This window comes from Amycolatopsis sp. SB7-3 (assembly GCF_041021335.1).
Classification (GTDB): domain Bacteria; phylum Actinomycetota; class Actinomycetes; order Mycobacteriales; family Pseudonocardiaceae; genus Amycolatopsis; species Amycolatopsis japonica.
In genome coordinates this window covers 3,542,789-3,598,635 of record NZ_JBFPJQ010000001.1, presented here as the reverse complement: position 1 = coordinate 3,598,635, position 55,847 = coordinate 3,542,789, and the positions used below count along the sequence as shown (strand labels likewise).

Annotated in this window: 55 protein-coding genes and 1 other RNA gene (2 of these 56 running past the window's edge); 21 read left to right on the top strand and 35 right to left on the bottom strand. The window is 69.3% G+C overall.

The window, feature by feature from the left end:
• From AB8M46_RS17950 to AB8M46_RS17920, 7 genes are all read right to left on the bottom strand, one after another.
• Positions 1-431, bottom strand: partial view of a C40 family peptidase gene (locus tag AB8M46_RS17950; RefSeq protein ID WP_037331962.1) — the start only. Its footprint begins 568 nt before the window's first position; the window shows 431 of its 999 coding nt (coding positions 1-431); the start codon lies at positions 429-431; its stop codon lies off the left edge, out of view.
• A gap of 4 nt (positions 432-435) precedes the next feature.
• A complete protein-coding gene (locus AB8M46_RS17945) occupies positions 436-1,032 on the bottom strand; it encodes a hypothetical protein (protein WP_037331963.1) in 597 nt (198 codons plus the stop codon).
• 3 nt (positions 1,033-1,035) lie between these two features.
• Positions 1,036-3,201 carry a magnesium transporter gene (locus AB8M46_RS17940; RefSeq protein WP_394360798.1) on the bottom strand — a complete coding sequence of 722 codons (2,166 nt, stop codon included), beginning with the start codon at positions 3,199-3,201 and terminating at the stop codon, positions 1,036-1,038.
• Positions 3,198-6,152, bottom strand: a complete 2,955-nt coding sequence (locus AB8M46_RS17935) for an ATP-binding protein (RefSeq protein WP_394360797.1) — start codon at positions 6,150-6,152, stop codon at positions 3,198-3,200. The genes AB8M46_RS17940 and AB8M46_RS17935 overlap by 4 nt, the downstream gene beginning before the upstream one ends.
• Positions 6,153-6,155: 3 nt before the next feature.
• A complete protein-coding gene (locus AB8M46_RS17930) occupies positions 6,156-6,632 on the bottom strand; it encodes a hypothetical protein (RefSeq protein ID WP_076153445.1) in 477 nt (158 codons plus the stop codon).
• 9 nt (positions 6,633-6,641) lie between these two features.
• On the bottom strand, positions 6,642-6,908 hold the full coding sequence (locus AB8M46_RS17925) for a hypothetical protein (protein WP_005166545.1): 267 nt from the start codon (positions 6,906-6,908) through the stop codon (positions 6,642-6,644).
• Between the two features lie 443 nt (positions 6,909-7,351).
• On the bottom strand, positions 7,352-8,215 hold the full coding sequence (locus AB8M46_RS17920) for a hypothetical protein (protein WP_038518857.1): 864 nt from the start codon (positions 8,213-8,215) through the stop codon (positions 7,352-7,354).
• 355 nt (positions 8,216-8,570) lie between these two features.
• On the opposite strand from AB8M46_RS17920, the gene AB8M46_RS17915 reads away from it, so the two are divergent.
• The 4 genes from AB8M46_RS17915 to AB8M46_RS17900 are packed head-to-tail and all read left to right on the top strand — an operon-like array spanning position 8,571 to position 11,263.
• Entirely contained in the window at positions 8,571-9,071 is a 501-nt protein-coding gene (locus AB8M46_RS17915) for a YbaB/EbfC family nucleoid-associated protein (RefSeq protein WP_394360796.1), read from the top strand.
• Positions 9,072-9,096: 25 nt separating this feature from the next.
• Positions 9,097-9,429, top strand: a complete 333-nt coding sequence (locus AB8M46_RS17910) for a hypothetical protein (protein WP_037331971.1) — start codon at positions 9,097-9,099, stop codon at positions 9,427-9,429.
• A 5-nt stretch (positions 9,430-9,434) separates the two neighbouring features.
• Positions 9,435-10,577 (top strand): hypothetical protein, encoded by a 1,143-nt coding sequence (locus AB8M46_RS17905; RefSeq protein WP_037331972.1) that lies wholly within the window; start codon positions 9,435-9,437, stop codon positions 10,575-10,577.
• 50 nt (positions 10,578-10,627) lie between these two features.
• Complete coding sequence (locus AB8M46_RS17900) at positions 10,628-11,263, top strand: hypothetical protein (protein WP_073847570.1); 636 nt, start codon at positions 10,628-10,630, stop codon at positions 11,261-11,263.
• A gap of 278 nt (positions 11,264-11,541) precedes the next feature.
• Here the strand turns inward: AB8M46_RS17900 and rnpB are convergent.
• The 5 genes from rnpB to AB8M46_RS17875 all read right to left on the bottom strand — a co-directional run bounded on the left by rnpB (position 11,542) and on the right by AB8M46_RS17875 (position 15,172).
• Positions 11,542-11,940: RNase P RNA component class A (rnpB, locus tag AB8M46_RS17895), an RNA gene on the bottom strand.
• A gap of 14 nt (positions 11,941-11,954) precedes the next feature.
• Positions 11,955-12,515 carry a hypothetical protein gene (locus tag AB8M46_RS17890; RefSeq protein WP_394360795.1) on the bottom strand — a complete coding sequence of 187 codons (561 nt, stop codon included), beginning with the start codon at positions 12,513-12,515 and terminating at the stop codon, positions 11,955-11,957.
• A complete protein-coding gene (locus tag AB8M46_RS17885; protein ID WP_037331975.1) occupies positions 12,436-13,719 on the bottom strand; it encodes an NAD(P)/FAD-dependent oxidoreductase in 1,284 nt (427 codons plus the stop codon). Before AB8M46_RS17885 ends, AB8M46_RS17890 begins: the two co-directional genes overlap by 80 nt.
• Positions 13,716-14,525 carry a ferredoxin gene (locus AB8M46_RS17880; RefSeq protein ID WP_394360794.1) on the bottom strand — a complete coding sequence of 270 codons (810 nt, stop codon included), beginning with the start codon at positions 14,523-14,525 and terminating at the stop codon, positions 13,716-13,718. The genes AB8M46_RS17885 and AB8M46_RS17880 overlap by 4 nt, the downstream gene beginning before the upstream one ends.
• Positions 14,522-15,172, bottom strand: coding sequence for a DUF4142 domain-containing protein (locus AB8M46_RS17875; protein ID WP_394360793.1), 651 nt, complete (start codon positions 15,170-15,172; stop codon positions 14,522-14,524). Before AB8M46_RS17875 ends, AB8M46_RS17880 begins: the two co-directional genes overlap by 4 nt.
• Positions 15,173-15,418: 246 nt before the next feature.
• Here AB8M46_RS17875 and AB8M46_RS17870 point away from each other — a divergent pair, with 246 nt between their 5' ends.
• The 4 genes from AB8M46_RS17870 to sfnG are packed head-to-tail and all read left to right on the top strand — an operon-like array spanning position 15,419 to position 20,326.
• A complete protein-coding gene (locus tag AB8M46_RS17870) occupies positions 15,419-15,973 on the top strand; it encodes a sigma-70 family RNA polymerase sigma factor (protein WP_394360906.1) in 555 nt (184 codons plus the stop codon).
• 11 nt (positions 15,974-15,984) lie between these two features.
• On the top strand, positions 15,985-16,344 hold the full coding sequence (locus tag AB8M46_RS17865) for a zf-HC2 domain-containing protein (RefSeq protein WP_235213166.1): 360 nt from the start codon (positions 15,985-15,987) through the stop codon (positions 16,342-16,344).
• A 31-nt stretch (positions 16,345-16,375) separates the two neighbouring features.
• Positions 16,376-19,201 (top strand): AAA family ATPase, encoded by a 2,826-nt coding sequence (locus AB8M46_RS17860; protein WP_394360792.1) that lies wholly within the window; start codon positions 16,376-16,378, stop codon positions 19,199-19,201.
• A 33-nt stretch (positions 19,202-19,234) separates the two neighbouring features.
• Positions 19,235-20,326 (top strand): dimethylsulfone monooxygenase SfnG, encoded by a 1,092-nt coding sequence (gene sfnG, locus AB8M46_RS17855; RefSeq protein ID WP_037331985.1) that lies wholly within the window; start codon positions 19,235-19,237, stop codon positions 20,324-20,326.
• A gap of 48 nt (positions 20,327-20,374) precedes the next feature.
• Here sfnG and AB8M46_RS17850 read toward each other — a convergent pair whose 3' ends face one another.
• The 4 genes from AB8M46_RS17850 to AB8M46_RS17835 form a co-directional block, all read right to left on the bottom strand.
• A complete protein-coding gene (locus AB8M46_RS17850; RefSeq protein ID WP_394360791.1) occupies positions 20,375-22,111 on the bottom strand; it encodes a hypothetical protein in 1,737 nt (578 codons plus the stop codon).
• A gap of 112 nt (positions 22,112-22,223) precedes the next feature.
• Entirely contained in the window at positions 22,224-23,333 is a 1,110-nt protein-coding gene (locus AB8M46_RS17845; RefSeq protein ID WP_394360790.1) for a bifunctional RNase H/acid phosphatase, read from the bottom strand.
• Entirely contained in the window at positions 23,330-24,067 is a 738-nt protein-coding gene (locus AB8M46_RS17840; RefSeq protein WP_037331988.1) for a zinc ribbon domain-containing protein, read from the bottom strand. Before AB8M46_RS17840 ends, AB8M46_RS17845 begins: the two co-directional genes overlap by 4 nt.
• Before the next feature lie 17 nt (positions 24,068-24,084).
• Positions 24,085-24,906, bottom strand: coding sequence for a Nif3-like dinuclear metal center hexameric protein (locus AB8M46_RS17835; protein WP_394360789.1), 822 nt, complete (start codon positions 24,904-24,906; stop codon positions 24,085-24,087).
• A gap of 31 nt (positions 24,907-24,937) precedes the next feature.
• Between AB8M46_RS17835 and AB8M46_RS17830 the strand changes: the two genes are divergently transcribed.
• Entirely contained in the window at positions 24,938-25,492 is a 555-nt protein-coding gene (locus AB8M46_RS17830) for a chorismate mutase (protein ID WP_394360788.1), read from the top strand.
• Between the two features lie 41 nt (positions 25,493-25,533).
• Here AB8M46_RS17830 and AB8M46_RS17825 read toward each other — a convergent pair whose 3' ends face one another.
• Positions 25,534-25,854 (bottom strand): hypothetical protein, encoded by a 321-nt coding sequence (locus tag AB8M46_RS17825; protein WP_394360787.1) that lies wholly within the window; start codon positions 25,852-25,854, stop codon positions 25,534-25,536.
• Between the two features lie 130 nt (positions 25,855-25,984).
• Between AB8M46_RS17825 and AB8M46_RS17820 the strand changes: the two genes are divergently transcribed.
• The 3 genes from AB8M46_RS17820 to AB8M46_RS17810 are packed head-to-tail and all read left to right on the top strand — an operon-like array spanning position 25,985 to position 27,967.
• Positions 25,985-26,446 carry a low molecular weight protein-tyrosine-phosphatase gene (locus AB8M46_RS17820; protein ID WP_037331995.1) on the top strand — a complete coding sequence of 154 codons (462 nt, stop codon included), beginning with the start codon at positions 25,985-25,987 and terminating at the stop codon, positions 26,444-26,446.
• A gap of 23 nt (positions 26,447-26,469) precedes the next feature.
• Positions 26,470-27,291, top strand: coding sequence for an SURF1 family protein (locus tag AB8M46_RS17815; protein ID WP_394360786.1), 822 nt, complete (start codon positions 26,470-26,472; stop codon positions 27,289-27,291).
• A 55-nt stretch (positions 27,292-27,346) separates the two neighbouring features.
• A complete protein-coding gene (locus tag AB8M46_RS17810; protein WP_394360785.1) occupies positions 27,347-27,967 on the top strand; it encodes an FMN-binding negative transcriptional regulator in 621 nt (206 codons plus the stop codon).
• 238 nt (positions 27,968-28,205) lie between these two features.
• Here AB8M46_RS17810 and AB8M46_RS17805 read toward each other — a convergent pair whose 3' ends face one another.
• The gene (locus tag AB8M46_RS17805; protein ID WP_350594477.1) at positions 28,206-29,159 is read right to left on the bottom strand and encodes a CobD/CbiB family cobalamin biosynthesis protein; all 954 of its coding nucleotides are present in this window, start codon (positions 29,157-29,159) and stop codon (positions 28,206-28,208) included.
• Positions 29,160-29,197: 38 nt separating this feature from the next.
• Positions 29,198-29,893 carry a FadR/GntR family transcriptional regulator gene (locus AB8M46_RS17800; RefSeq protein WP_394360784.1) on the bottom strand — a complete coding sequence of 232 codons (696 nt, stop codon included), beginning with the start codon at positions 29,891-29,893 and terminating at the stop codon, positions 29,198-29,200.
• Between the two features lie 103 nt (positions 29,894-29,996).
• Here AB8M46_RS17800 and AB8M46_RS17795 point away from each other — a divergent pair, with 103 nt between their 5' ends.
• Genes AB8M46_RS17795 through AB8M46_RS17780 form a run of 4 tightly spaced genes read left to right on the top strand, consistent with a single transcriptional unit; the run spans position 29,997 to position 32,731 of the window.
• Positions 29,997-30,488 (top strand): gluconokinase, encoded by a 492-nt coding sequence (locus tag AB8M46_RS17795; RefSeq protein ID WP_037331999.1) that lies wholly within the window; start codon positions 29,997-29,999, stop codon positions 30,486-30,488.
• Entirely contained in the window at positions 30,488-31,855 is a 1,368-nt protein-coding gene (locus AB8M46_RS17790; RefSeq protein WP_125732657.1) for a gluconate:H+ symporter, read from the top strand. The genes AB8M46_RS17795 and AB8M46_RS17790 overlap by 1 nt, the downstream gene beginning before the upstream one ends.
• A gap of 43 nt (positions 31,856-31,898) precedes the next feature.
• On the top strand, positions 31,899-32,225 hold the full coding sequence (locus tag AB8M46_RS17785) for a helix-turn-helix transcriptional regulator (RefSeq protein ID WP_016331552.1): 327 nt from the start codon (positions 31,899-31,901) through the stop codon (positions 32,223-32,225).
• The gene (locus AB8M46_RS17780) at positions 32,222-32,731 is read left to right on the top strand and encodes an SRPBCC family protein (protein ID WP_037332003.1); all 510 of its coding nucleotides are present in this window, start codon (positions 32,222-32,224) and stop codon (positions 32,729-32,731) included. Before AB8M46_RS17785 ends, AB8M46_RS17780 begins: the two co-directional genes overlap by 4 nt.
• Positions 32,732-32,788: 57 nt before the next feature.
• Here AB8M46_RS17780 and AB8M46_RS17775 read toward each other — a convergent pair whose 3' ends face one another.
• The 7 genes from AB8M46_RS17775 to AB8M46_RS17745 all read right to left on the bottom strand — a co-directional run bounded on the left by AB8M46_RS17775 (position 32,789) and on the right by AB8M46_RS17745 (position 40,090).
• Complete coding sequence (locus AB8M46_RS17775) at positions 32,789-33,793, bottom strand: N-acetylglucosamine kinase (RefSeq protein ID WP_037332006.1); 1,005 nt, start codon at positions 33,791-33,793, stop codon at positions 32,789-32,791.
• Positions 33,778-35,043 carry a 6-phospho-beta-glucosidase gene (locus AB8M46_RS17770; RefSeq protein WP_394360783.1) on the bottom strand — a complete coding sequence of 422 codons (1,266 nt, stop codon included), beginning with the start codon at positions 35,041-35,043 and terminating at the stop codon, positions 33,778-33,780. The genes AB8M46_RS17775 and AB8M46_RS17770 overlap by 16 nt, the downstream gene beginning before the upstream one ends.
• Positions 35,040-35,933 (bottom strand): carbohydrate ABC transporter permease, encoded by an 894-nt coding sequence (locus AB8M46_RS17765; RefSeq protein WP_037332009.1) that lies wholly within the window; start codon positions 35,931-35,933, stop codon positions 35,040-35,042. The genes AB8M46_RS17770 and AB8M46_RS17765 overlap by 4 nt, the downstream gene beginning before the upstream one ends.
• Positions 35,930-36,919, bottom strand: coding sequence for a carbohydrate ABC transporter permease (locus AB8M46_RS17760; protein ID WP_037332010.1), 990 nt, complete (start codon positions 36,917-36,919; stop codon positions 35,930-35,932). Before AB8M46_RS17760 ends, AB8M46_RS17765 begins: the two co-directional genes overlap by 4 nt.
• A 4-nt stretch (positions 36,920-36,923) precedes the next feature.
• Positions 36,924-38,306: an extracellular solute-binding protein gene (locus AB8M46_RS17755; protein ID WP_037332011.1), complete on the bottom strand. Its 1,383-nt coding sequence runs from the start codon at positions 38,304-38,306 to the stop codon at positions 36,924-36,926.
• A 10-nt stretch (positions 38,307-38,316) separates the two neighbouring features.
• Positions 38,317-39,567 carry an ROK family transcriptional regulator gene (locus AB8M46_RS17750; RefSeq protein WP_073847560.1) on the bottom strand — a complete coding sequence of 417 codons (1,251 nt, stop codon included), beginning with the start codon at positions 39,565-39,567 and terminating at the stop codon, positions 38,317-38,319.
• 277 nt (positions 39,568-39,844) lie between these two features.
• A complete protein-coding gene (locus tag AB8M46_RS17745; RefSeq protein ID WP_125732651.1) occupies positions 39,845-40,090 on the bottom strand; it encodes a hypothetical protein in 246 nt (81 codons plus the stop codon).
• Between the two features lie 140 nt (positions 40,091-40,230).
• Between AB8M46_RS17745 and AB8M46_RS17740 the strand changes: the two genes are divergently transcribed.
• Complete coding sequence (locus AB8M46_RS17740; RefSeq protein WP_394360782.1) at positions 40,231-40,608, top strand: TetR/AcrR family transcriptional regulator; 378 nt, start codon at positions 40,231-40,233, stop codon at positions 40,606-40,608.
• A complete protein-coding gene (locus AB8M46_RS17735) occupies positions 40,605-40,961 on the top strand; it encodes a hypothetical protein (protein WP_063276351.1) in 357 nt (118 codons plus the stop codon). The genes AB8M46_RS17740 and AB8M46_RS17735 overlap by 4 nt, the downstream gene beginning before the upstream one ends.
• Positions 40,962-41,062: 101 nt before the next feature.
• On the opposite strand, the gene nudC is transcribed toward AB8M46_RS17735, so the two are convergent.
• The 5 genes from nudC to AB8M46_RS17710 are packed head-to-tail and all read right to left on the bottom strand — an operon-like array spanning position 41,063 to position 48,180.
• Positions 41,063-42,076 (bottom strand): NAD(+) diphosphatase, encoded by a 1,014-nt coding sequence (nudC, locus tag AB8M46_RS17730; protein ID WP_037332016.1) that lies wholly within the window; start codon positions 42,074-42,076, stop codon positions 41,063-41,065.
• The gene (locus tag AB8M46_RS17725) at positions 42,076-43,452 is read right to left on the bottom strand and encodes a M16 family metallopeptidase (RefSeq protein ID WP_394360781.1); all 1,377 of its coding nucleotides are present in this window, start codon (positions 43,450-43,452) and stop codon (positions 42,076-42,078) included. The genes nudC and AB8M46_RS17725 overlap by 1 nt, the downstream gene beginning before the upstream one ends.
• Complete coding sequence (locus tag AB8M46_RS17720; RefSeq protein WP_037332018.1) at positions 43,449-44,768, bottom strand: pitrilysin family protein; 1,320 nt, start codon at positions 44,766-44,768, stop codon at positions 43,449-43,451. Before AB8M46_RS17720 ends, AB8M46_RS17725 begins: the two co-directional genes overlap by 4 nt.
• Positions 44,769-44,789: 21 nt before the next feature.
• A complete protein-coding gene (locus tag AB8M46_RS17715) occupies positions 44,790-46,379 on the bottom strand; it encodes a DUF2207 domain-containing protein (RefSeq protein ID WP_394360780.1) in 1,590 nt (529 codons plus the stop codon).
• Positions 46,380-46,410: 31 nt separating this feature from the next.
• A complete protein-coding gene (locus AB8M46_RS17710; RefSeq protein ID WP_394360779.1) occupies positions 46,411-48,180 on the bottom strand; it encodes a DUF2207 domain-containing protein in 1,770 nt (589 codons plus the stop codon).
• Between the two features lie 268 nt (positions 48,181-48,448).
• On the opposite strand from AB8M46_RS17710, the gene AB8M46_RS17705 reads away from it, so the two are divergent.
• Positions 48,449-49,711, top strand: coding sequence for a neutral zinc metallopeptidase (locus AB8M46_RS17705; protein ID WP_052120193.1), 1,263 nt, complete (start codon positions 48,449-48,451; stop codon positions 49,709-49,711).
• Between the two features lie 299 nt (positions 49,712-50,010).
• Here AB8M46_RS17705 and AB8M46_RS17700 read toward each other — a convergent pair whose 3' ends face one another.
• On the bottom strand, positions 50,011-50,904 hold the full coding sequence (locus AB8M46_RS17700; protein WP_394360778.1) for an RDD family protein: 894 nt from the start codon (positions 50,902-50,904) through the stop codon (positions 50,011-50,013).
• A gap of 61 nt (positions 50,905-50,965) precedes the next feature.
• On the opposite strand from AB8M46_RS17700, the gene AB8M46_RS17695 reads away from it, so the two are divergent.
• Together AB8M46_RS17695 and AB8M46_RS17690 are read left to right on the top strand one after the other, a co-directional pair.
• Positions 50,966-51,973, top strand: coding sequence for a stage II sporulation protein M (locus tag AB8M46_RS17695; protein WP_394360777.1), 1,008 nt, complete (start codon positions 50,966-50,968; stop codon positions 51,971-51,973).
• Positions 51,974-51,990: 17 nt separating this feature from the next.
• The gene (locus AB8M46_RS17690) at positions 51,991-53,064 is read left to right on the top strand and encodes a hypothetical protein (RefSeq protein WP_394360776.1); all 1,074 of its coding nucleotides are present in this window, start codon (positions 51,991-51,993) and stop codon (positions 53,062-53,064) included.
• A gap of 17 nt (positions 53,065-53,081) precedes the next feature.
• On the opposite strand, the gene AB8M46_RS17685 is transcribed toward AB8M46_RS17690, so the two are convergent.
• The 3 genes from AB8M46_RS17685 to AB8M46_RS17675 form a co-directional block, all read right to left on the bottom strand.
• Positions 53,082-53,864 (bottom strand): hypothetical protein, encoded by a 783-nt coding sequence (locus tag AB8M46_RS17685; RefSeq protein ID WP_394360775.1) that lies wholly within the window; start codon positions 53,862-53,864, stop codon positions 53,082-53,084.
• A gap of 92 nt (positions 53,865-53,956) precedes the next feature.
• On the bottom strand, positions 53,957-55,243 hold the full coding sequence (locus AB8M46_RS17680) for a DUF58 domain-containing protein (protein WP_394360774.1): 1,287 nt from the start codon (positions 55,241-55,243) through the stop codon (positions 53,957-53,959).
• A protein-coding gene (locus AB8M46_RS17675; RefSeq protein ID WP_394360905.1) for an AAA family ATPase crosses the window boundary here: on the bottom strand, positions 55,243-55,847 show its 3' portion. Its footprint extends 355 nt past the window's final position; the window shows 605 of its 960 coding nt (coding positions 356-960); the start codon falls outside the window, past its right edge; it ends in the stop codon at positions 55,243-55,245. Before AB8M46_RS17675 ends, AB8M46_RS17680 begins: the two co-directional genes overlap by 1 nt.

Sequence of the window (55,847 nt, the reverse complement as noted above, 5' to 3'; positions counted from 1 at the left end):
TCGAAGAACTTGTTGACCTGGTACGGCGGGTCGGTGACCTGCGCGACGGTGCCCCAGCCCATCGACGGCCGCATCTGGAAGATGCCGAGCGAGTCGCGGTCGCCGTAGGTCAGGTTCCGCAGTTTGGACTCGGTCATCCCGGCCTGGATCGCCACCTGCCACGCGCGCGGGGACAGCGTGCGCTGCTTGCCGATCGAGATGATCAGCGCGACGATCCCCTTCTGTTCCTCGTCCAGCTTGCTGATGTCCGAAGAACCGCGATCGGTCTGCCCCGGCAGGGTCGGCCCGATCGACGCGTCGCAGGAGGTCTTGACGACCCCGCCCGACTGCGCCTCGACATGGTCGGTCACCACCTTGGTGACCGTGCTCGTGGTGACCACCGCGGCGAAGACCGCGGCGATCAGCACGCCGACGATGATCCCGATCTTCATCGGGTCAGCCCGCTTGGGTGTACTTGGTGACCCGCCATCCCGGGTTCGTCTTGACGACGGTGACCCGGACCTTGGGCCCGTCCGTCGGGACGTCGACCTCCATCGACCCGGTCACCGAGGAGGCGACTTGCGGCTCCCCAGTCACCCTGGTCGCGGTGATGTTCGCGGGATCCACCGAGGTCATTTCCCCGGCGAGGTACTCCTCGGTGGTGTACGGCTTCAAGCCGTTCAGCCACTGCTCGGTCGTCGTGCCGTCGGGATGATTCGCCCATGCCGTCACCCACTCCTTGGCGACCCGGACCCCGTCCTGGTCAGGTGGCGCGGAAGACGGCGGCGGCTGGGTGGTGAGCCTCGGCGGCAAGGTCGACGTCACGGTCACCGGCGCCGCGACGCCGGTTCGCGAGGTGGTCGTCGCCGAAGCACCCGGCCCGTTGGCCGTCTGTCCCGGTTTTCCGATGGCCTTGGGCAGCAGGATGCCCAGCGCGGTGAGCACCACCGCGAGGATCACCAGCGTGCCGATGAGGTGCCGGGGCGAGCGCAGCGGCCAGCCCCACAGTCTGCGGTAGACCGCGGTACGGCCGCGGTTGGTCCGGATCGGCATGGGTCACCGGCCCACTGCGTGGTCTGTGTCCCGGACTTCCTCGCGGACCTCCAGCCCGCGCGACGGCCGGTACAGCACGAAGACCGGCTTGCCCGCGACGACTTCGGGGTCGACGCGACGCGGACGCGGCGTCGACGGCCCCGCCTGCACCGGAACGGCGCCCGAGTAGTCCGGGGTGGTGTAGCCGCCGCCCGCGGAGTTCATCCGCGACGGCACCACGACCGGCTCCGGTTCGTCGCTCCAGCGCCGGTCGGCGACCGGCGAGGTGTCGACCCGGCGGCTCGGGACCTGGATGGGGCCCCGCCCGCCCGAGGTAAACATCGAGTCGCCCGGATTGCCCGCGGACGGGTTGTACTGGCCGAACACCGGGACGCCTCCGCCCCCACCGGCGGGCAGCGCGGGCAGGCCGCCGCCACCGCCGACCGCGCCCGGCCACGGCGCTCCCGACCACGCCGCCGCGGGGCGGATGGCGCCGGAACCGTTGTCGAGCCGCTGGGAGCTGGCGAAGATCGTCGCCTCGGGCCGGAACCGTCCGCCGCCGACCGTCGCCCCCACGGGACCGCGAAGGTCTCCGTCGACGACGTCGTCGGTGTCGCGGACGTTCTGCCAGAACGCGTCCTGCGGGGTCGGTTCGTTGTTCTTCTTGCGGAAGCGGGAGAAGAGCCCGCCGCGCGGTGAAGGCATCGCGCCGCCGACCATGCCGACGGACATCTCGACCATCTGCCACAGCCGCCGCACGGGGCGCCCGACCATGAACAGCAGCACGGTGATGATGGCCGCCAGCGCCATCTTCGTCAGCAGGGACAAGGAGTTCCCCGCGGTGAAGATCGCCTCCAGCAGGAGCGTGTGCACTCCGGCCAGCACCGAGAGCACCATCAGGTTGAAGGCGACCGCGCCGACCACCTTGAGGATGCGCTGCATGATCTGCGGCTGCAGCAACGCGATCAGGCCGATCAGCGGAGCGGTCAGCACGAAGATCCGGATCAGGACCTGCGCGAGCAGCACCGTCGCCTTGGCGAGCAGCTGGAACAGCGAGTAGAAGATCCCCTGGCCGAGCGAAAGGAATCCGGCGCCGACGCGGCTGCCGTCCTCACCGGTGAAGTAGCCGGTCGCCGGGCCGAGTTTGGTGGAGATGTCCTTGAACGCCGCCTTCTTGGAGTCCACCAGCGCGGCGTCGGCGTCGCCACCCTGCTGGATCTGGATCCTGGTGAAGGCCCGCGCGTCCAGGAGGGCCGGACCGTACTGGAGTGCCTGCGGCGAATCCGGCGTGCCGAACTCTCCCCGCAGCCAGTTGTCGTAGACGACCCGGCAGTGCAGTTCCGTCGGGACCCGGTCCCACGGCTGGCGCGCCGCGACGGCCTCCGGGGTCGCCTGACACGGCTGTGCCGCGGGCGGCTGCGGCGGGGTCGGCGGCGGGTTCTTGGCTTCGTCGATGAACCCGGCCTGGATGTTGGTCGTGGTCTGCACGATCGCGTTGTCAATGGGATCGATGAATCGTAGGAGCGCCAGGGAGGACGCGGCCAGCCAGACCGCGGCCAGTCCGTACAGCGCCCGTTTGCTGACCGCCGCGAGATCGCCGCGCCAGATGTTGCGGAACAACATGATCGACATGATCAGCGCGGCCAGGCCGAACAGCTGGGCGTAGATGTTGTTGAAGACCTTGTCGGCCCCCGACTTGACGGCGTTGTACAACGGGCTGAGCAAGCTGCCCTGCAACACGGTGTAGTGCAGGGAGTTCGTGGCACCGACGATGTTCTTGCCGATGTTGAACAGCTGGTTGCCCGCCCAGGTGTCGATCGTCGAGTTGGGCGACGTGATGCCTGCCAGCGGGCCGCAGTCGGTTTCGAACGTGTCCCAGACGTGGCCGGCGTACCCGTACACGTTGTACGGACTGCCACCCTCGCCACGGGCGATCACGGATGGGTCGAGCGCGCCGACCATGCCCGCGCCGGGGCGTTCCGGGTTCGGTGCCTCACCACAGGCCGCGGCCGACGCCGCCGGAGCGGTCGCCACGGCCTGCAGGCCCAGGATCAGCACGACGACGAACATCGTCGCCCGGCGGCTCGGTCTGGTCTTACCGGGCCGCGGCCCCTCTTTCAGGCGGCGGCGCAGCGCGTGCCAGCCGGCGGCGAACGCGAGCACGAACGCCAGTGTCAGCACTGTGTTCATGCGGCGTCCCTGCCGGTGCCACCCTTGCCGGCGCGCGCGTGCTCGCCCTGACTCCCGTTCCCGTTGTGTCCATTTTGGACAGCGCCTTGCACTTCTCCGGTTTCGGCCGCCAACGGGTCCGGGGCGCCGAGCATCTGCTCATCGGTGAGGCCGACCTCGAGTTCGGCCGCGAGCTCGAGGTCTTCTTCGAGCTCGAAGTCGTCCTCGGGCGGTGTCGGGACGTACTGCTTCTCCTCCGGGACCGCGATCTCGTTGCCCGGCTTCGCCGGTTTGGCGTCGGGCGAGCCCGGCGTGGTGTCCATGACCCGGCGCAGGTGTTCCAGGTGCGGGCCGGAGAAGTCGACGCGGATCCGCTCCACGCCGCCGGCGCCGTCACCGAAGATGAACTGCCGGGGCTCGACGTCGCGCTGGATGTCGCGTTGCGAACCGGGACGGCGGCCCAGCGCCGCGACGACCTGTTCGTAGCCGACGCCGACCGGGACCTTCAGCAGGCGCAACGCGTCGGCCTGGGCGTCGTCGTCGTCGAGACGGCCGACGAACACCGAGTCCAGCAGCGCCACGAAACCCTGGATCTTCAGGAAGTCCGCGGGGATCTGCGAGGACAGCAGCACCCGGACGTTCCACTTTCGCGAGTCGCGGGCGAAGCGGTTCATCAGCACGCGACCGGTCGGGACCTCGGAGAGGAAGAACGCCTCGTCGATCCAGACGCCCTTGCGCAGTTCCTTCGGCTTCTCGTAGACCGACCGCTGCGTCAGCCACGCGGCGAGGTTCAGCATCTCGACGCCGAGCGATTCCGCGTCCGTCCAGTACTCGCGCGGGACGCCGTCCTTGGGCAGGGTCAGCCCCGCCATGGTCAGCACGGTCATCCGGTCGTCGCGGGTCTCGGAGTACGGGTCCGCGTCGGTCTCCGGGATGAGCAGCGCCATCCGCTCGCGCATCTCGTCGAGGAAGTCCGCGACGACGACGGCGTGCTCGTGGTGCTCGCTGGAGTCCCGGCGCAGCGCGTCGATGACCTGGCCGGGGTCGGCGTCGAACCGGCCGCCGACCGCGCGGACGGCGCGCAGCAGCACGATCCGGGTCTGCGCCATCCGCGAGACCTCGTACGGCAGGACACCGGTGAGGACGTCGAGCACGAGACGACGGCGCGTCGCGCCCGCGAGGGCCTTCTCCCGCCGCCAGGAGCGCTCGGGGTCGTCCTCGTCCATGAAGTGCTCGATCTGCGGCTCGGCGACCACCCGGTACGGGTTGAGGATGCCGGGCTGCGCGTTGAGCAGGTTGATCGGCCGCGCGTACGGACGCAGCTCGGGCAGGTCGCACAGCCGTGACAGCGGACCCGAGGGGTCTAGGATCGTCCAGTGCGCGCCCGCGCGGAGCGTCTTGTAGACGATGCCGCCACCGAGGAACGACTTGCCGCCACCGAGGCCGGCGACCATCGCTGTCAGCCCGGAACCGTCGCGGATCTCCTGCGCCATCCACGGGTCCCACGCCACCGGGCGCCGGGTCGCGGTCACGGTCTCGCCGAGCAGGATGCCGCGGCGGTCACCCACCTCGGCCGTCGCCGTCGGCACCGCCGAGGAAGCCCACACGACCGAACCGCGGCGCATGTACGCCGCCGAGGCCAGTGGCTCGCCGGGGATGAACTCCCTGGCCAGCGCGTACTGCGCCTCGGGATGCTCGACGGCGATCTTCGGCTTGTAGAGGTCGAGAAGCTGTTGGGCCAGGCGCAGCGCGTCGCGCTCGGTCGGCCCGGACACCGCCAGCCGCCACCACGAACGCACGCGGGTGGCCAGCGCGGTGAAGCCCGACGTCATCTCGTCGTCGATCTCCAGCACCCGGCCCGCCTGGCGCGCCAGCGACTGCGGCGGCTCCAGTTCGTGCTCGTCGGTGTAGTGCTTGACCTGCGAACGCACCTTGTTCATCTGGCGCTGCAGCTCGCCCGCGACCTCTTCGGGGCGCCGGACGTAGATCCGCGCGGACACCTCGACCGCGGCGGGCAGCCGGTCCGCGTGCTGGATCCAGGGGTCGTCGACCTCGGGGATCTGCAGGCCGTGCATCTGGCCGACGGTGAGGACCGCGAGATGCCGCGAGACGCCGGCGTTCGACCCGGTGCGGCCGCGGACGGTGACCGTCGGCGCGTACGGCTCGGCGTGGAAATCCGCCGCGTCGGTGAAACTGGCGAGATCCTCGGGCTCCCAGGCGGCGCCCGGGACCGCGGGCATGTTGCGCGGCGCGGGCAGGCCCAGCGAGCACGAGCGGTGCATCAGCCAGGACATCTCCTCGGCGTGCACCGGACGTCCTTCGAGCCCGGCGGAGCCGATCACCTGGTCGAGATGCTCGACCTCGGAGTCGAGCGCGGCCAGTTCGGCGTCGACGGCCTCCGGCAGGATCTTGCGCAGCACCGGGGCGGCGCTCTCGACCGCGCGGTCGATCATCCGCCGGGTCTGCACCTGGACGCCGAGATAGACCTCTTTTTCGGCCATCGAGCGGCCCATCAGCTGCTGCTGCTCGCCGATGAGATAGTCGTCGAAGGACAACGCGCCCTGGACGTCCTGGGGACGGCCGACGGCGTTGTGCACGTGGGCCTCGGCCCACATGCGGATCGGGTACGGCCGGTTGGTCACGCGCAGGTGCAGCCAGCGGCCCTGGAGCTCCGCGTACTGCCCGGCGATGGCCGCGATCAGGTCGCGGCGCTGCGAGTCCGACCGGAACGACCAGCGCTGCGGCGCCAGCCGGTACCAGGCGTACACCTCATAACCGGTGCGTAACAGGTGCCCGTCGATGCTTCGCGCCGCGATCGACGGGGTATACGAGGGTATCGCCGCCTCTCCGGGCAACCGCCTCCCCTTGCCGGCCTTCTTGGGCTGCGCGGAGCGGACCTGCTGGGGCGGGTTCCAGGCCCCTTGCTGCAGGTCTCGATCACGTTTTCCTCGGCTTCCGCCGCGACCGAACAACGACTACCTCCCGGCCCGAGCCGCGGGGCGGCTCCGACGCGCTCGTGGTGTTCCCTGAGCTCCGGCGCCGCCGCCGTAGCCGTGGTGCTGGTACTGCCGTCTCCTGCGGTGCTTCGGTAGCGGGCGGTTCGCCCGTACCCGGACGCGGGACGCGCTGGCCGCGCCACCCGTGCCCGTGGTCCGTTCTCTCGGTGTGTTGAGCTCTTTCGCCGCCATCGCGGCCACGGCGCCCAGCGGACGCTCGTGGCTGATCTTGGCCGTGATCAATCTGGTGATCACAATTGTGGCGACGAAGGCCCAGGCGGTCGAGAAGAACCCAAAGCTCCAGCCCGCCCACCGTTCGACGGTGAGCACGAGCAGGAAGACCGGGATACCGACGAGCCACGCCACGTAGCGGGCTCTCCAGGGAAAAGTCGCTTTCGGCGGGCCGAGCCATACGGCATCGACCCGGTAGACCTCGTCATCGGTGCGGATACGCAACGCGAGCCCTCAGCCTGTGAAGAGGCCGGCGATCCACTGGCCCACGTTGACTCCGGCGCCACTCACGGCGAGGCCGATGATCGCCAGCGCGATCACGACACCGGCGAGTCGGCGCATGACACCCGCGTTGTCCCCTTTGCCACCGCCCAGCCACAACAGGAGGAGCGCGACGGCCAGCAGCACCAGGGGGATGATGTTGTCGATCAGCCAGGTACGGACGTTGCCGGTGCCGAGCTCGCCGGCGGCCAGCGTGTCGAGGGTGGTCAAGGTCATCATCGCATTACTCCCGGTGCGCGGAGAGGGGGTTCGCGCGGTTCTGGCTCGGTGGTGCTTCGAACATCATGGCGTCACGAGGCGTAGTGGTCAAAGCGCGCTCTGTAGATGTCGTTTTGTCTACAGTTCACAGAGCGAGGCACAGCACCACGACCATCCTCGGTCTCCATCATCGTTGCAAGGGTCGTCTGGATTAACCCCGGCCACCCGTATTTCGCAGTGTGCGAACGGCCTCACTCGCTTGCGAGGCATCTTGCTCACTGTGAGTACGGGTCGGCCGGGGAGAATCCGGCCTCGACCAGTGTGACATGACTCGTTCGGTGGCTTCTCACGAGTCCGCTGGGTGAACACGCATTCGACAAAAAACGCGAACGCCGATCAAGCGAAAGTCACGCTTCCGTTACCCAAAGCGAAATCGGGACGGCCATTTTCACTACATAGCGTGATTATCGGCCCGTCGAGAACACATTCGCGGGAAAAGCGCCGGCTTCGACGGCCTGGCGGCTCAAAGGCCCGCACAGCTCGTGAAGCCGCTTCGTCTTCTCTTCGCCGAGATGCTCCCAGGGCCCCGCCGAAGCCGCGTTCGTGGCGACTTCGAGCCGCTCGCGAAGATCGTTCCCGGCCTCCGTCAGGCCGCCTTGGTCGTCGAGGACGCCCTGCTCGCGAAGCTTGGCCGCCGCGGCGTCCCACTGCTCGTCGCTCCAGCCGCGGGAGGCCTTGGCCGCCTCGGGCAGGAACCCCTTGCCGGTGGCGGTGTGCGAGACGAGAGCGGCGAGCCCGTCGACCCCGTTGGCGACGAGCGCGGCGATGTGGCCGTCCCCGCGATGCTCGCGCAACAGGGTGATGGCGTGCCAGAGGACGAGATGCGGCTCGCTGGGCCAGTCGAGGCCGGCGTGCCCGGCGTAGAGCGGACGGCCGTCCGGCTGACAGCCGCCGGTCGCCTCGCGGGCGAGTTCGGCCGCCTCGGCGACCGCTTCGGAGCCGAGGGTCTCTTTGCCGAGGAGCCGGGTCAGCGCCGCGTCGACGGCTTCGAACCGGGCTTCGATGATCTTTTCGGGCGTGGCGAGCGTCCACGCGCGCGGGATGTGGCGGGCGACCAGTTCCGGATTGAAGTTGTAGAACGTCGCCGCGACCACGCCGGGCCCGACCGCGCCCATCGGCGCCGCGCGGCCCGCGAAGTACGTCATGCGCCCCGGACGGAGACCGGCGCCCGTGAGCGCCTCTTCCGTCTCGGGGGCGAAGTAGGTAAGGGAATGCAGTACATCGAACGTCCCGCGGAAACGTCCCGTGACCCGACTCGCTTCACCCATGGGGGCACCCTACCGGCAGGTAGGTATCCGGCGCAGGTCTCACCGCCGAGGGAGCAAGGGACCTTTGCTACCACTCGGGCCGCTGACCTGCGAAAAGAGAGCAGGGGACCTTTGCTACCACTTGGAACGGGGGTGTGTGGATATAGGGACGTTGAGTGTCCCTATATCCACACACCCTTACTCCGCGTGGTGACCGTGTGGATTTTGTCGCGTTGGGTGACCCGAAATCCATACAGTCCTCGTACAGAGGGAGCAAGGGACCTTTGCTACCACCCCCGCGACGACGCGGGAACCGAACCAGCTCGGCTACGTCATACTCCTGAAGCCGGATCACCACAGCGCACGGGGAGCGACGATGTCCGCCCAGATGGAACAACTGATCGCCCAATTCGAGAACTTCCAGGCCAAGGTGCGCCAGGCCGAGGCGCGCTTCGCCGAAGTCGGCGACATGCAGGAGCGGATCGCGCAGGTCGAGACCTCCGTGACGTCCCCGTCCGGCGAGGTCACGGTCGTCGCCGGGGCGGGCGGAACCGTCACCGACCTCCGGCTCAGCGCGGGCGCCATGCGCCTCGAAGCGGGTCACCTGTCCTCGGTGATCATGAGCACCCTGCGCAAGGCCGTGGCCGGCGCCGCCCAGCAGCAGGCCGGGATCGTGGACGAGACGTTCGGCGAGGCGTTCGGCGTCAACACGTCGCAGCAGGTTCGCGAGGCACAGGCCGAGGCGTTCGGAACCGTCGAGGAAGAACCCGCGTCACAGCAGCAGCAACCGCAGCAGCCATCCCGCCCGGCGCGCCGCGCCGCCCCGCGGGACGACGACGACTACTTCGACGACGGCTCCTTCCTGCGCCGCAGCTGACCGAACCGACCGAGGGACTCCCACGATGTCAAAGGGAATCGAGACGAATATCGCGGCGATCGCCGCGTATGCCCAGCAACTCCCCTATTACGAGCAGGAAGCGGAGAAGTTCGGCGCCAAGATCGACGCCGCCGACGTGACCGACGAGGCGTGGGGCATCGTCGGGATCTGGGCCAAGCAGGGCTACACCGATCGGCTCGGCGAACTCCGTTCGCTGATGAACGACATGAAGGACGGCGTGGACGGGTTCATCTCCAAGCTGAACAAGGCCTCCGAGATGTACCGGGGCATCGAAGAAGCCGGAAAGGTCGAGTTCGGCAAGCACGAGGCGACCATCGACGAAACGCTCGGAAAGTAGGGGTCATGACCGAGGAGAAGTCGAGCATCGCCGACGGGGTCGACGTCCAGGCGTACGACGAGAGCATGAGCGCGAACCTCGATCGCGCGATGGGGCACGTGCCGGTGGCGGGCACGATCTACAAGTCGGGCAAGTCGATCGCCTCGCACGCCCAGCAGGCGGCCCAGGCGGACAACCCGGCCGAACTGGCGTCCGCGGGTGCCGCGCTGGTCGGGGACGGGGCCGCGTTCGTCGGCGCCGCCGCGACCGACATGGTCACCTTCGCGATGGACCCGATCGGCTGGCTGGTCAGCCACGGGCTGAACATGCTGCTCGAGCTGGTCCAGCCGCTGCAGGACGCGTTGCACCAGGTCACCGGCGACGGCCCGGCCATCGGGCACGCGTCGGAGAACTTCGTGGCGCTCGCGAACGGATTCGTCGCCCTCGCCGACGACTTCGAGAAGACCGGTGACGCGGCGCTCGCCGAGTGGGTGGACGACGCGGGCAAGGCCGCGAAGGAAGCACTGGGCGACTTCTCCGCCGGGATCCGCGGCGTCGGTTCGGCCGCCGGATCGGTGGCCGAGGTGCTGCAGATGTGGTCGATGGTCATGGTGGTCATCGAGGAGCTGATCAAGGGCATCATCACCGAACTGATCTCCTGGCTGATCACCATCTGGCTGCCCGCGCTGGCCGCGTCGGTGATCAGCTTCGGCAGCTCGGTCGCCGCCGCGATGACCGCGTCCATCGCCAAGGCCGCCAGCGTGCTGCAGAAGGTGACCAAGTACCTCGGCAAGTTCGGCAAGCTGCTCGACACCTTCATCGAGTACCTCGCGAAGTACGCGACCAAGGTCGTGGACATGACGAGGAAGTTCCGGATCGGTACCTACGCCGGTGAGTCGAAGTTCTCGCTGAACGTCCTGGAGAACACCGCCGGGGTCGCGCTCACGCCGAGCAACCGGGTGCTCACCACGATGTTCGGCACCTCCGTCGGCGTGCGCCCGCTGGTCTCCGGCGCGGCCGTCAAGGGCGGCATCGGCGCCGGGAAGGCCGCGTACACCGAGGGCAAGGAAGCCGTCATGCCGGAGGGGGAGAACGAGCCGTGGTTCAACAAGAGCGAGATCGGCGGGGACAAGAGCCCGGAGGAGACGCGGGGGAACCTCGACATCTGAGCGACTCCCGGCAGCGGGCAGCGGAAAAGATCTTCGCGCACCAGGAGCGCATGGAGGACAAGGCGGAGAAGGCCCTTGTCCGGCCTGGCTTCCGTGAACGGGTCGAGGAACTCATGGCCGCCCAGTGGCGCGAGCCGGTCATCGTGCTGCGGCTCGGCGACACCGATCTGGGTTTCGACGTGCCCGGCAGGCGACTGGACGGCACGGTCAAGGGGAAGCGGCTCGTCCGGCGGTTCTTCTGGAACGTGTTCCGCGGTATCGGCGGCGCGTTCGTCTACGTCTTCGCGCTGCTGAACGGTGCGGGCAGTGGTGGCGGCAAGGGCGGTCACCCGTTCCAGCGGGAGATCCGCGTGAAGGGTCCGGCGAACGCGATGGCGCTCGAGCCCGCCGATCGGGTGCGGAAGGCGAGCGGGCCCTGGCTGGTGTGCTCGCCGTCCGCGATCGCGGTGGTGGACACCGGCTCGACCTACCGGGATCTGGCCGACGCGCCGCCGCCGGAGATCCTCTGGCAGGCCAGGAAACCGCAGGCACCCGCGATCGACTTCCGCAAACGCGTCCTGACTTGGCCGGACGGGTCGAGTTTCGCGTTCACGCTGCACGGACGCACCGAGGAGCGGTATCTGCGGGAGCGTTTCGAGTTCCCGGACACGATTCACTGGACCGGACGGCCGGACGCGCCGAAGTAGCTCGCTCGGTTCTTGAGGGCTGGAGGACGCTTTTGCCGAGGGCCCCTCAGTCTCCGGTCGGAGCACCTGCTCGCTCGGTGCCTCCCTCATGTCCCAAAGGGTCCCTTGAAGACCTTCAACGTCCCAAAGGGTCCCATCAGGACACACCCGCGCGCCCTCAACTGAACACCGGAACTCACCCACTGTCCCCAATGTGGCATTGGGGACACTCAGCGTCCCCAATGCCACATTGGGGGCAACCGGCTCCAGCGCCGAACCGGCGCCCCCGAGAAGTAGTACGGACGAGCCGGCGTGTAAGCCGGATCCTGTCCCCGCCCCGCCTTGCGGCTGAGCGGGTGGCGGCCATCCATCTAGGCCCGCCGTCGCCGACGGGCTCGAGCGGCCTACCCGCAGGCTCGGGCGGGCAGCCCTCGATCGCCTGCGCAGGAGCCTCGCGGCTCCCTCTTGGCCTTGCTCCGGGTGGGGTTTACCTAGCCGTCCTGGTCACCCAGGACGCTGGTGGTCTCTTACACCACCGTTTCACCCTTACCTCCGCCCGCGAAGCGAGCGAAGGCGGTCTGTTTTCTGTGGCACTGTCCCGCGGGTCGCCCCGGGTTGCCGTTAACAACCACCCTGCCCTGTGGAGTCCGGACTTTCCTCGAACCGGTCTCCCGGCTCGCGGCCGCCCCGCCGACTCGTCCGTCGGCGAATCCTACTGCACGGGTGCCGGCAGGCAGTTCAGGTTGCGTCGTCCGTCGGGTTCGACCACGAACCACACGTGGTCGGTGCCCTGCCCGGTCCATTCGCCGGGCCGCGCGTTGGCGAACTTGTAGAGCGGCCAACCGGCCAAGGTCACCTGCTTGGCGCCTTCGGGACGCTTGATGGTGTCGACCAGTGCCGGATCGATGCCGGTCACCAGGGGCGTGCCGGTCGTCGTGACGGGGGTCCACACCGCGGCGCAGTCCCCGAGGCAGGTCGAACGGGCCTTGTGCGGGTTGTCGCGTTCGTAGCGGAAGAGCACGGCGCCGGTCTCGTCGAGGACAGCTTGCCCCATCCGTGTCATGTAGACGGCGGTGAGTCGCGTGCCGGGCGGAGGGTCCGTCGGTGTGTTGGCGCGCGAAGTGACGGGCTGCGACACCCGCGGGCTGGGGAGCGATTCCGTCACCGGAGCCTGAGCCGTCAGCGACGCGGGTTCAGCCGCCTGCCACCACATCGCGGCGCCCACGACGAGCGCCGCGATGACGACGAGCATGGTCAACCGCGATCGGCGCATCAGGCGTCTCCGTTTCTCCCGGGTGGCTGACGGGGTTCTGTGCCGCGATCTCGTTGGTCCAGTGGAGGACGGCGGACGGGCTGTCGAGGCCGACGACACCGACGAGGCGTCCCTTGCGGACGAAGCCGGTGACGGGCCGTTCGCCACCGACGGGTGAAGCGAGCGCGACGGTGTCGGTGCCGAGCTTCGGGATTCCGCCCGCCTGGATGCGCATGCCGTGCTGTTCGGACCAGAACCGCGGCACCGGCGCGAAAGGCCGCGAAGCCTGCGGCCCGGCGAGGAGGTTCTCCGCGGCCGCACGGCCCATCTCGACGGCGTTGAGCCAGTGCTCGACCCGCCGCGGCGTCTCGTCGAAACGCAGGTTCGGCCATTGCGCGACGTCCCCGGCGGCGACGATGTTGTCCATCCCCAGCACGTGACAGGTCGGCGAGCAGACGACGCCGTCGTCGAGCGGCAGTTTCGCGCCGCGCAGCCACGAGATCGACGGCACCGTGCCGACGGCCACCACGACGCACGAGACGTCCAGGATCCAGCCGTCGGATGACCGCAGCCGCAATCCGTTCGGCGTGGTCTGCCAGTTGTCGATGGACGCGCCCAGCGCCAGCCGCACCCCGCGCGAGCGGTGCAGCGCCGAGAGCTTCTGCCCGATGTGCTTGCCGACGACCTCCCCGAGCAGATGCGCCGACCGGCCGATGACGGTGACCTCCCGGCCGATCTCGCGCAGGCTGGCGGCGACCTCGCAGCCGATGAACCCGCTGCCCAGCACCGCGACCGGGCCGTGGTCGGCGGCCAGGTTGTCGCGCAGTTCCGCGGCGTCGGCCAGGGTCCGGACCACGACCACCCGCGGATGTCCGTGCGGCACACCGGAAAGCCTTCGCGGTTCGACGCCGCTGGCGATGACGAGCCCGTCGTAGGGCAGTTCCTCGGCACCGGGCAGATGGACGACCTGGCGGCCCGGCTGCAGATGCGTCGCCGGGGTGTTGAATCGCCATTCGGCGTCGATCTCGTCGGGCCGGGCGAGCAGCATCTCCGCCGGGCCGGTGGCGCCGGTCAGCAGTTGCTTCGACAACGCCGGCCGGTGATACGGCGGCTCCGGCTCGTTGCCGACGATCACCAGTTCTCCGTCGAACCGCAGTTCCCGCAACCGTTCCGCACAGCGCAGCCCGGCCAGCCCGCCGCCGACCACGACGATCCGTTCGCTCATCGTCGCGCCCCCTGTAATCGGATCGCCCGCATCGGACAGGCTCTGGCCGCGGCTTGCACGAGCGGCACCTGTTTGGCGCCGGGTTTCCGGAGGTAGCGCAGCTGTCCGTCGCCCTGCAACTGGAAGACCTGCGGCGCTTCGGCCTGACAGATGGCGTAGCGGTGGCACTTCCGGTCGTCGACGGAGATCCGGACCGGCTCGGCCCGGCCGGTGCCGCCTTCGAGCAGTCCCAGCAGGACCAGCGCCCGCGGCGGGAGCACCCGCAGCACGGTGAGCACGACGGCCGGGGTGAGCACGGTGATCCCGCCGAGCCAGACCGTCGCGAGGTTCCCGTTCGCGGACGCGCCCAGCCAGGAGTGGATGGCGAGCAGGCCGACCGCGAAGTAGCCGGCCTGATGGAACCGCTGCCCCCGTGGATCGGCCGCGCCACGGCGCATCGCCGCGGTGACCGAGACGGCGATGAACAATTCCAGCCCGACGACACCGGCCGCGTGCCGCGCGAATCCTCCCCCGGCGAACGGGATCAGCAGCGCCAGGACACCGAACGACTCGTCGTCGAGGAACAGATAGGACAGTCCATGGACGACACCGGTGGCGAGACTGAACACCGCGAGCACGACGTGACCTCCGCGCAACGCCTCGTGACCGGTGACGCGCCTGATCCAGCCGGTGGCGCTCAGCACGCCCCACACCAGCGTCAGGCACATGGTCACGTAGGCGAACCGGGCCGACAGGGCGGCGATGTCCCGCACCCCGCTGTCGTGGGGTGACGGTGCCGGGATGACGGCCAGGAGCGCGGCGTTCATCCGCGCCTGCCCGATGCCCCGAGCACCCGGACGAGCCCGAAGGTCGCGCCCCCGGCGATCCCCGCCATGAGCACGCCGAGCGCGAGATCGCCGCCGTCGAGTTCGTCACCGCCGCCGGGTGCGACCATCAGCGAGGTGGTTTCGGCGATGCCGGTGCTTTCGAGCAGGGTCATATGCCGCATGACGGTGTCGACGGCGGTCTGCGCGAAGGACCGCATCGCGTCGTCGCGGGTAGCGGCCCGCACCTGGGAGGCGAGACCGAAGACGCTCCCGTGCGCGGCGCGGGCGCGATTGACGTAGAGGCGGTCGAAGTCGGCGCCGGCGGCCGCGGTGATCTCGTCGATCCAGGAACGCTGTTCCGCGGTGGGCTCGGCGGGGAGTTCGACGCGGACCTTCGAAGCGAGCGCGCGGACCTGGGCGTCGAGCCGGTCGTGGTCGTCGGCGAGTTTCCGGCCGACCTCCCGTACCCGCTGCCCGCTCCCGCGCTGTTCCGCCTGACGGCTGATCGGCCCTTCCCACAAACCCGCTTGGCGCACGCGGACGAGCAGTTCACGATCATGGGCGTCGATTTCCGCGAACGCTTGGATGGGCGTTCCCGCCCATATCACCAAGCAGGCGATCACCAGTCCGAACAGCCGATAGATCATTTCACCCGTCCCCGTCCTCGAAGTGCCTCACTGGGAGTACGGCGAACCGGAGCGGCCGGTTCGATCTAGCCGGAGCAGGCCGGTGTGATGTGCATCACACGACACATTTAGAACCGTTTATCGCCGCGATACGTACCGGCCGACTAAATGTAAACGAACCACTACTGCACATGGCTCACGGCGATAGTCTGCGCTACGGTGTACGAACCCGTGAAATCCTCCACCGCCGGGGAGGTAGCGAATCTTATGGAAGCAGTGGGCAGAGGATACCGGTTCGATGGCGACCATCGGCCGGGCGAGGTTCCAGATGAGTTCATTTCGGTACTGTACAAGGATTTCCGGGACACGCTGTTCGGGCAGGTGATGTACCTGACGGGCCATGATCAACAATGGACAGAAGACGTCGTCCAGGAAACACTGATCCGCGCCTGGCAGCATTCGGACACGTTGAACCGCGAGCCGGGAATGTTGCGTGGCTGGCTGCTCACGGTCGCCAAGCGGATCGTGATCGACGGCTGGCGAAACCGGCGAGCCCGGCCACAGGAGGTCGAGCTGGACAGTTCCGAAAACGCCGAAATAGCGGACCGGACCGAACAGTCACTGTCCGCACTCGTCATTTCCGAAGCACTGCGTTATCTGGACGGCAAATACCAGGCCGTCATCTACGAGACGTATCTGACCGGGCATACGGTCCGGGAGGCGGCGGTGATATTGGGGATCCCGGAGGGAACGGTCAAATCACGGCTGTACGCGGCCATTAAGACATTGCGACGGTCGTTAGGAGAACTGGGGTCCCGATGAGGAAGCGAAAGGTGAAACACACCGATGTGGCGGCGTACGTACTCGGCGTGCTGGACCGCGCCGAGGCGCACGCCTTCGAGAAGCATTTGAAGGGCTGCGCGCGATGCGGACGGCAGGTCGCGGAATTCGCGTCGGTGGAACACGCGCTGGCGAAGGCCGATCTGCGCTACCTGTCCCCCGTCACCACGCGATGTCGCGGCCGGCTGTCGATGATCACGGCGAACCTCGTCGTGGTCTTCCTGGCGTGCGTCGTCGCGGCCTTGATGTCGTCGCAACGATCGTCCCGGCGGATCTCGTCGGATGCGGACATCCCGGCTCCTGCTCCCCTCGACGACCAGCGATCACTCCCGTTACCGCTTACATGCGAGTAGTCTGCCGCAAGCCGACACGAAGGTCTCTACGGTGCATACCGAAGTAAATCCCGAGAGTCCCTTCGGCGGGCCTTCGGTACCGAAGCGCCGCGCCGCCGGGTTACTGGGTCAAGACGGCGAACTCGACACGATCACCGGACTGCTCCGCGCCGCCCTGCGGGGCCGCGCCGTCAGCGCGGTGGTGGTCGGCGAGTTCGGGATGGGCAAGTCCTCGATGCTCACCGCGGCCGGCGAGCTCGCCGAAGCGGCCGGGTTCACCGTCGCGATCGCCACCGCCTCCCGGCTGGAAACCCACCTGAGCGGCGGTGTCTGCCGTCAGCTGGTCGAAGGGCTCACCCACGCGCCCCCCGAACCCGGATCGCCGCGGCCGCGCACGCCGCACGCGGCCGAAATCCTGCCGGATCACCCTCCCCGGACCGAACGGGAGCAGACGGAGGCGCTCGACGCCTTCTTCCACATCGTCCGGCGCGCCGCCGAGCAGGGGCCGGTCTTCCTCGGCATCGACAACATCCACCTCGCCGACCCGTGGTCGATGCGCTGTCTCGCCTACATCCGGCACCGGGTCGAACAGTTGCCGGTGGTGGTCGTGCTGACCTCGCTGATCGGGCATCTGCAGACCGGCGAGGTCGCCCTGCTGGAGATGTCCGGCTGCACCCCGGCGACCATCCTGCTGCGCGGGCTCGGGACGCGGCACGTCGCCGAGTTCCTCCAGGTCTCCGTCGGACGGTTCGCCGAAGAATGCCGCGAGGTCACCGGCGGCAACCCGTTCCTGCTGGGCGCGCTGCGCCGCCGCCTGATCCCGGGGATGGATCCGGCCACCGCGGGGTCGGCGATGATCGGCGAGGTGCTGCGGGTCCGCGTGCACCAGTACACCGCCGCGCCGAAGGTGCTCGAGGCCGTCGCGATCCTCGGCGAGGACGCGAGTTTCGACCTGCTGGCACAACTCGCCGGGGTCGACGAGAGCACCGCGCTGGAAGCCATCGACACGATGGTGCGCGTGCACCTGCTGACCAACAGCCACCGGCCGTCACTGACCTACCGGTTCGTCCGCAACTCGGTGCTCGCCGACATGCCGCTCACCACCAGGGCGGTCACCCAGTCACGGGCGGCGCGGCTCCTGCACGACGCGGGTGCCGCGCCGGAGCGGGTCGGCGTCCATCTCCTGGAGGCGACCGCGATCAGGATCCCTTGGGCGGTCGACGTCCTGCGCCTGGCCGCGCGGCATTCGGTGGTCGAGGGCGACCCGGAGCTGTCCGTCCGGTTCCTTTCGCGCGCGCTCGAAGAACGGCTCAGCGAACGCAAGCGGATGGCGATCCTGCTCCAGCTCGCGCACGCGGAATTCCACTGCGACCGGGATTCGGCGCCGGCCAGGGTGCGCGAGGCCATCGACCATATCGACGACCGGGAAACCGCGGCCTTCGTCGCGACGGCCATGATCCTTTCGCTGTGCTGCGGCCCGGACGCGCGGCTGGCGATCAACTCCGCGGGCCAGTTCGCCGCACGGCTCGACGCGGGCGGGCCCGACGCCGTCTGGCCATTGCTCTGCATGACCTATCTCGCCGAAGCGGGCAGCAGACTCGGGCCACCGCCGGACTTCCGCGACTTCGAACGGCAATGGGCGCCGCTGAACGATCCCGCCGCGCAACAGAGCCGATCCGGTCTCCTCGCGCTCGACGCGGTACGCGGCGGCAAGTCCTCGGCGAACGCCGTCCGGCATTTCGGAGAGGCGTTGTCCGGCGAACAGCCCGAACTGTTCGAGCAGCCGTATTTCTTCACGCTCGCGACGGCCGCGCTCGCCGACGAACCCGCGCTCACCGACAAGCTCTGCCAAGTGCTCGACACCGAACGCCTGCCGTGGGACTTCCACGTGCCGAAGGGCGCCCTCGCCACCCTCGCCCGCGGCATCGCCCTGCAGGCGGGCGGAGACCTGGTGCGCGCGAGTGTCCACTTCGAATCGCTGGTGCGGCAGTTCGACGAGCGCGGGGTCACCGGCCGCTGCCCGATCGCGGTGCTGTGCGCGGCGAGACTGATCGAGGTCTCGGTGGACCTCGGCCGCCCCGACCTCGCGAAAGCCCTGCTGGACAGAATCGATTTCGGGGCCACACAAGCGCTTTTCACGCACAACTACCTGCTCTACGCCCGAGGCAGACTTCGTGCGGCCACCGGTGAACCGGAGCTCGGGTACGAAGACCTGCTCGGCTGCGGGCGCCGTCTCGAACACCACGGCATGCGTTTCCCCGGCTTCGCTCCTTGGCGGGCGCACGCCGCTCGCACCGCGCTGGCGCTCGGTCGCACCGACGCGGCGGCCCGGCTCGCGGAGGAGGATCTCGAGGCCGCGGAACGCTGGGGAGCGCCGAGGATCCTCGGCGGCGCGCTGACCACGGCCGGGCTCGTCCGCGAGGACGAAGAGGGCGAACGCCTGCTCACCAAGGCCGTCGACGTCCTCGGCGGGTCGACCGCGAAACTCGCGCTGGCCGAGGCGCTGACCGAGCTCGGCGTGCTGCAGGCCCGGCACGGGCAGGCCGAAAAGGCGGTCGGCACGCTGCGGATGGCCGCGCAGTCGAGCAAGCATTGCGGGGCGCGGCCGCTCGCGAGGCGGGCCGCGGAGGCGTTGCGGGACGCGCGGGCGAGCCTCGCGACCGCGAAGGACAACGAACACGGTCTCACCAAACAGGAATACCGCGTCGCGCTGATGGCGTCACAGGGTCTCACCAACCGGGAGATCGCCGAAGCACTGCACCTGACCCGCCGCACCGTCGAACTGCATTTGTCCGGGGCCTACCGCAAACTGGGCATCACCGGACGCACCGAATTGGGTTCCGCGCTCGGACGGTCTCAGCGCGTGGACACCGATTGACGGTTTCCGGGGGCGGCGGGTTCACTCCGCGGCATGCCGGGAATCGAATCCGAACCACTCAAATTCGCCTATTGGGTCCCCAATGTGAGCGGCGGTCTGGTCACCAGCGACATCGAGCAGCGCACCGACTGGGGATACGAGTACAACCGGGATCTCGCCGTCCTCGCGGAGAACAGCGGCTTCGAGTACGCGCTGAGCCAGGTCCGCTACACGGCCAGCTACGGTGCCGCCTACCAGCACGAATCGACCGGGTTCAGCCTCGCGCTGCTGCTCGCGACGCAGCGGCTCAAGGTGATCGCGGCCGTCCATCCCGGGCTGTGGCATCCCGGGGTGCTCGCGAAGTTCATCGCGAGCGCGGACGTGATCTCCGGCGGGCGCGCGGCGGTCAACGTGGTCAGCGGCTGGTTCAAGGACGAATTCACGAACCTCGGCGAACCGTGGCTGGAACACGACGAACGGTACCGTCGTTCGGAAGAATTCATCCGCGTGCTGAAGGAACTCTGGACGAGCGACCACGCCGAATTCGCCGGTGATTTCTATCGGATCCACGATTTCGACATCAAACCCAAACCGGTCGGGCGGCCGCATCCGGAGATCTTCCAGGGCGGCAACTCCACCGCGGCGAGGAAGCTCGCGGGCCGGGTCTCCGACTGGTACTTCAGCAACGGCAAGGATTTCGACGGGTTCAGCGAGCAGGTCGAGGAGGTCCGCGGCTACGCGGCCCAGAACGACCACGCCGTTCGGTTCGGGCTCAACGGTTTCGTGATCGCGCGGGAGACCGAGAGCGAGGCGAAGGCCGTGCTGCGCGAGATCGTCGAGAAGGCGAACACCGAGGCCGTCGAAGGTTTCCGCGGTGCGGTCAAGCAGGCGGGAAGCTCCACATCGGACAAGAAGGGGATGTGGGCCGACTCGGAGTTCAAGGATCTGGTGCAGTACAACGACGGCTTCCGCACCGGGCTCATCGGCACGCCGGAGCAGATCGCGGACCGGGCCATCGAGTACAAGAAGCGCGGGGCGAACCTGCTGTTGCTCGGCTTCCTGCACTACCTGGAGGACGTCGAGCACTTCGGGAAGCACGTGCTGCCCGTGATCCGGGAGAAGGAGGCCGCCCTCGACCGCGTTTAGTCCTCTGAATGCGGGCGTATCGCATTCAGAGGACGAAATGCGGTCGGGTTACGGGAGGTAGACGGTCTGGCCCGGGTGCATGGTCGGGCCGCAGTCCTTGAGCGGCCCGCCGAAGCGCGCCTTCTCCACGTCCGGCATGGTCTTCGCGGCGTAGTCCCGGACGGCCTTCAGCTTCTCGGGGCTCGAGACGGCGTCCTTGCGCACGAAGTCGCCGTTGCGCGGCCCGCTGCCCGGGTACACGAAGATCGGCTCGTAGTCGCGGTCGATCCGCGGGTCGACGGTGATGCCGTTGCCCGCGGCCCACGGGCCCCACGAGTGGATGAAGGTCGGCTTGACCTTGTCGAACACGTAGTCGCGCAGCCCCGGCAGGTCGCCCTTCTTGAGGAAGTCCGCGACGTCCGCCTCGACCAGCCCGGCCATGTCGACCAGGTGCAGGCGGCTGGTCATCGACGAGCCGCCGAGGTCCGGGAGCAGCAGCGACGCCTGCTGGAGGCCCAGGATGTCGGCCATGGTGTTGAAGCCGCGGCCGAAGCGGTCGGCGATGAGGCACGCGGGCACCGTCGGGACCTCTTGGAACTTCTTCGACGCCGATGCGAACCCCATCCCGGACGGGATCGCGGCCGCGACCAGGACGAGCACCACGACGGTCCGCAGCGCCGCCCGCGAACGGCGCAGGAGTTCACCGGCGGCCAGCGTTCCCGCCAGCACCGAGAGGATCCAGATCGGGGTCGCGAACCGGTGCTGGCCCATCCAGTCCGGGACCATCACGCCATAGGCGATGATGCCCAGCGCCAGCGGCACCAGCAGCGCGATCAGCGCGCGCCGCCATTCCGCACGGACCAGCGCGTACCCGATGGTCAGCGCCAGCAGGATCGTGCCGGCGACACCGGCGTAACCGACCAGCTCGAACGGCTGCTTCAGCGCCGAAAGCCCGGGCAGCCCCTGCCCCTTGGCGATGGACGGGTTCGCCAGCAACCTGCCGAACTCCGTGATCCGCCAGGCGAAATACGCCCCGAACGGGATCGCGAACGCGACCACCGACACCACGACGAACTTGATGCTCTGCCCCAGCAGCGGCTTACGCAGCTGGAACAGGACGACGAGCGGGTACGCGCCGCCGTAGATCAGGCCTTCAGGACGGGTCAGCGCGGCGAACGCGACCAGCACCCCGGACCAGACGGCGACCTTCGCGGTGAGCAGGGTGTCCTTGCGCACGGCCACGAACAGCAGCACCGCGAGCCAGGCGACGGCCATCCCGAACAGCGAGTTCTCCAGCCCGGAGATCGTCCAGATGACGAACGACGGGATCGCGGCCAGCGTCAGCCCGACGACCAACGTCGCCAGCCAGGCGAAGCGCGCGAAGATCTGCTTCGCCGCGATGTGGCAGGCGGCCAGCGTCCCGGCGGTGAACAGGAGTCCCAGCAGCTTCGGGAACAGCACGTAGTCGGGAAGGCCGAACAGCATGCCGCTGTCGAAAATGCCGACGAGCTTGCCGAGCGCCAGCATCACCAGCCACGTCGAGTTCGACCAGCCCTCGACCGACGGCTGCCCCGGCTGCAGCACCGGGCCGAGGCCGTCGGTGAAGCTGCGCGCGTAGGAGAAGGTGATGGCCGCGTCGTCGACGATCCAGTGGCCGTAGAGGGTGGCGTGCCAGGCCAGCGCCGCCACTCCGGCGAGGACCGCCAGGTACGGCGCGACACGGGCGGCCAGGCCACGACGGGCCGGCGTCTCCGCCGGATCGGGCACGCCTTGTTCGGAAGCTTCGCTGAGTGCGCTCGCCGTCATGTCCCCGTCTTTGCCTTTTCGCTCACGTGCCGTCGCCGAAACTGTAGCCAATACCCCATCGGCCGCCCGCGACACGTCATATCCAGGCGTGATCCGCGCCACATTCTCCTGGCTAGGAGAGGTGCGAAATGTCGTTCACCAACCGGACCGAGGCGTTGCCGTCCGGGTAGAACTCGACGATCGACAGCGAGGCCAGGTCCAGGTGCAGGCGGAACAGCAGCGACGGCCCGGCGTCCAGGCCCATCCGCAGGAGTGCCTTGATCGGCGTGACATGGCTGACCAGCACCAGCGTCCGGCCACCGTACTTAGCGATCAGTTCGTCGCGGGCCCTGCGGACTCGCCGGTGCACGCCGTCGAAGCTCTCCCCGCCCGGCGCCGCGATCGAGGTGTCGGAAAGCCAGCTGGTCTGGAATTCGGGATCGCGGTCCATCGCCTCTTTGAAGGTGAGGCCCTCCCAGTCGCCGAAGTCGGTCTCGATCAGCCCGGGGTGGGTCTCGACCCGGCCGCCGAGCGCGTCCGCGATCGCCTGCGCGGTCTGCTGGGTACGGATCAGCGGTGAGGCGATGATCGGCGCCGCCTCGCCGTCGACGACCAGGCCCTCCATCGCGCCGAGGCGTTTCGCGGCGGCGGCCGCCTGCTGCTTGCCGTGCTCGGTGAGGGGCACGTCGCCGCGGCCGGAGTACCGCTTCTCGACCGACATCGCCGTCTGGCCGTGCCGTACGAGGAGCAGTTTGGTCGGGGTCCCGGTCGCACCGGTCCAGCCGACGGGGCTGACCCTGTCCTGCTTCACGGTCTTCTTCGGCGCTTCCGCCTGTTTCCCCGCGTCCATCGCTTCGTTCGCGAGGCCGTCCGCGTGGGAGTTCTCCGCGCGCGGGATCCACTCGTAGCGCACGCGCGAGAACCGCGCCGCCAGCTCCTTGGCTTCGGCGTTCAGCGGCTGCATCGACGGGTGCTTGACCTTCCAGCGCCCGGACATCTGCTCCACCACGAGCTTCGAGTCCATCCGGACGTCCACTGTGGACGCTCCGAGCTCGGCGGCCGCGGCGAGCCCGGCGATCAGGCCGCCGTACTCGGCGACGTTGTTGGTCGCGATGCCGACGTAGGCCTTGCGCTCGGCGAGCACCTCGCCGGTGGCCGCGTCCTTGACGACCGCGCCGTACCCGGCGGGCCCCGGGTTGCCCCGCGAACCTCCGTCGGCCTCGACGAGCACGTGGTCGGTCACAGGCCGGACTCCAGCGTGCGCACCAGGATGGCGCCGCAGTTCTCGCACTGGATGACGTTGTCCTCCGGGGCCGCCTTGATCTCGGCGATCTCGCGGCGGTCGATGTCGAGCTGGCAGGCGCCGCAGCGGCGGGCCCGCAGCAGCGCCGCGCCGATGCCCTTGTGCGCGCGGACCCGCTCGTAGAGCTTCAGCAGGTCTTCCGGGAAGCGCGGCAGGAGCTTGGCGCGGTCTTCGTCGCGGCGTGCCTTCGTGGTGTCGAGGTCGGTGAAGTGCTCGTCGCGGCGCCCGATGGCTTCGGCGACCTCGCCCTCGGCCTTCGCGACCTCGGCGCTGGTGCGCTGGGCGTCGAGTTCGAGGGCCTCGCGGCGTTCCATCAGTTCGAGCAGGTCGTCCTCGAGCGCGGACTGACGCCGGCTGAGGCTGTTCAGCTCGTGCTCGATGTCGGTCATCTGCTTCGCCGCGACGGAACCGGATTCGAGGAGTTTGCGATCGCGGTCTCCGCGAGCGCGTACCGACTCGATCTCCTTCTCCTGGCGGGCGATCTCGCGGTCGAGGTCGGACGCCGCCGTCTGGACCGAGACCAGCGCGTCACGTCGTTCGCGCACCGTCTTCTCGCCCGCGTCGATCTCGGCGATCTCCGGCAGGGTGCGGCGACGGTGGGCGGTACGCGCGAGTTCGGCGTCCACCTTCGCGAGTTCGAGCAGCTGGCGCTGGACGGCGGGGTCGGCCTTCACGGTGCTCCTTGGAGTTCTTAGTGCTCGGTTCGGGTGGCCCGTAGCGTCCACGGGTCGGTGCACCGCGTGGAGACGTGAACGTCGACGTTACCCGCAAACGCGGCACGGACGACGCCCGAGGCTTGCTCGCACCACGGCCACTCGCTCGCCCAATGGGTGACGCCGACCAGGGCGGGGACTTCGGCGATGTCGGCGAGGTGCTCGCCGGCGGGATGATGCCGGAGATCGGCGGTGACGTACGCATCGACCCCGGCGGCGGTGGCGCGCTTGAGATAGCTGTCGCCGGAGCCGCCGGAAACGGCCACGCGGTGGATCGGGCGATCCGGGGCGCCCGCGCCGTAGACGCCGGGCTCCGTGCGGGGCAAGGCGTTCGCGACGCGTTCGACGAAGGCGGAGAACGGTTCGGGCGCGGGCAATTCACCGATGCGGCCGATGCCGGTGACGCCGTCTTCGCGGGGGTCGAGCGGGCCGAGGACGGTCAGGCCGATGGCGTCGGCGAGCGCGTCGGAAACGCCGGGGGACGCGGAATCGGCGTTGGTGTGCGCGCAGTAGAGGGCGACGCCGGCCCGGATCAGGCGGTGCACGAGGCGCCCCTTCGTGCTGTCCGCCGGTACGCCGTGGACTCCGCGCAGCAGCAGCGGATGGTGCGCGACGATCAGCTGCGCGCCCCCGGCGATCGCCTCGTCGACGGTCTCGTCGACCGGGTCCACACAGAACAGGACCTTGTCCACGTGCTCGGCCGGGTCGCCGCAGACGAGGCCGACGGCATCCCACGATTCGGCGAGTTCGGGCGGATACGCCTGCTCCAGGGCGGCGATGACTTCGGCTAGCGCGGGCACCCGGGGATTTTCGCATGTAGCGTTTCCGGGCATGCGACTTCGGGTGCTCTGTGCCACTTCGCTGCTTCTCGTGGCGTTACCCGCGCCGGCGTCGGCGTCTCCGGGCCTCTGGGAACTGACCGACCTGGCCGCTCAGCGCGTCCAGATCGCCGACAAGGTCGCGGCCGCGAAATTCGGCACGCCGTCGCCGATCGACGACCCGGTGCGCGAGCGGCAGATCCTCGACTCGGTGGCCGCGAAGGCGCCCGGCCTCGGCCTCGACCCGGCAGGCGTGGTGCGGTACTTCCGCGACCAGATCGAGGCGAACAAGGTCGTGCAGCGCGGTCTGTACGCGCGGTGGACCGAGCACCCCGGCACGCGGCCGCCCGGGCGCCCCGATCTGGGGACCGAGGTGCGGCCGGTGATCGACCGGCTCAACGCGGGGCTGCTCACCGAACTCGCGGAGACCCGGGACGTGCGGGCGCGGCGGTCGTGCGATGTGCGGCTCGCGGTCACGGTGCGGCTGGCCGACGCGCGGCGCGGGCTGGACCGGCTGCACTCGGGGGCGCTTGCGGAGGCCGTGCGGTCGGCCTGTTCCCGCTCCTGACCTGCGGATGGAGAGCAAGGGACCTTTGCTACCACCCCGGCTCAGTCCAGGGCCTTCGCGTCCTTGCTGATCGCCCAGCGGCCGGCCGCACGCATCGCGCGCCCCGTCCACAGCACCGCGCGATAGGCCTTCGTCGTCTGATCGGGGACGTCGGGTCGGACGACCTCGTACGGCGAGACGGACGCGCTCGACCGGAGGTGCAACGGCATCCTGGTCATCGCCTCTTTCGGCGATCTCGCCTGGACGAAGTGGTGCTCCGACAGGATCCGCCCGACCTCGTAGGGGTGCGGAAGCTTGACGGTGATGCGGTACCAGCGGAGCCCGGTTGCCGGCGACTCGACGCTGGGTGTTGGTGCGCTCATACGCGACCTTCCTGCGTGTTTCTCTCCAGGAGGTCTACTCCCGCTTCGCCCCGGCTTTCCAGCTTCGCGCGCCCGGTAGCCGTTCGGAGCCGGTGAGCGGTCGATCTCCGTCGGCCTTCACACTGATCAGGTGCTGCACATCGTCTTCGTCTGTTCCGGCAACATCTGCCGTTCCCCGATGGCCGAGCTCGTCTTCCGCGCGAAGGCCGAGGAGGCGGGTCTCGATCATCTCGTGCAGGTGTCCAGCGCGGGCACCGGCGGCTGGCACGTGGGCGAGGCCGCGGACAAGCGGGCCCGCGCGAAGCTCGCCGAACACGGCTACCCGACCGGCCACGTCGCGGCCGAGGTCGACCGCGGACATCTGGCCGCCGACCTGCTGCTCGCGGCGGACGAAGGACATCTGTCGTTCCTCCGGCGCAAGGTCTCGGATCCGGCGAAGGTGCGTCTGTTGCGCGAGTTCGACCCGTCCGCGCCCGAGGGCGCCGAGGTCCCGGACCCGTACTACGGCGAGGACGACGGTTTCGAGGACGTCCTCGGCATGATCGAGCGGGCCGTTCCGGGCCTGCTCGACTGGGTGCGCGCACACGCCTGAGGCCGACCGCTTACCGTGGTGGGGTGCGGTTGAAGTTCCTGCTGAAGCCCGGGTGGCTGGCATTGACGTTGGTGGTGTTCACCTTCGCCATCACTTGCTTCACCCTGCTGGCGCCGTGGCAGTTCTCCCGCGACACCGAACGCGAGCACCAGAACGCGGCGCTGCGGGAGTCGTTCTCCGGGCAGCCGCGCTCCCTGGAGGAGCTGCTCCCCAACGGCGCCGTGCCTGATCAGCGCACCGAATGGCACCTGGTCGCGTTGAAGGGCACCTACCTGCCCGAGGGCGAGGTCGTGGCCCGTCTGCGCTCCGTACAGGGCGAAGCGGCCTTCGAGGTCCTGACACCGTTCCGGACCGTCGAAGGCACGATTGTGCTGGTCGACCGCGGGTACGTCCGGCTCGACGACAAATCGCGCGCGCTCCCCTTCGCCCCGCCTCCGGCAGGCACGGTCGACATCGTCACGCGCGCACGCCACGACGAAAAGGACGGGAAGAACCGCGACGCGTTCGCCGACGAGTCGACCGGCGGGAAGCTGCAGAGCTACGTCGTCGATTCGCAGGTCGTCGCGCGGGCCGCGAAGCTCGACATCCGTCCGGGCTACTTCCAGCTCGACGTGAACCAGCCCGGCGTCCTGGGCGCGCTGCCGCTGCCGCAGACCGACGCCGGACCGTTCTTCTCCTACGCCCTGCAGTGGATCGCGTTCGGTGCGATGGCGTTGATGGGGTGGCTGTACTTCACCGTCCGCGAACTGAAGCCGGGCGGTGCGCTGGCCACGGAGCGGCCGCAGCGGCGCAAGAGTGTCGCGGAGATGCTGGCCGAAGACGAACGCTCCGAAGTGGCCACCTGATCCGACCTGGAAATGGACCTTTCGCAGGTCCATTTCTCCGTGTTCCGCTTCGGGCATGCTGATTCACCCGTGGGACGCCGCCCACGACGACGCCGAATGGCGGACCTGGCTCTCGACGCACGACTTCGGCCAGCTGATCGCCGGCGGCGTGGGCCGTGACCTGCCGATCGTCAACCCGGTGCACTTCGCCTACGACGGCGACCAGACGGTCCTGCTGCACCTTGCCCGCCCCAATCCGGTCTGGCCGCTGCTGGAGGAACACCCGCGCGCGCTGCTCGCGGTGATCGACGAACACACCTACATCCGCTCCGACTGGAACACCCCGGCCGACCCGCCGCACGGTGTGCCGACGTCGTACTACTCGTCGGTCCAGCTCGAATGCGATGTCCGGCTGATCGACGACGCCGCGGAGAAGGCCGCGCTCCTGGACCGGCAGCTCGCGCGATTCGAGCCCGGTTCGGGCAGGTCGGCGGTGAGCGCGACCGAGACGCCGGACAAGCGGCTGCTCCCCGGCATCCGCGGGGTCGAACTGACCGTGACCGGGGTGCGGGCGAAGTTCAAGTTCGGCGGCAACAAGCAGCCGGCCGATCGATCACGGATCGACGCCGAGCTCGCGCGGCGCGATGGGCCGATGGACGCGGGGGCGCGGGCGCGGTTGGCTCAGCGGGAGCGGTAGCAAAGGTCCCTTGCTCCCCCTGCACGAGGACTGTGTGGATTTCGGGTCACCCAACGCAACAAAATCCACACGGTCACCACGCGGAGCAAGGGGTGTGTGGATATAGGGACACTCAACGTCCCTATATCCACACACCCCCGCCCCAAGTGGTAGCAAAGGTCCCTTGCTCCCTTTCCGCAGGTCAGGGGCCGGGTGGTAGCAAAGGTCCCCTGCTCCCCCAACGCCGGAAAAGCGCAGGTCAGCGCCGTCGCCGCAGCCCGACGAGACCCGCCAGCACCACCGAGCTGATCGCGCCCAGCCACCCGACCACCCGCGAGAGCTCCACGGCCCGCGTCACGTGCCCGGCGTCCGGGTTGCGCCCGATGCCGAGCACCGGCAGTTCCTCGACCCCGTGCGGATACACCGTCCGCCCGCCGACCCTGATCTCCAGCGCCCCGGCGAAAGCGGCCTCGACGCGGCCGGCGTTCGGGCTCGGGTGCGCGGCGGTGTCCCGCCGCCACGCCCGCCACGCGCCGCCCGCCGAGCCGCCGACGACCGGTGCCGCGAGCACGGTCAGCCCGGCCGCGACCCGCGTGGGCACGAGATGGACGATTTCATCCAGCCGGGCGACGAGCCACCGGTACCGCTCGGGGCGTCCGCGGCCGATGCCGCGCAGCAGGCTGATCGCGCGCGAGCCGAGCAGTCCGGGAACACCGGCCAGCGCTCCCCACACCAGCGGCGCGACGACGACGTCCGCGGTGTTCTCGGCGAGGGTTTCCACCGAAGCGCGCGAGAGGCCGATGACGCCGAGGTCGTCGGCGACTCGCGGGTCCAGTGTGGACAGTGTGCCGCGCGCGGTCTCGAGTTCGCCTTCTTCGAGGTCTCGGGCCAGTGAGGTGCCGTGCGCGGCCAGGCCGGCGGCGCCGAGGACGGCCCAGGTGGTCACCGCGGTCGTGGTCGCCTGCAGGACGGGGCTGCGCCGCCCCGCCCGCTCGGCGAGTACGCCCGCCAGCACGGCGGAGCCCGCGAGGCCGCCGGTCCACAGGACCCCGGCCACCGGGTGTTTCGACCGGACCTTCGCGTCCACCGCCGAAGCCGCCCTGGCGAACGCCGTCACCGGACGCCGCGACCGGGGGTCCCCGATCGCCCCGTCCGCGGCCACCCCCAACACCAAGCCGATCGCGCGTGCCGCGCTCACCGTCGCCCCCTGCATGCAGTATCCCTCGAAGACCTGCAGAGATTACTCGAAGATCATCCGTCCAGAAGGACGGCCATCTCGTCACGCGCCTGGATGACGATGTCCCGCATCGCGCGTTCGGCCCGGTCAGGGTCACCGGCGTCGACGGCCACCGCGACCTCGACGTGCAGCGCGACGGCCTCGGGCTGCGGCTCCTCCGGCATCAGGCCGTGGCCGGTCCGCCCGGCGAGCACCTCGGCGACGACCGCCGAAAGCTGGGCGAACATCGGATTCCGCGACGAGGACAGCAGCAGATCGTGGAAAGCGACGTCGTGCCCGAGAAAGGTGTCGAGGTCACGCCGGTGCGCTGTCTCCTCAAGCCGCTTCGCCAAGGCCCGGAGGCGACCGCTCTCCTCCGGCGTCGCCCGCAGCGCGGCGTACCGGGCGGCACACGGTTCCACGCCGGAACGCAGTTCGGTCAGGGTGCGCAGCGCGGTCTTGCGCTCGGACCCGTCGAGTTGCCAGCGGAGCAGTCTCGGGTCGTAATGGTTCCACTCGCTCGGCTCGCGCACGATCACCCCGACCCGGCGTTTGCTGCTGGTCAGGCACATCGTTTCGAGGACGCGCACCACCTCGCGCGCCACCGTGCGAGAGGCGCCGAACCGCTCTTGGAGCTCCTCCGAGCGCAGTACGGAGCCCGGCGGGAGCTCCCCGTTCGCGATCGCGGAGCCGAGCGCGTCGAGCACCTCGGCATGCCTGTCGTTGCCCACCAGGCGACTCTAACGTTCTGACTCGATTAAGTAGTACTTGATGTTGCTTAAGTAGTACTTTTGAGCTGTACTCGTCCCGGCTACAACGACGTGGGAGGTACGGATGACCGTCATCGTGGTGATGGGCGTTTCCGGCTCGGGCAAGACGACCGTGGGCACGGCACTCGCCGAACGCCTCGGCGTCGACTACGCCGAAGCGGACACGTTCCATCCGAAGGCGAACATCGACAAGATGAGCTCCGGCCACCCGCTGAACGACGAAGACCGGCAACCCTGGCTCGAAGCCATCGCCACCTGGATCCGGGACCACCAGTGCTCCGGCGGCGTCGTGACGTCTTCCGCGCTCAAGTATCGCTACCGCGACATCCTGCGTGGCGGCGGGAAAGTCTGGTTCCTGCACCTCCACGGCGACCGCGACCTGCTCGCCGATCGGATGAAGACCCGCTCCGGCCACTTCATGCCGGTGTCCCTTTTGGACTCCCAGCTCGCCGACCTCGAACCGTTGCGTCCGGACGAGCACGGCCTCGTCGCCGACATCGCGAAGAAGCCGGAAGAGATCGTCGAAACCGCCCTTTCCGTTTTCAAGGACCGCTGATGACCACCACCCTCGCCGCCGCCTGGACCGGACACGACACCCGCCTCATCGGCGCGACGGTGCTCGCCATCGCCGTGATCGTCGTCCTGATCACCAAGGCGAAGCAGCATCCGTTCCTCGCCCTCATCCTCGGCTCCGGCGTGCTCGGGCTCGTCGGCGGCATGCCGGTCGACAAGCTGATCAAGAGCTTCAGTTCCGGCGTCGGCTCCACCGTCGCGTCGGTCGGCGTGCTGATCGCGCTCGGCGCGATGCTCGGCAAACTGCTCGCCGACTCCGGCGGCGCCGACCAGATCGTCGACACCATTCTGCGCCGCTCGGGTGACCGCGCCCTGCCGTGGGCGATGGCGCTGGTCGCCGCGCTGATCGGGCTGCCGATGTTCTTCGAGATCGGCCTGGTCATGCTCATCCCGGTGATCCTGCTGGTCGCCAAGCGCACCGGGAAACCGTTGCTGATGCTGGGCATCCCCGCGCTCGCCGGGCTTTCGGTGCTGCACGGTCTCGTCCCGCCGCACCCCGGCCCGCTCGCCGCCGCGGGCGCGCTGAACGCGAACGTCGGCCTCACCCTGGCCTTCGGCCTGCTCGTCGCGATCCCGACGGTGATCATCGCCGGGCCGCTGTTCGGCAGGCTGGCCGCGAAGATGGTCCCGGACGCCGTCGCGCCGGAGCGGCTCGTCCCGGAATCGTCCTCTTCGGACGGACGACGGCCGGGCTTCCTCGCGACGCTGTCGACGGTGTTGCTGCCGGTCGTGCTGATGATGGGCAAGGCGCTCGCGGACATCCTGCTGGAAAAGGAGAACCACCTCCGCCGCGTACTGGACTTCATCGGCGACCCGCTGGTGGCCCTGCTCGCCGCGGTACTGCTCGGCATGCTCACCCTGGGCAAGTCCGCGGGTTTCACGCGGGACAAGCTTTCGTCCACTGTGGCCGATTCGCTGCCGCCGATCGCCGGCATCCTGCTCATCGTCGGCGCGGGCGGCGGGTTCAAGCAGACCCTCGTCGACGCCGGGGTCGGCAACGTCATCACCAGCCTGGCCACCGGCGCGAACCTGTCGCCACTGCTGCTCGGCTGGCTGGTCGCGGTCGCGATCCGGCTCGCCACCGGCTCCGCGACGGTCGCCACCGTGTCCGCCGCGGGCATCGTGGCGCCGCTCGCGGCGACCATGGATCCGTCGCACAGCGCGCTGCTGGTGCTGGCGATCGGCGCCGGTTCGCTGTTCTTCTCCCACGTCAACGACGCCGGGTTCTGGCTGGTCAAGGAGTACTTCGGGCTTTCGGTCGGGCAGACGCTGAAGAGCTGGTCGATCATGGAGACGGTGATCTCGGTGGTCGCGATCGCGCTGATCCTGCCGCTGGGTGCCTTGTTGTAGCTCCTGCTTGACACGTGACCTTTTAGTCACCTATTCTTCCGACGTGCCCGACGACGACCTGGTTTTCAAGGCCCTGGCGGATCCGACTCGCCGGTTCCTGCTCGACCAGCTGTTCGCGCGTGACGGCCGCACGCTGACCGAACTCGAGTCCGAAGTGGACATGAGCCGATTCGGCGTGATGAAGCACTTGAAACTGCTGGAAGAAGCCGGACTTGTCGTCACGCGCAAGGAGGGCCGGGAGAAGAAGCACTTCCTCAACCCGGTACCGATCCGGCAGATCCACGACAGGTGGATCGACAAGTTCACGGAGCGCAACGTCACCGCGTTGCTCGACCTCAAAGCCGAACTCGAGACCGAGGAGCCCTCATGACCGACACCCAGGTTTACCGCGTGTACATCAAGGCCACCCCGGAGAAGATCTGGGACGCGATCACGAAGCCCGAGTGGTCGCGGAAGTACGGCTACACCGGCCTCGTCGACTTCGACCTGCGGCCGGGCGGCAAGCACGCCACCCATCCGACGCCCGAATACGTCGAAGCGGGTTTCACCAACGACTTGGTCGACGGTGAGGTCCTGGAGGTGGATCCGCCACGCAAGCTGGTCATCACCTGGAAACTGCGGATGGACCCGGCTTTCGACAAGGAGCCGTACACCAAGCTCACCTACGAGATCGAAGAGACGAAGACCGCGGGCACCCGGCTGACCGTCACCCACGACGTCACCGACGCGCCGACGACGGCCGCCCTGGTCAACGGCTCGCAGGAGGATATCAACGCCGGACCGGGCGAGAACGCCGGCGGTGGCTGGGCCTGGATCCTGTCGGATCTCAAGACGCTGCTGGAGACGGACGAGCCGCTCGTCCCCGCCGCTTCCTGAGCCCGTGAAGGCCCCCTTCCCTCGGCTGAGCCGAGGGAAGGGGGCCTTCACGCGCGATCAGACCCGTTTGGTCGCGGCCTTCAGAGAGGCCTTCGCGGAGGCGGAAGCGCCGATGGTGTCCAGCGCGAACAGCGCCGCACCGACCACCGGCGCCACGTCGACCACCTGGATCGACGCCCGCGGCGCCACCTTCAGGCACCGCCGCTCGATTTCCGCGATCACCTGCGCGCCGACCCCGGTCAGCACTCCCCCGCCGAGGACGACTTCGGGTGCTTCCTCGGTGAGTTCGAGCCGCCGCAGGATGACCGAGACCAGCAGCGCGACCTCTTCGACGAACCGGTCGACCACGTCCTGCGCCACCTCGTCGCCGTCCGCCGCGACGGCGAACAGCAGCGGGCACAGGCCGTGGATCGAATCGGAGTGCAGATCCTGGAAGTGCAGGCGCTGCACCACGTCCAGCACGGACGACGCCTTGAAATGCGCGGTGACAGCGGCTTGCAGAGCCGTACCCGGGCCGCGGCCGTCCTCGGCGCGGACCGCCCACCACAGCGCCTCCTCGCCGAGCCGGTAGCCGCCGCCCCAGTCCCCGGAGATCTTGCCCAGCGCGGGGAACCGGTGTTCACGGCCGTCGGCGCTGACGCCGGCGCCGTTGATCCCGGCGCCGCACACCACCGCGACTCCCGTCCCGTCGGAACTGCCCGCACGCAGCAGCGCGAGCGTGTCGTTGCCGACGATCAGGGTGTCGCTCCAGCCGCGTGCCGCCAGCGCGGCGTGCAGGATCTCTTCCTCCCGCGGGAAATCCAGCCCCGCGAGATAGGCCGACGTATGTGTCGCGAAAGGACGTTCGTCGGGAAGCCCTGCTCCGCGAAGGGCTTCCAGGACCAGCTTCTCCAACGCTTGGACGCTGCCGTCGACCCCGATGTTCTGCGGGGACGCGCCCGGTCCTCGCGATTGCCCGAGCACCCGTCCGTCCCGCGAGACGATCAGGACGTCGGTCTTGCTGTTGCCGCCGTCGATCGCGACGACGACGTCCTGTGAGCCGGCCGTCATGCCCCCGCCCACGGCAGGAACTCACGATTGATCTGCACCAGCGAGTCGGCGAGCTGATCCGCCTTGGTGTACTGGCCGACCAGCGGATGCGCGAGCAACGCGTCGGCCACCCGGTCCCGGCCTCCCTTGATCGCCGCCTCCAGCGCGAGATGCTCGTAGGCGGTCACCCCGGCGATGAGCCCGGCGAACCGCTGCTCCACGGGCGGTTGCGCGATCGGGCGCGGACCCTTTCCGTCCACAAGGGACGGAACCTCGATGACGGCGTCGTCCGGCAGGAAGTCGAAGGTGCCTTCGTTGCGGACGTTGACGACGTGCTCTTCGGCGGGGCCACCCGAGGTGAGCGCGTGCACGAGCTGCACCGCGGCCTCGGAATAGTAGGCACCGCCCCGCTTTTCCAGCTGCTCCGGTTTGGTCACCACCTCCGGGTCGAGGTACACCTTGAGCAGCTCCTCCTCGACGTCGCTCACGACATCTGCGCGCGGCCGCTCGGTGCGCTGCTTCGCGACCTGCTCGTCGTGCCCGTAGTAGTACTTCAGGTAGTACGACGGCACGACGTTCATCCGCCGCATCCACTCGACGGGCGCGGTGACGTGCTCGCCGAGGAATTCCGCGTGCTCCGCCAGCAGTTCCGGCAGGCGGTCCTCGCCGTTGACGAGCACCTTCCGTTCCCAGCTGAGGTGGTTCAGTCCGGTGTGGACGAGTTTGACGTCGTCGATCCCGGCACCGAGCAGATGCGCGAACGTGCGCTGGAGGTGGATCGCGACGTTGCAGAGGCCGACGGCGCGGTGGCCCTCGTTCAGCAGCGCCCGCGTGACGATGCCGACGGGGTTGGTGAAGTTGACGATCCACGTGTCGTCCCCGGCGATCTTGCGGACCCGGTCGGCGATGTCGAGTACCACCGGCACGGTGCGCAGCGCCTTCGCGAGGCCGCCCGCGCCCGTGGTCTCCTGCCCGACACAGCCGCAGGCGTGCGGGAACGTCTCGTCCCCGCGGCGGGCGCGCTGCCCGCCGACCCGCAGCTGGATCAGCACCGCCGACGCGCCGTCGACGCCCTCTTCGAGGCTCGACGTGGTGCGGACCCGCGCCGGATGCCCGGCGTGGCCCAGCAACCGGTTGCTGAATTCCCCGACCGCCTCCACCCGGTACGTGTCCGGATCGATCAGCACGATCTCGTCGACGTCCAAAGTGGACCGCCGTCCGGCGATCCCGTCGATCAGCTCGGGCGTGTAAGTGGACCCACCACCGACGACTGCCAGTTTCATCCCTTGACCCCTGTGAATGTGATGCCCTTGACGAAGGACTTCTGCGCGAACACGAACAGCACGATCACCGGCAGCATGATCAGCGCGGTGGCCGCCATGGTGAGGTTCCATTCCACGTGGTGCATCCCGCGGAACGACGCGATCGCCAGCGAGAGCGGCCAGCTGTCGCGCGTCTCACCGGTGTAGAGCAGCGGACCGAAGTAGTCGTTCCAGGTGAACAGGAAGCAGAACATCGCGGTGGCCGCGATCCCCGGCTTCGCCATCGGGATCAGCACCTTGACCATCGCCTGGAACTCGTTGCAGCCGTCGATCTTCGCGGCTTCGAGGTAGTCCTTCGGAATGGTGAGGAAGAACTGCCGCAGCAGGAAGATCGAGAACGCGTCGAAGAAGAAGTACGGCACGATCAGCGGAACCAGGGTCCCGGTGAACCCGAGCCGCACCCACAGGTCGTACAACGGGACGACGGTGACCTGCGGGGGCAGCATCATCGCGGCCATGGTCAGCATGAAGAACAGGTTCTGCCCGCGGAACTTCAGCTTCGAAAGCGCGTACGCCGCCGGGATCGCCGAAACGAGCGCCCCGAAGGTGGCCAGCGTCGAATACAGGATGCTGTTGCCGAAATACTGCAGCAGCGGCGCCTTTTCGAACACCTCGATGAAGTTCTCGAAGTGCCATTCCTTCGGCCAGAAGTTCGACGAGAGCGCCTGATCGCTGGACATCACCGCGGTGAGGAACACGAACAGGATGGGCAGCATGAAGATCACGCCCATCGCGATGCCCACACTGTGCGTCGCGATCCAGTACAGCTTCTTGTCCCATTGGCGCCGCACCCGCACCTTCGGCGGTTCGGATGCCGGGGCGGTGTGCCGGGGCTCGGCCAGTGTGGTCATCCGCCCTCCTCCTGATGCTGGGTCTTGCGCAGCTGCCGGACCAGGATCCAGGTGAACCCGGCCGACACGATGAACAGCAGGACCGCCATCGCCGCCGCGTAACCCATGTTGAAGTACCGGAAACCCTGGACGTACAGCCAAACCGGATAGGTCAGCGTCGAATTCTGTGGTGCGCCGATGAATCTCGTGTTGCCCGCGACGTCGGCCGCGCCCGCGGCGGCCGATCCCGCGACGATCGCCTGCGTGAAGAACTGCAACGCGAAGATCATCGAGTTGACGATGCCGAACAGCAGCACCGGCGAGATCGACGGGAGCGTGACGTGCCAGAACCGGCGGACCGGCCCGGCGCCGTCGAGTTCGGCGGCCTCGTACTGTTCCTGCGGCACGTCGAGCAGCGCCGCCAGGATGATGATCATCAGCTCGCCCGAACCCCACATCACCAGCAGGGTCAGCGCGGGCTTCGACATCGCCGGATCGTTGAACCACAGGCCGCCGTCGATGCCGACCGCCCGCAGGAACGCGTTGACCGGGCCGTATTCCGGGTTGAACAGGAACACGAACGCCAGGGTCGCCGCGGCGGGCGGGGCCAGCGACGGCAGGTAGCAGAGCGTCCGCACCAGGCCGACGCCCGACTTCAGCCGCGAGATGATCGACGCCACGCCGAGCGAGAACACGACCCGGCAGAACGTCAGCACGATCACCAGCCACAACGTGTTGTACGCGGCGGTGCCGACCAGCGCTTCGCTGGTGAACATGCGGATGTAGTTGTCGAAGCCGATGAACTCGGGCGCGTTGATCAGGTCGTAGCGGGTGAACGAGTAGTACACCGTGGCGATCAGCGGGTACCCGAAGAAGATCAGGAACCCGAGGGTCGCCGGTGCGATGAAGTAGAAGACGGTGCGACGGCGGCGCGCTGCGTTCCCCTTCCGCGTCCGGGTGGACGCGGAAGGGGAGGCGACCGCCCTGGAATCCAGGGTCGAAGTCATGCGATCAGCCGCCGGCGCGTTTCTGGGCCAGCTCGTCGTTGATCTGAGCGTCGACCTGCTTGAGTCCCGCGATCATGTCGGGGACGTTGCCCGCCTGCCACTTCTCCGCGAAGTCGTTGACGGCCTTGAGGTGCGCGTCACCGATCGGGGTCGACGGGTTGGGCATGAGCTTTCCGCCGTTGTACAGATCGAGGAACGTCTTGAACTCCGGCGTGACCTCGAGCTTCGGGTCGGTCAGCGCGGCCTTGGTGCTCGGGACGTTCTTCAGGCCGTTCGACAGGTCGACCAGCGTCGAGGTGTCGAGGGTGACCTGCTTGATCAGTTCCCAAGCCGCGCCGGGGTTCTTGGCGCCCTTGGGGATCGCGATGATCGTGCCCGTGGTGAACGCGCCGCCGTACCGGTCGGGCTTGCTGTCGAGCACCGGCGGGGCCGCGGTGCCGAACTTGAGCTCCGGCGCCTGGTCCTTGATGAACGCGGTGCGGTACTCGCCGTCGATCATCATCGCGAGCTTGCCGCGCTGGAAACCGTGGTCCGCCGAGTACTCCTCGCCGAGACCGGCCTTGAACTGTTCGACCTTGGCGTGCCCGCCGTAGAAGTCGACGAGCTGCTTCTGGAAGTCGAACATCGCCTTCCACTCGGGGCTGTCGGCGAGGTGCGACTGGCCGTCGGGGCCGATGTAGGTCGCGCCGAAGTTCGGGGCCCAGTACTGCGCCATGTTGGCGTAGAACGGCATCGACGGCAGGAAACCGGCGACCTTGATGGAGCCGTCCGGGTTGAACTCGGTCAGCTTCTTGGTGGCCTCGAACAGTTCCGAGGTCGTCTTCGGCGGCGACGTGATGCCCTTCGCCGCGAACATGTCCTTGTTGTAGTAGAAGCCGTAGACGTCGGCGAGCAGCGGCATGGCGCAGCGCTTGCCCTGGTATTCGGTGTAGCTGCGGACGGCGTCCGGGATCTGGTTCAGATCGATCTTGTCGCGGTCGATGTAGGGCTTGAGATCCTGGAAGCTGCCCGTCGAGCACCACGCGCCGAGGTTGTCGGTGAAGAACGAGATCGCCACGTCCGGCGGGTTGCCACCGCGGATGGACTGGGTGATCTTGTCGTCGTCCTGCTGGCCTTCGTGCTTGATCTCGATGTTCGGGAACTTCGCCTTGAGCTTGTTGAGCCCGGCGGTGACCACGTTGTACTCACGGTCGGTGAACTTGCTGTAGACGGTCAGCGTGAGCTTCGCGTCCGCGGCCGGGGCGGCCGCCGCGTCGCCCGACCCGCCGTTCGGGCCGCTTGCGGCGCCCGAACAGGCGGACACCAGCGCGGCGACGGTGACCGCGCCGAGCACTATCGAGCCGCGCCAACGGCGGCCGCTTCTCCGAACCTGGGTCGTGGAACTCATGACCCTCCTCCTAGTTGGTTGGGGCGGGAGACGGTGGTTCTGTTCGTGAATCCGGGATAGCCACGATCGGGTTCGGCTCTCCCGCCCCGGACCGTCTCGGCCCGAGGAGCGAAGGGGTGTTGACGCCGAAGACGTCCCTGCGCACGGTGGCGAGCGCCGACTGGAGCGCGCCCGCGCGGACCGCGTTGCCCTGCACCGAAGCGACCCCGACGGGGGTGCGGGGCAGGACCAGTTCGTGCAGCCTTTTCGCGACCAGCGCGGCGAATTCGTCGCCACCGGCCCGGCTGGTGTCGCCGGAAAGCAGCACGAGTTCGGGGTCGACGACCGCGATCAGGCTGGCCGCTCCGCCCGCGACACGGCGGGCGAGGTCGTCGAGGAAGGCTTCATTGCCGCTCTCGCGGGCTTTGGCGACCGCGTCGGCGCCGGTTTCGGCCTCGAAGCCGTGCGCGGCGGCCAGCTCGACGACGGCCGGCGACGCGACGAGGTCGCCGAAACGATCTCCCCCGCGCGCCGTTTCCTTCCGCGTGGCAACGGAAACCGGATCGGGGACGCGCATCCAGTCGATCTCGCCGCCACCGCCGGTCGCGCCGCGCAACAGCCTGCGGCCGACCACCACCGCGCCGCCGACGCCGTCGCTGAGCCAGATCATCACGAAGTCGTCGAGTCCGACGGCCTGGCCGACCGTCATCTCCACGATCGCGACGAGGTTGACGTCGTTCTCGATGGTGACCTCGACGCCGAGCTCGCGGCTGAGCCTGCTCGGCACGTCGAACCCGAGCCAGCCGGGGATGTGCGGCGCGGAGGAGAGCAGACCGGTGCGCGGGTCGAACGCGCCCTGCGCGCCGATGACGACGTGGCGGAGATCGGTGGCGGCGAGCCCGGCGCTGTTCGCGACGTGGGTGAGCGCCGCGCCGAAGGTGCCGACGACGTCCGCGCCCTCGTGGACCGGCAGCGGGACCTGGTATTCGGCGAGCACCGCGCCCGTGACGTCGGAAACGACGAAGTCGGCCGTCTGCGGGGTCAGGTCCACGGCCGCGACGTAGGCGACGCCGCCGTTGACCTGCCAGAGCTGCGCCCTTGGGCCACGGCCGCCACCGCGGACGCCGGCCTTGGTGACGACGTCGTCCTGTTCGAGGCGGGTGAGCAGCTGCGCCGTCGCGGGCTTGGACAGGCCGATCGCGACTTCGAGCTCGGAGCGCGTCAGCGGGCCCTCCCTGAGGAGGACCTCGATGGCCGCGCGATCGTTGATCTCGCGCAGCATTCGCGGACTGCCGGCTCGCACTGGAGTTCACTCCCGACTTCGTTAGGAAACTTTACAGACGGTTTCCGGGGACTGTAGTGAGCCGAGCCACAGCCGTCAACGGGGTCGGGAAACGGGGAGGTAACGCTTGCCGTGTTCCGCACAGCGGGTATACGTACCGGCGCGGAGGGTGGCCGTTCGAGCGGACCTGCCTGGTGAGTGGTCCGTGCCAGACGGCGAAGGGCCGCTCAGGAGGTTCGAGGCCTCCCGGGCGGCCCTTCGGCGACGCGGCGGTGGATCAGAAGTTGGGCTGCACGTACAGGTCGTACACCCAGGGGAACGTGGGCGAGGGATAGCACATCCACCCGTTCCAGTCCCCGGCGAGCTGGCCGTGGTGGCCGGTGATTCCGCAGTCCTCCTGGCTGTACGAACCGAAGTACTCGTAGTCCGAGGCCTGCGCCGCTCCCGCGGTCACGGCGCTGATCGAGGCGAAGGCCGCCACGGCGGCTCCGGCGACGGCGAACCGCCGCAAGGTGTTCTTCATGGTTTCCCCAGTGTCCTAACTCGATGGTCCTGAAAACGGACAGCAGGAGAATAGCGGGCACGACGCCACCTTGAGGGCGAATCACCAACCTTCGCCGAGAGTTCTTGACTGGTCATTCTTGAATGACTATTCTCAAACTCATGGCCCGACCACGCCAGTTCGACGAGACGACAGCGATCGAAGCCGCGGCGGCGGTTTTCCGGCAGCGGGGATACAACGCGACTTCGGTCGATCACCTCGTCGAGGCGACAGGAGTTCACCGGGGAAGCCTGTACGGCGCGTTCGGCAGCAAACACGGCTTGTTCGCCCGGGTGCTGGAACACGTCACCGCGGACCGCGACGAGCAGCTCGACATCCTGCTGGTCGCGCTGCTCGAACTGGCGCCCACCGACGAGCGGCTGCGCGCCCGTGCCCGGGCCGTCCTCCAGGACCTCGGGACGACGCCCGACCAGCTGGGACGACGGCTGCTGGCCCGCGCCCGCGTGCGGGACATCGACGACGAAGGAGAAAAGGCATGAGCAACAACCGGGTCACCATCAGCGGCGACCGGCTCGTGGTCGAACCCGTGGGGATCGACAAGGTCTGGTCGTTCACCCGGCGGCTCGAAATCCCGCTCGCCCACGTACGCGGCGCGACACACGACCCGGGGATGCGCGACGAGCCGAAGGGCTGGCGCGGACCGGGTCTCCGGATCCCCGGCAAACTCTCCGGCACCTTTCACGCCGACGGGGACCGGCAGTTCTGGAACGTCTCCGGGTTCGACCGCACGGTCGTCATCACCCTCGACGAGGCCGAGGACTTCAACCGGCTCGTGCTCACGGTCGACGATCCCGCCGAGATCGTCACGGCCGTCAACAACGCGATCGCGTGAGTACGTGAAGGACTCCTTGAGGGACCCAGAGTCCCTCAAGGAGTCCTTCACGGAACGAGTCGGAAAAGTGGTAGCAAAGGTCCCTTGCTACCCGCCGGCTGTCAGACCCCGGCCCAAGCCGCCAGCATCACGCGCGCGATCGACGAGTTCCCCGGCAGCACCAGCTGCCGCGTCCCGCCGGCGATCGGGGTCGGCACGGCGCCCGCGTTCCGCAGCTGACTGTTCGCGAAAGCGGCCCGCACCTCCTCGCGCGAAACCCAGAACGCCTCTTCGATCTCGCCCTCGGCGGGCACGATCGTCGAAGAGATGTCCGCCCGCGCGGTGAAACCGAGCATGATCGACCGCGGGAACGGCCACGGCTGGCTACCGAGATACCGCACATCGCGCACCTCGACACCGACCTCTTCGCGGATCTCCCGCTCGACACAACCTTCGAGCGACTCCCCCGCTTCGACGAAACCGGCGAGGATCGAATACCGGTCCGGCGGCCAGATCGGCTGCCGGGCCAGCAGGACGTGCTCGCCGTTGACACCGGCGTCGTCGTGCACGAGACAGATCACGGCCGGGTCGGTGCGCGGGTACTCCTCCCGGCCGCAGCCGGTGCATTTGCTCGCCCAGCCCAGCTGGATCAGCTCGGTCGGGCTTCCGCAGCGCGTGCAGAACTTCGCCTGCCGCCGCCAGGCCTGCAGCGCCTGCGCGGTGGTGAACAACCCGGCCGACGTGTCGTCGAGCAGGTCGCCGTAGCCACGCAGGTCGACCCAGATCTCACCTTCGTGCCGGGCGACCTGTTCCACGACGCCCCAGCTGCCCGCCATCTCGACGGTCTCTGTCTCGCCGGCGGGGCGGCCGGGCATCGACCAGTAGTCGGTGCCCTGCCACTCCCCCAGGAAGACCGCCTCGGCGGGCGGCTCGGTGCCGAACTCCTGCGACTTGCGGGTCGCGAGGCTGCCGGAACCCTCCACCACCGGGGTGCGCGCGTGCTCGTCGAGCAGCACGATCCGGGCGTTCGGCCAGCGCTCGGCGAGCCGGTCCGGGTTGGTGCGCAAGGATTCCTGACGGTCCGCCGTGGAGCGCGAAAGCGTCGGGAGCGCCCCTAACCCGAACGGCGTCTCCATCAGGCAGGCTCCCCGACGGTCACGTCGCCCAACGCCGTCAGCTTCGGCGCGAGGACGTCCGCGTCGCCGACGACGACCCCGGTGAACCGCTTGGGCGCGAAGAACTCCAGCGCGGCGTTCGCGACGTCTTCGGCGGTGACCGCGGCGAGACGCTCCGGATGCCCGGCGAGCCATTCGACGCCCAGCCCGGTCGCGGCGAGCGCGGACAGCTGAGCGGCCAGGCCGCCTTGCGACGACGCGGCCGTGACCAGCGAACCGATCGCGTACTGGCGCACCGACTCGACCTCTTCGGCGGTCGGCGGCACGAGACCGAGCCTGGCCAGCTCGTACCGCGTCTCCATGAGCGCGGCGGCGGTCGCGTCGGTCGCGGTGTCCGCGTCGACGTTCACCACGGCGGTCTGGTCGGTGAACTCGAATCCGGAGTGCGCGCTGTAGGTGTAACCCTTGTCCTCACGGATGTTCTCGACCAGCCGCGAGGAGAAGTACCCGCCGTAGACGAGGTTCGCCAGCTGCAGCGCCGGATACCGCGGGTCCGTGCGCGACACGGTCTGCGCGGACAGCCGGATCTGCGACTGCACGGCACCGGCCCGCGGCACCAGCAGGACATTGCCGCCGACGAGGTCGGGCAACGGGGGCAGGCGGACGGCGGAACGGTCCGAAGCCCAGCCGCCGAACGCCTTCTCCAGGTCGCCGATGACGGTCTCGGGGTCGATGTCGCCGACGATCACCAGCACGGATCCCCGCGGCAGCACCGAAGCCCGGTGCAGCGCGCGAACCTGCTCGGGCGTCACGACGGCCACGTCTTCGGCCTGCGGGACCTCGCGCACGGCGGGGTGGTCGCCGTAGCGGTGCTTCTGCAGCGCCTCGCGGGCGATCGTCCTCGGCTGCGTGCGGGACACGGCGATCCGCTCGATGAGCCGCTCGCGTTCCCGCTCGACCTCGGCGTCCGCGTACGACGCGCCGGTGAGCGCGTCGGCGAGGACGTCGAGCATCGTCGGGAGGCCGTCGGCCAGCGAGGTGCCGGTGACGACGAGGCGCTCCGGGTCGACGCCGGAGGCGAGGTCGCCGCCGATCAGCGCCAGATCCGCGTCGATCTCGATGCGGTCGCGCCGGGCGGTGCCGGTCAGCAGGGTTTCGGCCAGCACCTCGGCGGTGGCCGGGTGCAGCTTGTCCTCACCGGCGAACGGGATCCAGACGCGCAGCTCGACCAGCGGCACGGTCGGCTTGCGGACGGCGAGCACCCGCAGGCCGTTGCTCAGCGTGGTGTCCACATGGGACAGATCCGCGGCGGCGCGCTGCGTCCCCAGCGACGGGACCGGACGCGGCCCGGCGGCCGTGCGGCCGATCTCCTCGGCGGTGCGGTGCGGTGCGCTCACTGCTCGGAACCTTCCTGATCGGAATCGGCCTGCTCGGAATCGGCACTGCCGGGGCGGACGACGAGGACGGCCCGCGAGTCCGGCCGCAGCGCCTTCGCCGCCGCCGAAACGGCTTCCGCGGTGACCGCCGACATCTTCTCGGCGAGCCGGTACACCAGCGACGCGTCGCCGTAGAGCAGCTCGAACGAGCCGAGCGCCAGCGTGCGGGACACCAGTTTGTCGTGCTCGGAGTGCAGGCTCGCGGCCCAGCGCGCGGTGACCTTCTTGAGTTCCTGGTCCTCCGGCGGCGTGGCCGCCAGCTTCTCCAGTTCCTCGTCCAGCGCGGCGAGGACCTGGTCGGTGCTCACCTCGTGCGGGTGGATCGCGGTGATGGTGAACGTGTCCGGATCGCGCGCCTCGAACGGGCCGAAGAGCCCGGCGCCCGCGCCGATGTCGACGACCAGCGGCTCGCGGTGCACCAGCCGCTGCTGCAGCCGGGAGCCGTCGCCGTCGGTCAGCACGCCGGCGAGCACGAGGTTCGCCAGGTAGCCGTCGAGGTCGTTGATCGGGTCCGGCATGCGGTAGCCGACGCCGACCGCGGGCAGCGGGGCGTGCGGGTCCACGTGCTCGCCGCGCAGCTCGCCCTCCGGGGCGGGCTCGGCGAACGACGGACGCTGCGGCGCGGGCCGGTGCGGAACGTCGCCGAAGTGCTTCTCGATCAGCTCGCGGGCCTCGTCGACGGTGAAGTCACCGGCGACGGTCAGCACCGCGTTCGCGGGCGAGTAGTAGGTGTCGAAGAAGGCCGCGCAGTCGTCCAAGGTGGCCTGTTCGAGATCCTCGAAACCGCCGTAACCGTTGTGCGCGTTGGGGAACGTGGAGTACAGCACCGGCGGGAGCAGGATCCACGGGAACCCGCCGTACGGCCGGTTCAGCACGTTGAGGCGGATCTCCTCCTTGACCACGTCGATCTGGTTGGCCAGGTTCTCCTGCGTCAGCTTCGGCGCCCGCATCCTGTCCGCTTCGAGGAACAGAGCGCGCTCGAGAGCCGCCGCGGGGAGGACCTCGAAGTAGTCCGTGTAGTCCGGATGGGTGGAGCCGTTGAAGCTGCCACCACTCGACTGGACGTACCGGAAGTGCGCGAGCTTCTCCAAGCTCTCGCTCCCCTGGAACATCAAATGCTCGAAGAGGTGCGCGAAACCGGTGCGCCCTTCGGGCTCGGAACGGAAGCCCACGTCGTAGTGGACGCTGACACCCACCACCGGAGCGGTCGCGTCGGGCGCGAGCACCACGCGCAGACCGTTGTCGAGGGTGAATCGGACAAGCTCGGGATCGGCCATGCGCACCACCCTACGGGCTACTCAGGCCTCCAGGCGACGACCCTGGCGGGTCGCGGCGAAGGTTCCCACCAGTGCGGCGGTGAAGTCGCTCACCCGCGCGATCGGGACCTCGCCGTCGTCTTCCTTGCCGTACCAGTAGATCTTGGGCGGACCCTTCAGTTCGGCGAATCCGGCGATCCACCGTTCTTGTTCGCCGAGAGCGAGCGCGTACGGCAGCGCCCGGGACAGGAGCACCTCGCGTTCGAGCTTCGGAACGTCCCTCGCCTTGGTCGCCAGCAGTGCCTCGCGGACGCCGAGCAGCCGCCGGTGCAGCACGACGCCGGCGCCGGTGCGCACCGGCAGCCACCGGGCGGCGACGGCGAGTACCGCGCCCGCGGCGATGACGATCAGCCCGAGCTGGGCGTAGCCGACGGTCAGGGCCAGCAGGACGGTGAGGAACAGGCCGTAGAGGCAGATCCGCAGGCCGACGCGGGTCAGCCTGCCCGGCAGACGCGAATACCAGCGGCGCTCGACGACGCTGTCGTCCAGCGCCTCCCGCACCGATTCGACGCCGATCCGCGCGGCCTGGATCTCCGACAACCGCACCGACTCGCTTTCGCCAGGTAGGAGCAGGTCGAACACGGCGCGTTCGTAGTCGGTCAGCTGCTCGTCCGGCGGATTGCGGCGGACGAGCCGCCAGGTGGTCAGCTCGCCTGGCTCCTCGCTCACCCAGAGGTAGTTCCGGACGGCGAGGTCGACGACCGTCGCGGCCAGGTCGACGGCGTCGGCGCGGCCCGAGAGGACGGTCCCGACCTGTCCGGGAAGCACGCCATCGGGTGACGAGAACGCCTTCCCGGTGAGCAAGCGGACCGGGAGCGCATCGCCCGGATGCCTGTCTCGCCTTCGCAGGAGGGCCAACCCGACGGCGGCCGCGATCAGCACGAGGGCGAAGCCACCCCAGGCCCAGCCGACCGGGGCGGTGAGCACGAACGCCCCGGCGAAGGTCTTCGACGGCTCCAGCCGCGCGTTCGCCGGGACGGTGCCGCCGGGCAGTTCGACGGAGATCTCCATCCGCTGCCCCGGCGCGAGGTTCTGCTGGCTGAACCGGGTCAGCCCGGAATGCGCGATCTGGGCGGTCGCGCAGTGCGCGCGCGAACCCTCGGGCCCGGCGTAACAGGAGACCGCGTTCGGGATGGCCGGCGCGGCGAAGCTCGCCCGCACGAGTTCGAGCCGGGCGTCCCAGCCGCCCGCGAGCTGCCAGCTCACCCGGGTCAGGCCGTCGGCTTCGGCGACCGCACCGTCCACTGTGTACCGGACGATCGAGGTGCCGCCCTTGAGCTTGACGGTGAACTCGTCATCGGTCAGCTCGGCGTTGCCCGCCCCCTCGATGACGACGTCCCGGATGCCGATGATCCGGTCGCGGTCGCGCGGGGCGGCCGTGCGGAGCGGGATCCGGCGGGTCATCGTCGCCTCACTCGGCACGGACACCGCCTCGACGACCGTGAGCGCGCCGTCGCGTTCCACCTTGAGCGAGATCTCCGCGCTGTTCGGCAGGGCGGGCAGTTGCGGTTCGCTCTGCGCTCCCGCCGGTGCCGCACCCAGCACCAGCAGGAAAAGCACCGGCAACAGCACGCATTTAGTCCTCTGAATGCGGTACTTCACCTCAGGCGGGAACCGGTTCCGGACGCAGCGAACGCAGATGCCCGGATTCGGCTAGCAGACCGTCCAAAGCGGACAGGAACGACGGCAGATGCGCGGCGAACCGGCGCAGATCCCGATCGCCTTCGAGCCCGCCGAACCAGTACAGCCCGGCCGAACCGTCCGCCGACGGGTCGAGCCCTTCGAACGTCCGGAGCCAGTGCTCGGTGTCGCCGAGCACGATGGCGTACGGCAGCGACCGGGAGAACACCATTTCCCGGTCCCCCAAAGGAATGTCGGCGACCTTGACGGTGTGCAGGTATTCGAGCAGCCCGCGTACCTGGCCGACCAGGCGCCTGCCGCGCGTCGTCCTCGGCGGCACCCACGAGGCACCCAGCAGCGTCGCGACCCCGGCGAGCGCGACCGCGACACCGAGCAGCGCGTGGCCGGCCGTGAAGGTCAGGACGACGGTGGCCACGAGACCGAGCGCGATCAGCCCGATACCCGCCCAAGTCAGCTTGCTCTTGCCCTTGTCCGGGCGCCGCGAGAACCAGCCCTTGCGCACGACATCGGCGTACATCGCCTCGCCCGCGACACGGAGATCGACGGTGCCGCGGCCGCGGAGTTCCGACAGCAGCACGGAATCGGTGCCCTCGGGCAGGAGCGCGGTGTAGATCTCGCGCTCGAAGGCGGCGAGGTGCTCGTCCGGCGCGTTGCGGCGCGCGATCTGCCAGTCGACTGTGCCGGCACCGCGGACTTCGGCGATCCAAAGGTAGTTGCGGACGGCGAGGTCGACCACCGTTCCGCTGACGTCCACGACGTCGACCGTCTCGTCGACGACCGTCCCGACCTGTCCGGGCAGGACACCGTCGGGCGAGGCGAAGGAGACCCGATCGCCGTCCCGCATGAGGACGTCGACCGGGCCGGTGCCCGCGGCGAGCGCGCCCCGGTCACGGCGGCGCAGCAGCCAGACGGCGAGCGCGCCGAGGATCAGGAACAGGGCCAGCGCCCCGAATCCGATACCGGCGGGCGTGGTGAGGGCGAAGGCGCCGCCGACCGAGGCGATCTGCTCGAACCGCGCGTTCGCGGGCACCGTGCCCGCCGGGAGCTGGACGGCGAGGTCGACCCGTTCGCCCGGCGCGAGCTTGTCCTGCTCGATGCGGACGACGCCGCTGTGGTCGGTCTCCGCGAGCGAACACTGCCGGTCCGAGCCGAGCGGCCCGGCGAAACAGTCCACTGTGGGCGTTTCGCGCGTCGGCGCGCTGAACGAAGCGGACACCCGGGACAGTTCGCCGTCCCAGCCGCTCGCGACCTGCCAGCGCACCTGCTGCGCGCCGTTGACATCCGCGACCGCGCCGTCCACTTTGTACTTGAGAGTGGCCGCGCCGCCGTCGAAGGTGGCGATCAGCTGTTCGCCGTTCGGCTCCGTCTTGCCCGTGCCTTCGACCGAGACGTCACGGATCGCGTACACGCGGTCCTGCTCTTCACCCGCGGGAACCTTCAACGGGATCCGGCGCACCAGGTGCTGTCCACCCGGGACGGTCACCTGCTCGGTGATCGACAGCGAACCGTCGCGTTCCACCTTCACCGCGACGTTCGCGGACGCTCCGCTCGGTGGCTGGAGCAGGCCGAGCTGGCCGCGCGCGCCCAGCGGCGGCGGCTTCGGCAGCTGTGGCGCGTTGGTCAGCGAAGGGCCCGCTCCGGGCGCCTCCGGAACGTTCGTATCCGACGGCGGGGCCATCAAGGCCGAGCTCGCCGCGACGGCCACGACCGCCGTCCCCCATTTCGTCAACACAGCCACACACTCTAGGGCAGCCGATCTATGCTGACCGCCGAAACGCCGAATCCGCCACCTGGGCGAACGGCGTTGCCGAACCGCATGGGGGATCCACTCGATGAACCAGCAGCCGCCCGGCCCGCCTGATCCGCGGCGCCGGCCGACTCCGCCACCGCCACGGCAGCCACCCCGGCCGCCGCAGGGTGGCCGACCGCTTCCGCCACAGGGCGGGCGTCCGCTCCCGCCACCGGGAGCGCGTCCGCTTCCACCGCGCGGGGGCCCGCCGATGCCGCCGCCGAACCGGCCGGGTCCCGTCCCGCCGGGTCGTCCGCCGATCTCCCGGCCGACGCCGGTTCCGCCGCCGTTCCGGCCGGGTCCGCCGAGCGGTGGCATGCCGCTGCCCCCGCCGGGCGCGGCGCCGCTGCCGCCGCCGCAGATCGGCGCGCCGGTCCCGTTCCGGCCCGGTGCCGTCGGCCCGCCGCAGCTTCCGTACGGCCCGCGGTTCGCTCAGCCCGCTTTCGCGCCCTACGGCGGATACCAAGCCAAGAAGTCGAACGGCGGGGTGATCGCGGCGGTCGCGATCGTCGCCGTGATGGCGGTCATGGGCGGGCTGCTCATGGTGATCACCATCGCGAACGGCAAGTCGAAACACGTCGCGGACGTCGGCTACTCCAGCTATCCGACAACCTCCACTTCGGACTACACGACGACCAGCGATACAGCTTCGTCGACGACGACGGCCACCAGTTCGCGTGACTCGACCGGCACACGCGAGACGTCGACCGGCTCGACCCGGGAGACGTCCGCGAGCCGCGCCCCGTCCGGCCCGCAACCGCACCACAAGCTGGCGGACAACCCGCTGTGGCTCGACGACGAAGTCGGCCTGCCGAACCAGCCGTGCAACCTCTCGCGCTGGGCGAACAACCCGGACGCGGCGGCGGCGTTCTTCGAAAGCGCGCGGCCGTGCCTGGACAGCGTCTGGCAGCAGGTCATGAACTACACGAAACTGCCGTTCCGGGTCCCGACCGTGAAGTACCCGTCCGGCAAGAACTGGTCGAGCCCGTGCGGTGACGCCAGCGGCGGCTCGGTGGCGGCGTTCTACTGCTCGCAGAACGAGACGCTGTACATGCCGTACGAAGGCCTTCAGGTGCCTCAGTACGGCAACCGACCCGGTGTTTATCTGGCGGTATTCGCCCACGAGTACGCGCATCACATCCAGGCGCTTTCGGGGATCTCGGAGGCCTACTGGGACGCACGGTACGAAGCGGGCACCGACTCGGCGGCGGGCCTGGAGATGTCGCGGCGCAACGAGCTTTCGGCGCAGTGTCTCTCCGGGACGTTCCTGGGTTCGACGGTGGGGCGCGGTGGGTCGGTCGATCAGGCGATGTACCGCGACGCCTGGCAGACACAGGACCGCGGCGACCACAACGGCGGCCCGCGCGACCACGGTTCCGACGCGCACGCCGTCTCGTGGTGGCAGCACGGCGCGCAGAAGAACCGGATGTTCCAGTGCAACACGTGGGCGGCGAAGTCGGCCGACGTCTCCTGATTCGCGACTGTCCGTGAAGTCCCATAGGCGTCGGGTTCGCGTGACCAGCGGGACGACACGCGTGACCGGACGGACGACACGCGTGACTGGGCGGACGACACACGGCGGCACCCCGGCCGCGCGAGTGTCGTCCGTCTGGCCACGTGTGTCGTCCGTCTGATCACACGTGCCGTCCACTCAGTCACGCGCGTGTGCCGGCCTGGGCCGCGTGGGTCGTGAGTGGCGATTGTCGTTCTAACCCTCTTTACCACTCACGACTCACCGCGAAGCCGGACTTAAAGGCACAAAGCGGGCGCCGGTCAGCTCGGCGGCGCGAAGGGGTTTTCCGGGGCCGGTTCCGCGGGCGGCTGCGGCTGGGCGACCGGGGCAGGGGCAGGGGCAGGGGCGGCAGGCTGCGGATAGGACTGCACGACAGGCGGCCCGTACTGGACCGTCGGCTGCAGCTTCGCCTGATCCCGCTGCCGCCGCTCGGCCAGCACCGCCGACAGGTACGCCCAGGACGGCACCCCCGGCGGCACCGGCGTCCCGATCGCCGCCGCGACTTGCTGCGCGAGCCCGTACCCGAGCGCTTCGGCCGCTTCGGGGCGAAGCTCGCTCGTGCGGCTCAGGTACTGACGGACGGCCAGCGCGAGATCGTTCGGCAGCCGGGTCAGGTCCAGCTGCGAAGCCCAGTACGCCAGCTGCGGCGGCATCCCGACGTACGGCGTCCGCGCCGCGGGCATGCGTTCCCGGATCACCAGCGTGCCGGCGAGGTAGTCACCGACGCGGCGGCCGTTGGGCGACAGCAGCGACGTGACCACCGCCACGACGCCGAGCATGCCCAGCGCCCAGAAGTCGATGAAGAAGCCGGCGAGCCCGCGGACCAGCGCGTGCCGGAACCGCACCGGTCCGCCGTCGGTGCGGACCACCCGCAGGCCGAGCGCCATCTTCCCGAGCGTGCGGCCGCGGCTCAGCGTCTCGCAGATCACCGGGTAGCCGACCATGATCAGCACAAGGGTCACCAGGAACAGCGTCAGCGCCAGCGCCTCGTCACCGAAGACGGCGACCTGGCTGAGCACCAGCATCGCGACGACCAGGGCGACCAGCTGGAGGACGACGTCGAGCATCATGGCGAGCCCGCGGCTGGCCAGTTTCGCCGCGCGCACGTCCAGGACGACGGCCTCGCCGGTGACGAGTTCGGACTCTTGTTCCACCCGGCAAGCGTAGTGACGAATAGGCTGGGCGACCAAGGACGATCGCCGGGAGGGCTCCGAGTTGGACGTGGACGTGTTCGTCGCCGCGCACCAGGCCGAATGGAACCGGCTGCGCGACCTCGTCGGCCGCGCCGGGAAGCTCAGCGGCCCGGACGCCGACGAGCTGGTGACGCTGTACCAGCGCGTCGCGACGCATCTTTCGATCATCCGCTCGGTCGCGCCCGACCCGGTGCTCGTGGCGCAGTTGTCCGGCCTCGTCGCGAAGGCGCGCTCGGCCGTCACCGGTTCGCACAGTCCCGCCTGGCGCGAGGTCGGCCTGTTCTTCACCCATCGGTTCCCGGCGGCGCTGTACCTGAGCCGTCGCTGGTGGCTGGCGTCGGCGGCGGCGTCGATCGCGGTGATGGCGGTCGCGGCGGTGTGGATCGCCGGCGATCCACAGGTGCTCGCGTCGCTGGCGTCGCCAGAGGAGTTCAAGGACCTGACCGCGCCGGGCGGGAAGTACGAGACGTACTACTCGTCCGATCCCGCGGGTTCCTTCGCCGCGCGCGTCTGGACCAACAACGCGTGGGTGGCCGCGACCTGCCTGTTCCTCGGCGTGGTGCTGGGCGTCCCGGTGATCTACGCGCTCTGGGCGAACTCCCTGAACCTCGCGATCGGCGCGGCGCTGATGTCGTCGGCCGGACGGCTCGACGTGTTCTTCGGGCTGATCCTGCCCCACGGCCTGCTGGAGCTGACCGCGGTCTTCGTCGCGGCCGGGACGGGCCTCAAACTCGGCTGGACGGTCATCGACCCGGGACGCCGTTCCCGGACGGCGGCGCTCGGCGAGCAAGGGCGGTCGGTCGTGGTGATGGCGCTGGGGCTGACCGTCGTACTGCTGATCTCCGGCGTGATCGAAGGTTTCGTGACCCCGTCGGGCCTGCCGACCTGGGCGAGGATAGGAATCGGAGTAATCGCCGAGGTCGCTTTCTTACTTTACGTGTTCGTCGTCGGGCGTCGTGCCGCGAAAGCGGGCGAAGTGGGTGATGTCGACTGGCGATACGCTGGAGATTCTCGACCGGAAGCGGGCTGACCTGGTTAGCTCCTTTCATGGGGAGAAAACGGTTACGCGCCTTCGCGATCGTCGTCCTGTCCGTACTCGCCTCGACGCTCCTCGTCGGCGCGTCCCAGGCCCGGACCGCGTCCGCGCCGTCGGGCAAGCAGAACTGGGTGGTGAGCGTCGGCGGATTCCGGACCGACGCCGACCGCAATTACGTCCGCCTCGGCTATCTCGTGTTCAACCCGGCCGACAACACCGTCGCGCACAACTTCTGGACCTGGAGCCAGGCGGGCTTCCCCGTCCCGGTCGACAGCGGCGACGTCTACTACTGCGGTGACTGGGCGCCGGGTACCAATCCCCGCAACAACTGCCCGATCAAGACCGCGCCCGGTTTCACCGGCGCTCCGAACGGCCACTTCACCGGCACCTACACCGAGAACTCCGGTCAGGTGGCCATCACCTGGACCAGCAGCACCGTCGACGGCACCACCACCGCCGTGAACCTCACGGAGACGTGGGCGGTTTCGGAGACGCGGCCCGGTCTCGGACGTCTGCAACTGGTGAGCGACAACTACTCGATCACCAGCGGCATCGCCTACGGCAGCAACGCCTCCCTCGCGCAGACCAGCAAGGCCCCGATGAGTTCGGTCCGCGCGACCCAGCGGTCGTACCTGCTCGAAGGGCAGGGCGTGAACCGCCGCGCGATCACGAACTGGACCCGCGGCGGCAGCGGCGCGCTCGGCGTCGGCCCGGGGTGGAACAAATGCGACGACGGCTCCTGCCTCGGGTACGTGCAGTACGACTCCGGATGCGACCCGTCCTCCTGTTGCCTCCCCGGCGCCGGATACGAGGCCTGCGCGAAGAAGATCATCGACACCGGTGACAGGCGGTTCTACTACCTGAGCGACGCTTTCGGCGGACGGCGCAACAGCTACGAGTTCTGGTGCGAATGCCTGTCCTACAACGGTTGCTACCTCGGCAACAGTCACGTCCGCCCGCTGCTGCAGGTGCTCGACGACGCGGGCGCGTTCCAGGGCTGGGTCGGCGCCGAGGTCAGCCCGGACCGGAGCGGTTCGCGGGATCCGTCGGGCGAGTACTACTCGAGTTTCGCGCTGGTGGCCTAGTCCCACCCGGCCGAAGCTCAACAGGTGCAGCTGCCCTCGAAGGTGATGCTGTTCCCGTCCTCCAGGCTCGCGCTGCCGGTGAACCGGATCTCGAACTCGCCCGGTTCGGTCAGCACGATCTTCGGGCTCGAAGCCGAACCGTCGGCGCCGGTCTTGGCCGTCGCCGTCTCGGCGCCGCCTTCGAAGACCAGGACGTTCTTCGGCCGTGCCGCGCGGACGAAGAAGTTCACCGGCACGTCCGCCGCGGGCTGGCCGTTCTCACCGATCACGCGCACCACGAACGGCTGGCCGGGCGTCTTCGTGGACAACCGCTGCCCGTTCCCCGACAGGATCGCGAGTGTCCGCACCCCCGCCGCCCAGGTGTTGGACAGCCCGGGCAGGGAACAGACCTCCTGGTACAGACGCGATCCGACGGCCGGCGCCTCCGCGGTCAGGCAGCGCGCGGTCGCCACGTTCGCCAGCAGCACCAGCCCCGGCAGCCCGGCGTTGCGGCGCCACTGCTGGAGACGGTCTTTGCCGTCGCACGCCACGAGTTTGACGCCGACCCCGTCGACCGGGCTGATCGCCGCCAGGCACTGTCCACTCGCGACATGCTTGTACGACAACGCCGCCTTGTCGTACACCCACTGCGCGTTGGCGTCCTTCGCGTCCGCGAGCGAGAGCTTGCCGTCGGCCGCGGCCAAGGAGACGGTTCCGCCCCCGTCGGCGAGGTAGACGGGCTTCCCGGCGGGTTGTGCGGAAGCGGGTGACACGAGCAGCACCGCCGGAAGTACCGCGAAGAACAGCACGAGCTTGCGCAAACCTGGCCCCAATCGCGTCGGTCCGGATCTCCTTCCGAGCTAACCGCCCGCGACCCCGCCCGCCAACCGGCACCACTCCATCGGGTTCGGCGTCAAAGCCGTCCGGCCGCCTTCAGCGCGAGATACCGGTCCGCCAGCCGCGGCGGCAGATCCTCGGGCACGGCGTCGACGACCTCGACCCCGTGCCGCGCCAGCCGCGCGGTGACCTGGCGGCGTTCGGCCAGCACCCGCTCGGCCGCCGCCGCGTCGTAGACGGCTTCCGCGTCGCCACGGCCCGCCGCCATCTCGGCGACCCGCGGGTCCGCGACCGAAGCGATCATCAGCTGGTGCCGTGAGGTCAGCTTCGACAGCACCGGGAACAGGCCTTCTTCCAGCGGCGCCGCGTCCAGCCCGGTCAGGAGGACGACGAGCGCGCGCCGCCGGGTCCGCCGCAGTACCTCCGCGACCATGCCCCGCGCGTCGGTCTCGACCAGCGACGGTTCGAGCGGCGCCATCGCGTTCACCAAGGCGGGCAACAGATCCGTCGATCCCTGGACCGCCGCGTGGACCTGCCGGTCATACGCCAGCAGATCGACGCGGTCACCCGCCCGGGCGGCGAGCACGGCCAGCAGCAGGGCCGCGTCCATCGCCGCGTCGAGCCGCGGCGCGTCCCCGACCCGGCCCGCCGAAACGCGGCCGGTGTCGAGCACCAGCACCACGTGCCGGTCGCGTTCGGGGCGCCAGGTCCGCACCATGACATCGGACGCGCGCGCCGAAGCCCGCCAGTCGATCGACCGGACGTCGTCGCCGATCACGTACTCGCGCAACGAGTCGAATTCCGTGCCCTGGCCCCGGATCAGCACCGCGTTGCGGCCGTCGAGCTGCTGCAGCCGCGCCAGCCGCGACGGCAGATGCTTGCGGCTGTGGAACGGCGGCAGCACCCGCACGGTCCACGGCACGTCGTGCGAACCCTGCCGGGCGGCGAGCCCCAGCGGCCCGGTCGACCGGACGGTGACCCGGACCGCCGTCCGGTCGCCGCGCCGGGTCGGCAGAAGTCGTGTGGTCACGACACGGCGTTCGCCCGCGGGCAGGGTGAGGCGGTGCCGGTCGTCCGCGCCGGCGCTGGGCGGCCAGGCGTCGCGGAGCCACGCGCGCACCGGGCGGCCGCCGGGATTGGCCACGGTCAGCGTGACCTCGCATTCCTCCCCGAGCCGCACGGACGTCGCACCGGACCGCGCGAACTGAAGCCGTCGCACACTCCCGGCGAGCAGGAGATCCAGCACCACCACCAGCAGCAGCACCGCCGCGGCCAGCCCGATCCCGGCCCACGAGGGCAGCAGGAAACCGACCACCGGCGCCGCGAGGAGCGCCAGCAGCCCGAGCCGCCCGGTGACGGCCATCAGCGCGGAACGGGCACGGACGCGAGGACGCGGTCCAGCACGCCGTCGGCGGTCGCGCCCTCGAGTTCGGCCTCGGGCCGCAGGTCGAGACGGTGCCGCAAAGCCGGGCGTGCCAACGCTTTGACGTCGTCCGGGGTGGCGTAGTCACGGCCCGCGAGCCACGCCCACGCCCGCGTCGCCACCAGCAGCGCGGTGGCGCCACGCGGGGAGACGCCGAGCCGCACGGACGGCATCGACCGCGTCGCCCGGCAGACGTCGACGATGTAGGCGAGCACCTCGGGCCGCACGGTGACCCCGGCGACGGCGCGCCGCGCGGCGTCGAGCTGGGCGATCCCGGCGACCGGCGTGACCCCGGCCGCACCGAGGTCACGCGGGTCGAAACCCTGTGCGTGCCGGGAAAGGATGCCGAATTCGTCCTCGCGGGACGGCATCGGCATGGTCAGCTTCAGCAGGAACCGGTCCAGCTGCGCCTCGGGCAGCGGGTACGTGCCTTCGTATTCGACCGGGTTCTGCGTCGCGATGACGATGAACGGGTCGGGCAGCGGCCGCGTCTTGCCGTCGCTGGAGACCTGACGCTCTTCCATCGCCTCCAGCAGCGAAGACT

What these genes read in the sequence shown, in the direction of transcription:
- AB8M46_RS17945 (WP_037331963.1), bottom strand. Translation starts at nt 1,032, where the DNA reads ATGCCGATCCGGACCAACCGCGGCCGTACCGCGGTCTACCGCAGACTG.
- AB8M46_RS17940 (WP_394360798.1), bottom strand. Translation starts at nt 3,201, where the DNA reads ATGAACACAGTGCTGACACTGGCGTTCGTGCTCGCGTTCGCCGCCGGC.
- AB8M46_RS17925 (WP_005166545.1), bottom strand. Translation starts at nt 6,908, where the DNA reads ATGATGACCTTGACCACCCTCGACACGCTGGCCGCCGGCGAGCTCGGC.
- AB8M46_RS17920 (WP_038518857.1), bottom strand. Translation starts at nt 8,215, where the DNA reads ATGGGTGAAGCGAGTCGGGTCACGGGACGTTTCCGCGGGACGTTCGAT.
- AB8M46_RS17915 (WP_394360796.1), top strand. Translation starts at nt 8,571, where the DNA reads ATGTCCGCCCAGATGGAACAACTGATCGCCCAATTCGAGAACTTCCAG.
- AB8M46_RS17910 (WP_037331971.1), top strand. Translation starts at nt 9,097, where the DNA reads ATGTCAAAGGGAATCGAGACGAATATCGCGGCGATCGCCGCGTATGCC.
- AB8M46_RS17905 (WP_037331972.1), top strand. Translation starts at nt 9,435, where the DNA reads ATGACCGAGGAGAAGTCGAGCATCGCCGACGGGGTCGACGTCCAGGCG.
- AB8M46_RS17900 (WP_073847570.1), top strand. Translation starts at nt 10,628, where the DNA reads ATGGAGGACAAGGCGGAGAAGGCCCTTGTCCGGCCTGGCTTCCGTGAA.
- AB8M46_RS17890 (WP_394360795.1), bottom strand. Translation starts at nt 12,515, where the DNA reads ATGCGCCGATCGCGGTTGACCATGCTCGTCGTCATCGCGGCGCTCGTC.
- AB8M46_RS17885 (WP_037331975.1), bottom strand. Translation starts at nt 13,719, where the DNA reads ATGAGCGAACGGATCGTCGTGGTCGGCGGCGGGCTGGCCGGGCTGCGC.
- AB8M46_RS17880 (WP_394360794.1), bottom strand. Translation starts at nt 14,525, where the DNA reads ATGAACGCCGCGCTCCTGGCCGTCATCCCGGCACCGTCACCCCACGAC.
- AB8M46_RS17875 (WP_394360793.1), bottom strand. Translation starts at nt 15,172, where the DNA reads ATGATCTATCGGCTGTTCGGACTGGTGATCGCCTGCTTGGTGATATGG.
- AB8M46_RS17870 (WP_394360906.1), top strand. Translation starts at nt 15,419, where the DNA reads ATGGAAGCAGTGGGCAGAGGATACCGGTTCGATGGCGACCATCGGCCG.
- sfnG (WP_037331985.1), top strand. Translation starts at nt 19,235, where the DNA reads ATGCCGGGAATCGAATCCGAACCACTCAAATTCGCCTATTGGGTCCCC.
- AB8M46_RS17850 (WP_394360791.1), bottom strand. Translation starts at nt 22,111, where the DNA reads ATGACGGCGAGCGCACTCAGCGAAGCTTCCGAACAAGGCGTGCCCGAT.
- AB8M46_RS17830 (WP_394360788.1), top strand. Translation starts at nt 24,938, where the DNA reads ATGCGACTTCGGGTGCTCTGTGCCACTTCGCTGCTTCTCGTGGCGTTA.
- AB8M46_RS17825 (WP_394360787.1), bottom strand. Translation starts at nt 25,854, where the DNA reads ATGAGCGCACCAACACCCAGCGTCGAGTCGCCGGCAACCGGGCTCCGC.
- AB8M46_RS17810 (WP_394360785.1), top strand. Translation starts at nt 27,347, where the DNA reads ATGCTGATTCACCCGTGGGACGCCGCCCACGACGACGCCGAATGGCGG.
- AB8M46_RS17805 (WP_350594477.1), bottom strand. Translation starts at nt 29,159, where the DNA reads ATGCAGGGGGCGACGGTGAGCGCGGCACGCGCGATCGGCTTGGTGTTG.
- AB8M46_RS17795 (WP_037331999.1), top strand. Translation starts at nt 29,997, where the DNA reads ATGACCGTCATCGTGGTGATGGGCGTTTCCGGCTCGGGCAAGACGACC.
- AB8M46_RS17790 (WP_125732657.1), top strand. Translation starts at nt 30,488, where the DNA reads ATGACCACCACCCTCGCCGCCGCCTGGACCGGACACGACACCCGCCTC.
- AB8M46_RS17780 (WP_037332003.1), top strand. Translation starts at nt 32,222, where the DNA reads ATGACCGACACCCAGGTTTACCGCGTGTACATCAAGGCCACCCCGGAG.
- AB8M46_RS17770 (WP_394360783.1), bottom strand. Translation starts at nt 35,043, where the DNA reads ATGAAACTGGCAGTCGTCGGTGGTGGGTCCACTTACACGCCCGAGCTG.
- AB8M46_RS17765 (WP_037332009.1), bottom strand. Translation starts at nt 35,933, where the DNA reads ATGACCACACTGGCCGAGCCCCGGCACACCGCCCCGGCATCCGAACCG.
- AB8M46_RS17760 (WP_037332010.1), bottom strand. Translation starts at nt 36,919, where the DNA reads ATGACTTCGACCCTGGATTCCAGGGCGGTCGCCTCCCCTTCCGCGTCC.
- AB8M46_RS17755 (WP_037332011.1), bottom strand. Translation starts at nt 38,306, where the DNA reads ATGAGTTCCACGACCCAGGTTCGGAGAAGCGGCCGCCGTTGGCGCGGC.
- AB8M46_RS17750 (WP_073847560.1), bottom strand. Translation starts at nt 39,567, where the DNA reads ATGCTGCGCGAGATCAACGATCGCGCGGCCATCGAGGTCCTCCTCAGG.
- AB8M46_RS17745 (WP_125732651.1), bottom strand. Translation starts at nt 40,090, where the DNA reads ATGAAGAACACCTTGCGGCGGTTCGCCGTCGCCGGAGCCGCCGTGGCG.
- AB8M46_RS17740 (WP_394360782.1), top strand. Translation starts at nt 40,231, where the DNA reads ATGGCCCGACCACGCCAGTTCGACGAGACGACAGCGATCGAAGCCGCG.
- AB8M46_RS17735 (WP_063276351.1), top strand. Translation starts at nt 40,605, where the DNA reads ATGAGCAACAACCGGGTCACCATCAGCGGCGACCGGCTCGTGGTCGAA.
- nudC (WP_037332016.1), bottom strand. Translation starts at nt 42,076, where the DNA reads ATGGAGACGCCGTTCGGGTTAGGGGCGCTCCCGACGCTTTCGCGCTCC.
- AB8M46_RS17720 (WP_037332018.1), bottom strand. Translation starts at nt 44,768, where the DNA reads ATGGCCGATCCCGAGCTTGTCCGATTCACCCTCGACAACGGTCTGCGC.
- AB8M46_RS17705 (WP_052120193.1), top strand. Translation starts at nt 48,449, where the DNA reads ATGCCGCCGCCGAACCGGCCGGGTCCCGTCCCGCCGGGTCGTCCGCCG.
- AB8M46_RS17690 (WP_394360776.1), top strand. Translation starts at nt 51,991, where the DNA reads ATGGGGAGAAAACGGTTACGCGCCTTCGCGATCGTCGTCCTGTCCGTA.
- AB8M46_RS17680 (WP_394360774.1), bottom strand. Translation starts at nt 55,243, where the DNA reads ATGGCCGTCACCGGGCGGCTCGGGCTGCTGGCGCTCCTCGCGGCGCCG.